At 62.9% G+C, this 56,968-nt stretch carries 55 protein-coding genes and 2 pseudogenes (2 of these 57 cut by a window edge); 36 read left to right on the top strand and 21 right to left on the bottom strand.

The features are described 5' to 3' along the window. A protein-coding gene (locus ACEF39_RS12650; RefSeq protein ID WP_394196495.1) for a winged helix-turn-helix transcriptional regulator crosses the window boundary here: on the bottom strand, positions 1 to 301 show its 5' portion. The gene continues 140 nt to the left of window position 1, outside the view; the window shows 301 of its 441 coding nt (coding positions 1-301); it begins with the start codon at positions 299 to 301; its stop codon lies off the left edge, out of view. A gap of 94 nt (positions 302 to 395) precedes the next feature. On the opposite strand from ACEF39_RS12650, the gene ACEF39_RS12645 reads away from it, so the two are divergent. Next, the gene (locus tag ACEF39_RS12645; protein ID WP_500285300.1) at positions 396 to 1,328 is read left to right on the top strand and encodes an aromatic alcohol reductase; all 933 of its coding nucleotides are present in this window, start codon (positions 396 to 398) and stop codon (positions 1,326 to 1,328) included. Positions 1,329 to 1,704: 376 nt separating this feature from the next. Continuing rightward, positions 1,705 to 5,280, top strand: a complete 3,576-nt coding sequence (locus ACEF39_RS12640) for an autotransporter family protein (RefSeq protein WP_500285299.1) — start codon at positions 1,705 to 1,707, stop codon at positions 5,278 to 5,280. A gap of 142 nt (positions 5,281 to 5,422) precedes the next feature. Here ACEF39_RS12640 and ACEF39_RS12635 read toward each other — a convergent pair. Further along, positions 5,423 to 6,578: pseudogene (locus tag ACEF39_RS12635) on the bottom strand (IS3 family transposase). An 11-nt stretch (positions 6,579 to 6,589) separates the two neighbouring features. Here ACEF39_RS12635 and ACEF39_RS12630 point away from each other — a divergent pair. From ACEF39_RS12630 to ACEF39_RS12615, 4 genes are all read left to right on the top strand, one after another. Then, on the top strand, positions 6,590 to 6,910 hold the full coding sequence (locus tag ACEF39_RS12630; RefSeq protein ID WP_500285298.1) for a hypothetical protein: 321 nt from the start codon (positions 6,590 to 6,592) through the stop codon (positions 6,908 to 6,910). Positions 6,911 to 6,988: 78 nt separating this feature from the next. Continuing rightward, on the top strand, positions 6,989 to 7,573 hold the full coding sequence (locus ACEF39_RS12625) for a hypothetical protein (protein ID WP_500285297.1): 585 nt from the start codon (positions 6,989 to 6,991) through the stop codon (positions 7,571 to 7,573). Between the two features lie 135 nt (positions 7,574 to 7,708). Next, complete coding sequence (locus ACEF39_RS12620; RefSeq protein WP_500285296.1) at positions 7,709 to 8,572, top strand: Smlt3025 familytype IV secretion system inhibitor; 864 nt, start codon at positions 7,709 to 7,711, stop codon at positions 8,570 to 8,572. Between the two features lie 19 nt (positions 8,573 to 8,591). Further along, positions 8,592 to 9,917, top strand: a complete 1,326-nt coding sequence (locus tag ACEF39_RS12615; RefSeq protein ID WP_500285295.1) for a Smlt3024 family type IV secretion system effector — start codon at positions 8,592 to 8,594, stop codon at positions 9,915 to 9,917. 47 nt (positions 9,918 to 9,964) lie between these two features. On the opposite strand, the gene ACEF39_RS12610 is transcribed toward ACEF39_RS12615, so the two are convergent. The 7 genes from ACEF39_RS12610 to ACEF39_RS12580 form a co-directional block, all read right to left on the bottom strand. Continuing rightward, positions 9,965 to 10,342 carry an EF-hand domain-containing protein gene (locus tag ACEF39_RS12610; RefSeq protein WP_500288020.1) on the bottom strand — a complete coding sequence of 126 codons (378 nt, stop codon included), beginning with the start codon at positions 10,340 to 10,342 and terminating at the stop codon, positions 9,965 to 9,967. Between the two features lie 32 nt (positions 10,343 to 10,374). Then, complete coding sequence (locus ACEF39_RS12605; RefSeq protein ID WP_500285294.1) at positions 10,375 to 10,761, bottom strand: hypothetical protein; 387 nt, start codon at positions 10,759 to 10,761, stop codon at positions 10,375 to 10,377. 90 nt (positions 10,762 to 10,851) lie between these two features. After that, positions 10,852 to 12,804, bottom strand: a complete 1,953-nt coding sequence (locus ACEF39_RS12600) for a MacB family efflux pump subunit (RefSeq protein WP_500285293.1) — start codon at positions 12,802 to 12,804, stop codon at positions 10,852 to 10,854. A gap of 8 nt (positions 12,805 to 12,812) precedes the next feature. Further along, positions 12,813 to 14,003, bottom strand: coding sequence for an efflux RND transporter periplasmic adaptor subunit (locus ACEF39_RS12595; RefSeq protein ID WP_500285292.1), 1,191 nt, complete (start codon positions 14,001 to 14,003; stop codon positions 12,813 to 12,815). 136 nt (positions 14,004 to 14,139) lie between these two features. Continuing rightward, positions 14,140 to 14,547 carry a hypothetical protein gene (locus tag ACEF39_RS12590; protein ID WP_500288019.1) on the bottom strand — a complete coding sequence of 136 codons (408 nt, stop codon included), beginning with the start codon at positions 14,545 to 14,547 and terminating at the stop codon, positions 14,140 to 14,142. A gap of 336 nt (positions 14,548 to 14,883) precedes the next feature. Then, complete coding sequence (locus ACEF39_RS12585; RefSeq protein WP_500285291.1) at positions 14,884 to 16,236, bottom strand: sensor histidine kinase; 1,353 nt, start codon at positions 16,234 to 16,236, stop codon at positions 14,884 to 14,886. Next, a complete protein-coding gene (locus ACEF39_RS12580; RefSeq protein ID WP_500285290.1) occupies positions 16,233 to 16,907 on the bottom strand; it encodes a response regulator transcription factor in 675 nt (224 codons plus the stop codon). The genes ACEF39_RS12585 and ACEF39_RS12580 overlap by 4 nt, the downstream gene beginning before the upstream one ends. Positions 16,908 to 17,116: 209 nt before the next feature. Between ACEF39_RS12580 and ACEF39_RS12575 the strand changes: the two genes are divergently transcribed. Next, the gene (locus ACEF39_RS12575) at positions 17,117 to 17,398 is read left to right on the top strand and encodes a hypothetical protein (protein ID WP_500285289.1); all 282 of its coding nucleotides are present in this window, start codon (positions 17,117 to 17,119) and stop codon (positions 17,396 to 17,398) included. A 57-nt stretch (positions 17,399 to 17,455) separates the two neighbouring features. Here ACEF39_RS12575 and ACEF39_RS12570 read toward each other — a convergent pair whose 3' ends face one another. From ACEF39_RS12570 to ACEF39_RS12545, 6 genes are all read right to left on the bottom strand, one after another. Continuing rightward, complete coding sequence (locus tag ACEF39_RS12570) at positions 17,456 to 19,597, bottom strand: TonB-dependent siderophore receptor (protein ID WP_500285288.1); 2,142 nt, start codon at positions 19,595 to 19,597, stop codon at positions 17,456 to 17,458. A gap of 73 nt (positions 19,598 to 19,670) precedes the next feature. After that, entirely contained in the window at positions 19,671 to 19,814 is a 144-nt protein-coding gene (locus tag ACEF39_RS12565; RefSeq protein ID WP_500285287.1) for a hypothetical protein, read from the bottom strand. A gap of 86 nt (positions 19,815 to 19,900) precedes the next feature. Next, a complete protein-coding gene (locus ACEF39_RS12560; RefSeq protein WP_500285286.1) occupies positions 19,901 to 20,149 on the bottom strand; it encodes a hypothetical protein in 249 nt (82 codons plus the stop codon). Positions 20,150 to 20,276: 127 nt separating this feature from the next. Further along, on the bottom strand, positions 20,277 to 20,546 hold the full coding sequence (locus ACEF39_RS12555; RefSeq protein WP_500285285.1) for a hypothetical protein: 270 nt from the start codon (positions 20,544 to 20,546) through the stop codon (positions 20,277 to 20,279). A 144-nt stretch (positions 20,547 to 20,690) separates the two neighbouring features. Continuing rightward, the gene (locus ACEF39_RS12550) at positions 20,691 to 21,902 is read right to left on the bottom strand and encodes an MFS transporter (protein WP_500285284.1); all 1,212 of its coding nucleotides are present in this window, start codon (positions 21,900 to 21,902) and stop codon (positions 20,691 to 20,693) included. Between the two features lie 77 nt (positions 21,903 to 21,979). Beyond that, positions 21,980 to 22,432: a phosphohydrolase gene (locus ACEF39_RS12545; protein ID WP_500285283.1), complete on the bottom strand. Its 453-nt coding sequence runs from the start codon at positions 22,430 to 22,432 to the stop codon at positions 21,980 to 21,982. Positions 22,433 to 22,555: 123 nt separating this feature from the next. Here ACEF39_RS12545 and ACEF39_RS12540 point away from each other — a divergent pair, with 123 nt between their 5' ends. The 21 genes and pseudogenes from ACEF39_RS12540 to ACEF39_RS12440 all read left to right on the top strand — a co-directional run bounded on the left by ACEF39_RS12540 (position 22,556) and on the right by ACEF39_RS12440 (position 43,466). Continuing rightward, positions 22,556 to 22,813, top strand: coding sequence for a hypothetical protein (locus tag ACEF39_RS12540; protein ID WP_223495500.1), 258 nt, complete (start codon positions 22,556 to 22,558; stop codon positions 22,811 to 22,813). Between the two features lie 36 nt (positions 22,814 to 22,849). Next, the gene (locus ACEF39_RS12535) at positions 22,850 to 24,529 is read left to right on the top strand and encodes a type IV secretory system conjugative DNA transfer family protein (RefSeq protein WP_500285282.1); all 1,680 of its coding nucleotides are present in this window, start codon (positions 22,850 to 22,852) and stop codon (positions 24,527 to 24,529) included. Positions 24,530 to 24,944: 415 nt separating this feature from the next. After that, entirely contained in the window at positions 24,945 to 25,391 is a 447-nt protein-coding gene (locus ACEF39_RS12530; protein ID WP_025878721.1) for a hypothetical protein, read from the top strand. An 89-nt stretch (positions 25,392 to 25,480) separates the two neighbouring features. Further along, positions 25,481 to 26,548: a VirB8 family type IV secretion system protein gene (locus ACEF39_RS12525; RefSeq protein ID WP_500285281.1), complete on the top strand. Its 1,068-nt coding sequence runs from the start codon at positions 25,481 to 25,483 to the stop codon at positions 26,546 to 26,548. Next, positions 26,545 to 27,324, top strand: coding sequence for a TrbG/VirB9 family P-type conjugative transfer protein (locus tag ACEF39_RS12520; RefSeq protein ID WP_176020365.1), 780 nt, complete (start codon positions 26,545 to 26,547; stop codon positions 27,322 to 27,324). The genes ACEF39_RS12525 and ACEF39_RS12520 overlap by 4 nt, the downstream gene beginning before the upstream one ends. Further along, positions 27,321 to 28,592, top strand: coding sequence for a TrbI/VirB10 family protein (locus ACEF39_RS12515; RefSeq protein ID WP_500285280.1), 1,272 nt, complete (start codon positions 27,321 to 27,323; stop codon positions 28,590 to 28,592). Before ACEF39_RS12520 ends, ACEF39_RS12515 begins: the two co-directional genes overlap by 4 nt. A 13-nt stretch (positions 28,593 to 28,605) precedes the next feature. Continuing rightward, on the top strand, positions 28,606 to 29,649 hold the full coding sequence (gene virB11 / locus ACEF39_RS12510) for a P-type DNA transfer ATPase VirB11 (protein WP_176020367.1): 1,044 nt from the start codon (positions 28,606 to 28,608) through the stop codon (positions 29,647 to 29,649). A gap of 3 nt (positions 29,650 to 29,652) precedes the next feature. Next, entirely contained in the window at positions 29,653 to 30,624 is a 972-nt protein-coding gene (locus tag ACEF39_RS12505) for a lytic transglycosylase domain-containing protein (protein WP_428706331.1), read from the top strand. A gap of 73 nt (positions 30,625 to 30,697) precedes the next feature. Then, the gene (locus tag ACEF39_RS12500; protein WP_312106544.1) at positions 30,698 to 31,111 is read left to right on the top strand and encodes a TrbC/VirB2 family protein; all 414 of its coding nucleotides are present in this window, start codon (positions 30,698 to 30,700) and stop codon (positions 31,109 to 31,111) included. Next, positions 31,104 to 31,412, top strand: a complete 309-nt coding sequence (locus ACEF39_RS12495; protein WP_154880788.1) for a VirB3 family type IV secretion system protein — start codon at positions 31,104 to 31,106, stop codon at positions 31,410 to 31,412. Before ACEF39_RS12500 ends, ACEF39_RS12495 begins: the two co-directional genes overlap by 8 nt. Before the next feature lie 84 nt (positions 31,413 to 31,496). Next, positions 31,497 to 33,944, top strand: coding sequence for a VirB4 family type IV secretion/conjugal transfer ATPase (locus tag ACEF39_RS12490; RefSeq protein WP_500285279.1), 2,448 nt, complete (start codon positions 31,497 to 31,499; stop codon positions 33,942 to 33,944). Continuing rightward, complete coding sequence (locus ACEF39_RS12485) at positions 33,874 to 34,812, top strand: hypothetical protein (protein ID WP_157804550.1); 939 nt, start codon at positions 33,874 to 33,876, stop codon at positions 34,810 to 34,812. The genes ACEF39_RS12490 and ACEF39_RS12485 overlap by 71 nt, the downstream gene beginning before the upstream one ends. Positions 34,813 to 34,895: 83 nt before the next feature. Continuing rightward, positions 34,896 to 36,050, top strand: a complete 1,155-nt coding sequence (locus tag ACEF39_RS12480; protein ID WP_500285278.1) for a TrbL/VirB6 family protein — start codon at positions 34,896 to 34,898, stop codon at positions 36,048 to 36,050. After that, positions 36,047 to 36,610 (top strand): DUF4189 domain-containing protein, encoded by a 564-nt coding sequence (locus tag ACEF39_RS12475; RefSeq protein WP_343245352.1) that lies wholly within the window; start codon positions 36,047 to 36,049, stop codon positions 36,608 to 36,610. The genes ACEF39_RS12480 and ACEF39_RS12475 overlap by 4 nt, the downstream gene beginning before the upstream one ends. A gap of 475 nt (positions 36,611 to 37,085) precedes the next feature. Beyond that, positions 37,086 to 37,697: pseudogene (locus ACEF39_RS12470) on the top strand (type IV secretion system protein); the annotation flags it as partial. A 34-nt stretch (positions 37,698 to 37,731) separates the two neighbouring features. Continuing rightward, positions 37,732 to 38,256, top strand: coding sequence for a DUF4189 domain-containing protein (locus ACEF39_RS12465; protein ID WP_500285277.1), 525 nt, complete (start codon positions 37,732 to 37,734; stop codon positions 38,254 to 38,256). Between the two features lie 158 nt (positions 38,257 to 38,414). After that, positions 38,415 to 39,434 (top strand): hypothetical protein, encoded by a 1,020-nt coding sequence (locus ACEF39_RS12460; protein WP_500285276.1) that lies wholly within the window; start codon positions 38,415 to 38,417, stop codon positions 39,432 to 39,434. A 39-nt stretch (positions 39,435 to 39,473) separates the two neighbouring features. Continuing rightward, entirely contained in the window at positions 39,474 to 40,001 is a 528-nt protein-coding gene (locus tag ACEF39_RS12455; RefSeq protein ID WP_500285275.1) for a DUF4189 domain-containing protein, read from the top strand. 319 nt (positions 40,002 to 40,320) lie between these two features. Beyond that, positions 40,321 to 40,857 (top strand): hypothetical protein, encoded by a 537-nt coding sequence (locus ACEF39_RS12450; protein ID WP_500285274.1) that lies wholly within the window; start codon positions 40,321 to 40,323, stop codon positions 40,855 to 40,857. Between the two features lie 57 nt (positions 40,858 to 40,914). Next, positions 40,915 to 41,931, top strand: a complete 1,017-nt coding sequence (locus ACEF39_RS12445) for an XVIPCD domain-containing protein (protein WP_500285273.1) — start codon at positions 40,915 to 40,917, stop codon at positions 41,929 to 41,931. A gap of 599 nt (positions 41,932 to 42,530) precedes the next feature. Further along, entirely contained in the window at positions 42,531 to 43,466 is a 936-nt protein-coding gene (locus ACEF39_RS12440; protein ID WP_500285272.1) for a hypothetical protein, read from the top strand. 62 nt (positions 43,467 to 43,528) lie between these two features. Here the strand turns inward: ACEF39_RS12440 and ACEF39_RS12435 are convergent, their stop codons facing one another. Both ACEF39_RS12435 and ACEF39_RS12430 read right to left on the bottom strand, forming a co-directional pair. Beyond that, positions 43,529 to 44,851 carry an XVIPCD domain-containing protein gene (locus tag ACEF39_RS12435; RefSeq protein WP_500285271.1) on the bottom strand — a complete coding sequence of 441 codons (1,323 nt, stop codon included), beginning with the start codon at positions 44,849 to 44,851 and terminating at the stop codon, positions 43,529 to 43,531. Then, on the bottom strand, positions 44,848 to 45,501 hold the full coding sequence (locus ACEF39_RS12430) for a hypothetical protein (protein WP_442245027.1): 654 nt from the start codon (positions 45,499 to 45,501) through the stop codon (positions 44,848 to 44,850). The genes ACEF39_RS12435 and ACEF39_RS12430 overlap by 4 nt, the downstream gene beginning before the upstream one ends. Before the next feature lie 483 nt (positions 45,502 to 45,984). Here ACEF39_RS12430 and ACEF39_RS12425 point away from each other — a divergent pair, with 483 nt between their 5' ends. Then, the gene (locus ACEF39_RS12425) at positions 45,985 to 46,491 is read left to right on the top strand and encodes a GNAT family N-acetyltransferase (RefSeq protein WP_500285270.1); all 507 of its coding nucleotides are present in this window, start codon (positions 45,985 to 45,987) and stop codon (positions 46,489 to 46,491) included. Between the two features lie 28 nt (positions 46,492 to 46,519). On the opposite strand, the gene ACEF39_RS12420 is transcribed toward ACEF39_RS12425, so the two are convergent. Beyond that, entirely contained in the window at positions 46,520 to 46,957 is a 438-nt protein-coding gene (locus ACEF39_RS12420) for an acetyltransferase (RefSeq protein WP_500285269.1), read from the bottom strand. A gap of 106 nt (positions 46,958 to 47,063) precedes the next feature. Next, complete coding sequence (locus ACEF39_RS12415; protein WP_500285268.1) at positions 47,064 to 47,786, bottom strand: OB-fold protein; 723 nt, start codon at positions 47,784 to 47,786, stop codon at positions 47,064 to 47,066. 224 nt (positions 47,787 to 48,010) lie between these two features. Between ACEF39_RS12415 and tadA the strand changes: the two genes are divergently transcribed. From tadA to ACEF39_RS12395, 4 genes are all read left to right on the top strand, one after another. Beyond that, entirely contained in the window at positions 48,011 to 48,535 is a 525-nt protein-coding gene (gene tadA, locus ACEF39_RS12410) for a tRNA adenosine(34) deaminase TadA (RefSeq protein ID WP_500285267.1), read from the top strand. 75 nt (positions 48,536 to 48,610) lie between these two features. Beyond that, positions 48,611 to 49,183 (top strand): oligoribonuclease, encoded by a 573-nt coding sequence (orn, locus tag ACEF39_RS12405; RefSeq protein WP_500285266.1) that lies wholly within the window; start codon positions 48,611 to 48,613, stop codon positions 49,181 to 49,183. Positions 49,184 to 49,297: 114 nt separating this feature from the next. After that, positions 49,298 to 50,170 (top strand): EcsC family protein, encoded by an 873-nt coding sequence (locus ACEF39_RS12400; protein WP_500285265.1) that lies wholly within the window; start codon positions 49,298 to 49,300, stop codon positions 50,168 to 50,170. 166 nt (positions 50,171 to 50,336) lie between these two features. Then, entirely contained in the window at positions 50,337 to 51,452 is a 1,116-nt protein-coding gene (locus tag ACEF39_RS12395; protein ID WP_500285264.1) for an alkene reductase, read from the top strand. An 81-nt stretch (positions 51,453 to 51,533) separates the two neighbouring features. Here the strand turns inward: ACEF39_RS12395 and ACEF39_RS12390 are convergent, their stop codons facing one another. Together ACEF39_RS12390 and ppsA are read right to left on the bottom strand one after the other, a co-directional pair. Continuing rightward, complete coding sequence (locus tag ACEF39_RS12390; RefSeq protein ID WP_500285263.1) at positions 51,534 to 52,427, bottom strand: mechanosensitive ion channel family protein; 894 nt, start codon at positions 52,425 to 52,427, stop codon at positions 51,534 to 51,536. Between the two features lie 150 nt (positions 52,428 to 52,577). Continuing rightward, entirely contained in the window at positions 52,578 to 54,956 is a 2,379-nt protein-coding gene (gene ppsA, locus ACEF39_RS12385) for a phosphoenolpyruvate synthase (protein ID WP_500285262.1), read from the bottom strand. A 145-nt stretch (positions 54,957 to 55,101) separates the two neighbouring features. Between ppsA and ppsR the strand changes: the two genes are divergently transcribed. From ppsR to ACEF39_RS12370, 3 genes are all read left to right on the top strand, one after another. Further along, positions 55,102 to 55,923, top strand: coding sequence for a posphoenolpyruvate synthetase regulatory kinase/phosphorylase PpsR (ppsR, locus tag ACEF39_RS12380; protein ID WP_025879262.1), 822 nt, complete (start codon positions 55,102 to 55,104; stop codon positions 55,921 to 55,923). A gap of 127 nt (positions 55,924 to 56,050) precedes the next feature. Then, positions 56,051 to 56,563, top strand: a complete 513-nt coding sequence (locus tag ACEF39_RS12375; protein ID WP_500285261.1) for a DUF1249 domain-containing protein — start codon at positions 56,051 to 56,053, stop codon at positions 56,561 to 56,563. Positions 56,564 to 56,603: 40 nt separating this feature from the next. After that, positions 56,604 to 56,968: the 5' portion of an NUDIX hydrolase gene (locus ACEF39_RS12370; protein ID WP_093819148.1), read on the top strand. 124 nt of this gene lie beyond the right edge of the window; only the first 365 of its 489 coding nucleotides appear in the window; the start codon lies at positions 56,604 to 56,606; the stop codon falls past the right edge of the window.

Raw genomic sequence — 56,968 nt, 5'->3', positions numbered from 1 at the left:
TGCCCAGCGGGGTGATGCTGTATTCAACGCGAGGGGGAACTTCTCGGAAATCGTGTCGGTAGATCAAGCCATCCCTTTCCAGCTGGCGGAGGGTGCGTGTCAGCATGCGCTGGGTGATTCCCGTCATCCTCCGCGCAACATCGGCGTGACGCAGTGTTCCGTACACGCCCAAGGCATGAATGATGCCAAGCGACCAGCGGCTGCCAGCGTGCGCAAGAACCTCGCGCCGAAGGCCGTCGTCGTCCGCGCTCATGCCGTCGCATATCGATTGGGAATGCCGCAGGAGCTCGTCAGAACTCATGAACGGTACGGTCGGTATCATCGGTGTGCCTTCTTACGTCGCGATGAGGAGGGGGCCAGAATCGCCGCCATCGTACACACACATGGTGGTTTGAATGTCTACCCCGATCCAATCCCGCGCGATCCTGGTCCTGGGTGCCGGTGAGCTCGGAATGCCAGTTATTCGTAATCTCGCCCGCCTAGGGAAGGAGCATGGCGCAAGCATCAGCGTGATGCTCCGATCCGCTTCCATTGCTTCGGACTTGCCTGAGAAGCGCGTTGTGGTTGATGAGATCCGCTCGCTGGGTGTGGCCATTGTGTCTGGCGACCTAGTGGCTGCCACTGTGGACGAATTGGCGGCCATGTTCTCCAAGTACGACACTGTGATTGGCTGCACGGGCTACGCGGCTGGCCGCGACACGCCGATGAAGGTTGCGCGTGCTGCAGTGAAGTCGGGTATCCCGAGGTACTTCCCTTGGCAATTCGGTGTGGACTTCGACGCAATCGGGCGCGGTGGTCCGCAGGATCTGTTCGATGCCCAGCTCGATGTGCGCGATTATCTGCGTTCGCAGTCCGCGATGGACTGGGTTGTCATTTCCACCGGGATGTTCACTAGCTATCTTTTCGAGCCCGAATTTAGTGTCATCGATCTTAAGGGGAAGAGGGTGAATGCCCTGGGTTCCCGGACTAACGCTGTGACGCTCACCACGCCGGATGACATTGGTGCAATGACCGCTCAGATCGTCTTCCATACGCCCGCGATTCGCAACGAGATCGTCTATCTGGCGGGTGACACGATTCGGTATGAAGCGCTGCCGGCCATGTTGGAAGAACAATTTGGCAGCCCCTTCAACTTGGCTGTGTGGGACGTTCCGCGATTGATGCGGGAGTTGGCAGACGACCCGTCGAATATGATCAAGAAGTACCGCGCTGCCTTCGCTCAGGGCAGGGGCGTATCTTGGGGAATGGAAAAGACCTTCAACGCGAAGACCGGAGCGAAGCTGGAAAGCGTCAGGGACTGGATGAGGGCCAACCTCACTACCTCGTAGGCGTTGCTGGCTCCTAAGTTGCTGGCTTCTAAGAAGGGCACCGGGATCCGGTGCCTTTTCTTTTGGGCATGGCCGTGGCCTCGCAGCTGCAGCAGGCCCGGCGCCTGAGGCGGGGACGAAGGCTGGAGCGGGTCAAGGACGCGCAGGAGCAGCGCTGTGCGTCCACTATGGTCAAGCTATAGGCGATAGGCGCAAGCCATCGCCTTCGTCGCATCGCATTTTAGGAATTGTCTGATAGGCCCGATCGGAAGTGGCGCCCAGCATGATGTGTACCATCTGTGTTTGGTCACTCCAAATGAAGACAATTCCCCGTAAGAACCTCGTAATGAGTCCGCTGAGCGCAACTGCGGCAACGCTCGGAAGAAGCCCAATCTGCGTGTCCAACCTCGCCTTCGCAATTGGCATCGCAGTGTCAATCGGCAGCCCTGCTGTCGCGGCGCCGTTGAATGGCAAGGACAGCGTAATTGGAGATGGCAGTGGCACTCTCCCGAGTCTGTGGGAAATCAACGAAGAGATTGTTGTGGGTTCAGATGACTTTGGTGAGCTCGCTTTATCCGGCGGGGGCAAAGTACTCAGCGCGCCAGATTCTACTGCAGGTATCCGCTTGGGCGTTACCTCCGAAAGCGGCACTAAAAAGGGAAACGGAAGCCTCACCGTAGACGGCGAAGACACCTCTTTCGCGACTTCTGGGGCTGCAGTAATCGGTGACAGCGGGCAAGGCTTTTTGGCGGTGAGCCAAGGCGCAGCCGTCAGCGCTGGCTCGGTCGTGATAGCGGATCACACGGGCACCTCCGGGTATGCGACCGTCAGCGACGGAGAGCTCACGACGTCAGGCGAGCTGTATGTTGGGAATCAAGGTGCGGGCGCCCTTATGGTGAGCAATGGCGGATCGGTGTTGGCCGCGGGCAACATCTATGCTGGTTACAACAACGCCGATACGCAGAATTCGAATGGGGCCTCCAATCGCATCGAAGTAACAGGTGCTGGTTCGATCGTGCACACGGATGGCCATCTGACTGTTGGCAACGTCAACGGCGCCTATATGACCATCGTCGATAGAGCGCGCGTTTCTACCGGCCTCTGGGCGATCATCGGCAACAGCGGTGCGGGCGCCGCGGATGTATTCAACGACAGCCGCTTCGATGTAGGGGGAGAGCTTTCGGTGGGGCACAACACCCTGGGTGAGCTCAGAATCGGCCGAGGCGGAATAGTCACGAGTCAGATGGGGCGGCTTGGGCGATTTTCAGGAGGTGATGGACGCGTTTCCATTACTGCCGGTGGCACATGGTCTAACACGGGTGATCTAACCGTGGGAGATGCCGGGGTGGGACGCTTCTATATAGAAGAGAACGGGCTCGCAACAAATGTCAACGCGTTCATTGGGAGCAAGTCTGGCAGCGAAGGTTACGTGTCCGTAGCGGGATCGGGAGCGAAGTGGTCGAACTCCGGAAAGTTGATGGTTGGGGTGGCTGGCGAGGGCAAAGTCGACATTACAGCTGGAGGCACGTTATCAAGTGCTCAAGCCACGATTGGCAAAGATGTTGGATCAAAGGGCGGGGTATGGATCGGTGACGCGGGCTCCACTTGGACAAATAGTAAGAGTCTTATTGTTGGCGACCATGGCTCTGGCACGCTGAATATTAGTAGTGGCGCGAGAGTGTCGGCGGGCACATTTATGTTAGGAAATTATGAAACCGGTGACGGGACGCTGACTGTAGATGGACAAGGGACCATTCTCGAAACTGGTCTGTTCGGTGTGGGAGGCGGCACCAATAATTCCACGGCTGACGTCAATGGAAAAGGGGCAATGTACGTCTATGGTGGCGGCACAGTAAAAACATCTGGCAGCGCCATCATCGGTCAGATCCAAAACTCGCAAGGTGATGTGTATATTACGACGGGCGGTTTGTGGGAGATAGACAAGACGCTTTATGTCGGATCCGACAGTAACGGCTCTGTCTTGGTGACCGCTGGAGGACGCCTGAAGTCAGGCGAAGCAAGCTGCATCGCTTGTTCATCCGACGCGAATGCCTTGGTGCAGATTAGTGGCTCTGGGTCCACTTGGACGGAAGCCGACCATATCGAGGTTGGCTTCTTTGGAAATGGCGCACTGACCATCGACGATGGCGCTAGAGTGTCCTCAGGCACCCCGGAGGAGGGTTACCTTTTACTCTCGGGGGTTGCGGGCTCCACTGGTGTGCTGAACATGGGCGTAGGAGGCTTGTCGGGCACCTTGGAAACAGCTGAGGTGAGGGGAAGAGAGGGAGATGCCAGAGTCAATTTCAATCACGGCGACTTTAGCGAATTTAAACCCCGCCTCACTGGTTCTCTGAACGTAAGTAAGGTTGGTTCTGGATCGACGCTATTGTTTGGACGCAATGACTACACAGGCGAGACCCGTGTGGAGGGTGGGACATGGGCTGCGGGTATCGAGGGAGCCTTCAGCGCCTCGTCCAATCACTTCATTGACGCAGGTGGGCAGCTTGATCTAATGGGGTTGAATCAGAATATCGGCGCTTTGAATAACAGTGGCGTGGTGTCATTTCCTTCCTGGCAGGGGGGCGCCGGCACTCAGCTAACCGTCAACGGTGATTATTACGGCGGTGGTGGACTTCTTCTGATGAATGTCGCACTTGGCGCGGATAACTCGCTTGCGGATAGGCTTGTGGTGAACGGCGACACCAACGGCGTCACCAACATTCAGGTCCGCAACGCTGGTGGCTCAGGTTCTGCTACTGAGCAGGGTATTCAGCTCGTCGACGTTGGTGGCGCCTCTGCGGGCGTGTTTAAACTGCAAGGGCGAGCGGTAGCCGGACTGTACGAGTATCGGCTTTATCAAGGAGGGCGCGATACGCCAAATGATGGCGGGTGGTATCTGCGCTCACAAGCTGACCCAGTGGACCCCGTGGACCCCGTGGACCCCGTGGACCCAGTAGGTCCGCTTGTTCCGCCCAGTCCCCCTGATGGCGGTGAGCCGCAGGTTCCTATCAGCCCGACGACTCCGTTGCTGCGGCCCGAGCCGGCTGCGTACCTTGGAAATCAGCTCGCAGCGCTTCGCATGTTCCAAGGCACCATGCATGACCGCGTTGGCGAGCAGGCGCTCGATTCACGCCCAGGCTCTATTGGCACATACGGATCTTGGGCGCGAGTACAGAGCCGGAATCTAAATTCAGGGACTATCGGCGAACAAATCGGTGTTAAGACGAACGCCGACGTGGTGCAGCTTGGCGCGGAAAGGCGATTCGAAGTCGGTGCCAGCCGAGTCCACGCCGGTGTGATTGCGGGCTACGGTCATGCAAGTACAAGGGGAACGTCCCAAGTCAGCCAGCTTCAGGCGCAGGGCAAGGTGAGCGGTAAGAGCATTGGTCTCTACAGCACGTGGTTCCAGCGGCAGACTACTCAGCCTGGCTCCTACATCGATGTGTCGGTCAGATATGACCGCTACGATAACCAGGTGAACGGTGATGCCCTCGGGTGGGAGCGCTACGACTCTCGAGTGTTCTCTGGGTCAATCGAATCTGGCTACGCTTTACAGATTGCTGCAAGTGACCTCTACAAGGTCTACATCGAGCCTCAGGTCCAAGTGGTGTACAGCGATTTCCGTAGCGACGATGTGGTCGAGACATCTGGCACACATGTGCGACTCGGAAGGGGCGATGGGCTGACTACGCGTGTCGGTGCCCGTCTTTATGTGCGCGAGCTGTCCGGTATGCGAAATCGAGTACAGCCTTTCGTGGCCATCAACTGGTGGTCTGGCGGGGATGACTTGGCAGTCGCGATGGACGGACAGAGCTTAGGGGGAAGCCTGCCAAAGAACATCTTCGAGTCTAAGGTCGGCGCGCAACTTGAATTGGGATCCGGCTGGAGCGCCTGGGGACAGTTTGCACACCAGCAAGGCTCAAGGAAGTATCGCGACTTCAATGGGCAGCTCGGTTTGAAGTTCAGTTGGTAGTACCGCTGCCTGAGAGTTGATCCGCGGACCCGCTGCCTGGCGAAATCAGGCAGTGGGTGCTGTGTCACGGCTCTGTCGAAAGCAAGGCGGGCCTTGAAATTTGGTAGCGAGGGGATCCAGCAGAGCCGGCATCTAACGGGTTCTACCCCGATATCACGGACGGTTCTAAAAGAGTTGCAACCTTCTGATCCTGCCTGGCGATCCTTCGCCGCATCCTTGGGTTGTGGCGTCGCTCGATGTAGTCAAACACATCCGCTCTTGCTGCATCCAGTGTTGGGTAGCTCGTTCGATAGATCCGCTCGCGCTTCAGCAGCCCAAAAAAGCCTTCGCAGGCCGCGTTGTCGCCGCAATGCCCCACAGCGCTCATTGAGCAGATCAGCCCGTTAGCCGCGAGATACCCTTGGTAGTCGCCGCTGCCGAACTGACTGCCACGATCCGAATGCAGGATCACCTCATCGCTTCCTTGCCGCTGCCACACCGCCATCTGCACCGCCCGGATCACCATCTGACGGTCCTGCCGAGCGTGCATTGACCAGCCCACAATGCGCTGGTCGTACAGATCCAGCACGATGCACAGATACAGCTTGCCTTGCTGGGTCTTGATCTCGGTGATATCGGTCACCCACTTGGTTTCCGGCTCCAGCGCGAGAAAATCGCGTTCAAGCAGGTTGACCACGCCCGGCGGCGTTACGGCCGGGCTGCAACGCGCCCCGCGACGCTTCCGCCGGGGCCAGCCCTGCAGGCCGTCGGCCGCCATCAGGCGCGCGACCCGGTTCAAGCTGGCACTTTCGCCCTCCTCAGCCAGGTCTTCGCGCATGCGACCAGCCCCCAACGTACCGCGGCTGTCTTCGTGCAGTTCGCGCATCCGTACCACCAGGCGCTCATTGTCGACCTGCAGGGCGCTCGCAGGGCGCTTGCTCCACGCGTAGTAGCCGCTGGCCGATACCTTCAGGCACCGGCACATCAGCCGAATCGGAAACTCATCGCGGCAACGTTCGATCACCTGATACCTCAGGATGATCCCTTTGCAAAGAACGTCGCCGCTTCTCGCAAAAAATCCCGTTCCTTCTTCACCCGCGCCAGCTCACGCTTGAGGCGTGCCAACTCCTCATCCCGAGGTGTTCCGGCGCCCCGAAGGCGATAGCCCCCGGGCTCTGTGCCTCGCGTTTCCAGCGGGTCAGCAGGGTGTCGCGGATCCCCAGCTCCCGGGCCACCTGGGCGCAGCTGACGCCGGGCTGGCTCGCCTGCTCAACCGCTCCGCGCTTGAACTCGGCACTGAACTTCCTACGCTTTGACATGAACACTCCTTATGGCCTGGATCGGCCTTCTCGTAAGTGTCCGTGAAAACGGGGGTGAACCCTTCTATATCAACCGTGACAAGGGTTACTTTGGCTCCGGTTGCTCGCATGACATCTATCTCAACAACGAGAAGGTGATGGCGATCAGGCAGGCCGAGGCGGCCACGCTCCATGTTGTTCCGGGGGCCTACTTCCTCAAACTGGAAACGGGCGGTGGTCTCTGCCCGAACATTTCCACCTCGCAGAATCTGACGCTGGGCGCGGGCGAGCGTCAGGTGTACCGCGTGCTGCTTCCCTCCGATGGTAATCTTCGCCTGACCCGAGACCAGTAAGCTGCGGGGCATTTGCCCGGCAAAGCCGACGCGCTGCTTCTTGTACACCTTGCACGGATCGCAGAGGAACATTCGCCGATGGAGTTCGAGCACTGGATAACCTGGTCACCTGGATGTTTCGAAGCCACTGCCCTTAGGCAGGGATGGCGCTTCGATGCCAGTCAAGGACTTTGGCGGATCGACATCAACCGGGTAGAAGCGCACCTGCAGCATGATCTGGCCGTTCAGCGGTTCGGTACCTCTGTTACCCATTTCATTTTCGGATTTGAGATGCATCGCATGGGCGGCGTGCTGGACGATGAATCGGTTCTGCAGTCCATGGCGGCGACACGCGATCTGACGCGCTATTATCGATCCAGACACGCGTTCCTGGCGGTTGGTCAGCTTGAATGGACGCAGGTCCGCCATCTCGATGCAACCGCCCAATGGGCCGCTTACACCTCCACTCTGCTGCATGCGGTCGACAACTGGAGTCGCCAGTCACGCAAGCCGAAGGACTTTGACGTCTCCTCATTCCGTACAGCGATTCAGCAGAGCCTGCAGGCGCTGACGGAGGATCAATACGCTGTCGATACGGAATCAATGGACCTATCGCCACCCGAGTGGGATGAAGCTGGTCGATTCATTCATCGGAACCTGGACCCCGATTCGCTCATTGATTGAACTGTCCTTGGCGCAGGGACCAAGGCCGCGGCGACCTCGGAAGTGTTCGAAATGCCTGAAGCGATATTCCCGGGGCCTGTTCCACCGACCTCAATCTTCCTATAGTGGCTCCAGACCCCGCAATGGAATGGCCCGATGCACCCGATGTCCTCCGGGCGGTGCCTGGCACTCGCAATCGCAATCGCCGTTAGTGCCAGTGCCTGCGCACGTGCGCCGTCCACCGAAAACGAAAGGAATCCTGCCATGTCCGGCGCAACGCAGACCGGCCGCACCCTCAACGGCCACACCTATACCAACGCGCCCGTGGACGTGAAGCTGGGGCCGAACACCTTCCGTATCCCCGCCAACTATCTGGACAGCCAGATCGCGCCATGGCCGGGGGAGGGCGTGACGCTGGTGATCGAATGGCCGGACATGAAGCCGACGCTACCCGGGGCCCGGGCCAATCCAAGGACCAATGATTTCCGCAAGGAAATTTCCGTTCGGATCAATTACGTTGATCGCGTTCCCATCGAAGCCTTGATGGAGCGCTATGCGTCCAACGAGGCCCTTACCGAGCCGGATTCGGTGGAACGCGGAGATCCCAGGGATAGGCTCGATCTTCGAATCCCGCAATCTGAGACGTTGGGATTGACGTCGTACGCCATCGACGAGGCGGCGATGAAGGAGTTCGCAAAGCGCTATGAGGCGCAATACGGGAAGCCGCCGGTCCGGAATCCGGCTTACGAAAGGGACTGGTACGTCGCACGGCAGGCCGATGGCCGGATCAACACATTCATCAAGTGTGATGCCAAGGGATTTCGTCAGGACGGCGTGCGGCTGGAGGGCGATCAGGTGATCAGCGTGCAAGATGAGGTGGCCGCTGGCTGTGTTCACTACTTCGTAGATGGTGACAACAAGCTCTCCGTGGTCCTCGACTATAAGAGAGCATTCCTGAAGGACTGGAAGCGCATGGAAGACGCTGTCAAGGATGTCATCACGCGCACCCGATCCAAGTGATCCAAGGAAGGAATCAGGCATGAGTGGATTGACCGAGCATGACCTCAGGATCCTTGGCAGCTATGCCAAGGAGGGCAACCGCGAGCTGTATTGGAACTACCTGTCGCAGCTACCGGGCGCCGACGGTTACGGAACGCTGGCACTGGGTGTCGTCAGGAATGACAGCCTGCCAGGAAGGGTTGCGAACAGCTATGCGCAAAGCGTCGCCAGGACGCAGCACGATGAAGGTTCCCGGTTTCCAAACGCCGTATTGACCGAGCGACAGTGGGAATCGTTCGGGCAGACACTGCTCGATAGAGATCTGGAACTACGGCAGCAGCGGATGGCCGAAGGCCGCCCGGACCTGGCGCTGAACCTGCCTGGGGCTGACGTGATGTTGGCTCATGATCGCGCTTTCGATCAGCATCACCTCGATCCCAACTGCTGGACACCCCGGGTGCTTCTTCAGGCCGCTCTGGAAAAGAGTGGCCCGCAGAAGCTGGAGCAGATCTGGACCAACATGCTCGACAACGATGGCGTAGGGCTTCCGCGGGTGGGAAGTACCAGCCGCGATGCGTTCACCCAGATGGGGTTGAGCAAGGGGAGCCAGTACATCGGCACGCTGGCGTTCCATGAAGTCAACCAGGCCCTGGGCGGCCGATCTTCGGTCGATCCCAACGTCATCGGCGGCCTCAACGACTACGCGTTGTACTTTGAGAAGGACGGCAAGTGGGCCAGTGTCACCTCCGGCGGTGGCCACAGTTCGTTGCGCGAGATCAGCGATCCGGGCCGCATCGCCGAACTCAACGATGCCCGCGAGATCCGCCTGGAGCGGCAGCAGAAGGCCACCCAGTTCCACCCGGAAGATCCTTATCGCACCATCACCCGCAGCCCGTTCACTGCATCGGTTGACGGCGTGCCCGACCTCCAGCGCGGCGCGACGCGTCTGGCAGACATCGGACCGGGCCACGCCGATTACGGTCTGTTACAGCAGGTCAGCGGGCATGTCGCCGGCATCGATGCGGCAGCGGGGCGCACGCCGGATGAGAACAGTGAGCGGCTGACTGCCAGCGTGATGGCCCTGGCGCGGCAGAACAACCTGGACCGTGCCGACCATGTGCTGCTCAGCGCACAGACCGCGGACAGCCCGGCTGGCCGCAACGTGTTCGTGGTGCAGGGTGATATGAGCGATCCGGCGCACCGGAGGGCGTCCATGCCCACTGATTTGGCCGTGCAGACACCGGTGGAGCAGTCGTTGCAGCGCCTGGAGCTGGCCAGCGCGGAACGGCAGCAGGCCGTGTCGCAACGCCAGCAGCAGGAACTGGACAACCAGGTGCGCGAGCATCCGCAGATGCGCATGGCGTAGTGCGCGGCAGGGCGGAGCAATGGGGTGTTCCCATTGCCCCGCATCAGTCACTTGCCCGGTGCGTCCGCCGTCTGCGCAGCCACCATGGCCTGCTGCATTTCCTTCAGCGACAGGTAGCCGTCACCGTCGGTATCCAGCCCCGTGAAGTACTTCGCGATCTCCGGCACCACGGTCGCTTCTTCCTTGCTGATCTTCCCGTCCTTGTTCTTGTCCATCGCAGCGAACGCGGCATCGATCGAGTCAGCCTGCTTGCTGAAGCGCGCCTGCTGATAGGCGCTGAACTCGCCCTTGTCGACGCGACCATCCTTGTTGCTGTCCATCGCGGTGAACGTGGAATCGATATAAGCCTGTTTCGGGTCGGCGGGCGCGGCCTGTGCAATCAGCGGGGTAGCGCACAGCGCGATCAGCATGGCGGTCTTTTTCATATGCATTGCATTTGGTCCTTGAAGAAGTCGAGTCAGCGGCAGGGGTAGGTGTAGCCATCTCGGTCGCGATAGCTGTCGGTACGGCGGTCGTAGTTGCCGTAGCGGTTCATGCAGTAGTCGGCGCGCTCGCGGGTCTCGCGTTCGCGCTTTGCCGCCGCCGCGATCACGCCGGCCACCACGGCGGCACCCACTACGCCCACCACCACGCCTGTGGTCTTGGCGTCGTGTCGGCGCTCACGTTCCCGCTCCCGTTCTCGGCGCTGCCAGTCATCGCGATCACGATCACGATAGTCCTGGTTCCATTGCGGGTTGTAGCGGTCGCCACGCTGCGCATGGGCATCGCCGGAGTAGGGCATCAGCACCAGCAGTTGTGTGGCTGCTGCCAGCAGCAGCGCAGTTTTTCCTGTTTTCAGAAACATCGTCCAGCTCCTGTGCGGACATCGTCGGTAGCTGCAGTACACACCGCAGACATTGCGCGAACCTGCCGTCACTGCAGGCAATTGCAGCGCCTACCGGACCAGCGCTTCCACCGGATCCAGCTGCGCCGCGCGACGCGCAGGCAGGAAGCCGAAGCCGATACCGATCAGGCTGGAACATGCGAACGCCGCAATGATCGAGTTCGCCGAGAACACCAGGCTGAAGCCCACGTCGGCCAGTGCCAGCACTGCGCCCAGCAGCAACGCCACGCCAATGCCCAGCACGCCGCCGAGCAGACATACCAGCACCGACTCGATCAGGAACTGCTGCAGGATGTCGCTGCGGCGCGCGCCCACGGCCATGCGTACGCCGATCTCACGGGTGCGCTCGGTGACAGACACCAGCATGATGTTCATCACCCCGATGCCACCTACGATCAGGGCGATGGCCGCGATTGAGCTGATCATCATGGTGAGGATGCCGGTGGTCTGTTCGATGGACTGGCGGATCTGCGCGTTGTTGCTCATGTAGAAGTCGGTACTGCCGTGGCGGCGCATCAGCAAGCGTGCAATGGCCTGCTCGGCCGCTTCCATGCTGATCGCATCGGATACGCGCACGGTGATGCTGGACACATGGCTCTGGCCCAGCATCCGCGCCATGGCCGTGGTGTAGGGCATCCACACCCGTAGCAGCGAGGTGTCGCCGGCCGCGCCAGCGTCCTTCTTCACCACGCCGACCACGCGCACCGGCACGTTGCCCAGCAGCAGGGTCTGCCCGATGGGGTTCTCGGCGGCGGCGAAGAAGCGCGCGCGGGTGTTGGCATCGATGATGGCCACCTGCTGGTAGCCAGCCACACCCGGTGTGCCGAAGAAGGCGCCTTCCCCCAGCTTCAATCCATGCACGCGGAAGTACTGTTCGCTCACACCCTGCACCTGCACGCTGGCCGAGCGGTTGCCGCGCAGGGCGGTACCCGTGCTGGCTACGCCAGGGGTGGCACTGTCCACGAACGGTTGCCCGGCGAGGGCTGCGCTGTCGCCCGGAGTAAGGGTCTCTACCCGCGCCGCGTGCAGATCGCCAAAGCCTGAGCCGGGATAGATCTCGATGGTGCTGGTGCCCAGCGAGGAGATATTGGACAGGATGGCCTGCCGCGCACCGGTACCCAGCGCGACCACCGACACCACCGAGGCGATGCCGATGATGATGCCGAGCATGGTCAGGAAGGTGCGCATGCGGTGTGCATTCATGGCGCGCAGGGCCATGCGGAAGGCCTCGGCGAAGCGATCGCGCACGGCCTGCCAGCCGCTGCCATCTCCGCGTTGCGGCAGAGCGGACGGTGCCACGCCCGCTGCCGACGCAGTAGCCGTGGCACGGTCATCGACAATCCGCCCATCGCGGATTTCGATGATGCGCTGAGCGTGCTCGGCCACGGCCATGTCATGGGTCACCAGCACCACCGTGTGGCCTTCGGCATGCAGTTCGCCGAGGATCTTCATCACTTCCTTGCCCGACTGTGTATCCAGCGCGCCGGTAGGTTCGTCAGCGAAGATCACCGCGCCACCATTCATCAGTGCGCGGGCAATCGACACGCGCTGCTGCTGGCCACCCGACAGCTCGCCGGGCAGATGCTGCATGCGCTCACCCAGGCCCAGCCGCGCCAGCAGTTCAGCAGCCCGTGCGTGGCGCTCAGCGGCGGGCATGCCGGCGTAGATCGCTGGCACTTCCACATTGCTCAGCGCGGTCAGATCGGTCAGCAGGTGGTAGCGTTGGAAGATGAAGCCGAAGTGTTCTCTACGCAGTTCGGCCAGCTCATCCGGCGACATCTGCGCGGTCTGGCGTCCCGCAATCTCGTACGCGCCCGCAGAGGGCCGATCAAGGCAGCCGAGGATGTTCATCAGCGTGGACTTGCCAGAGCCCGACTGGCCTACGATGGCCACCAGTTCACCGGCATGGATGTCCAGGTCCACACCGTCCAGTACCACCAGGGTCTGTTCACCGGCGGCGAATTCACGGCGCACCCCACGCACGCTCAGCAGTGGCTCGCTCATGGCTGCGCTCATCGGGGCTGCTTGGGCGCGGTGGCGGCTTCGTCGCTGGCTTGAGCCAACACGACCTGCTCGCCTTCCTTCAAGCCGCTGCGCACTTCCACCTGGATCTGGTCATCCAGTCCGATGGTGATACGCCGCGCCACGGCGCGTCCGTCTGCGCCACGCACCTGCACGGTGTAGCTGCCATCGCTGGCCCGTGCGCCCAAGGCGGCTGACGGAATGGTCAGCACGCTGTGGGCACGGCCGAGTACGATGCGCACCTGCGCGGTCATGTAGCTGCGCAGGCGGCCGTCGGCGTTGTCCACGTCGAACTGGCCGTTGTAGTACATGGCCGAACGGCTGCCACCGGAAAGCGCTGGCGACGCGAGGCTGGACGTATCTTCGTTGGTGATCGATTCGGGCGCTGGCGCGATGTCACGCAGGGTGCTGCTGTAGCGGCGGCCCGCGTCGCCAAGGATGGTGAAGAAGGCTTCCTGGCCGACCGTGGTGTGCACAACATCGGCTTCGGAGATTTCGGCGTAGACGGTCATCACGTCCTGGTTGCCCAGCATGACGATGGTCGGTGCGCTCTGTACCGCATTCACCGTCTGGCCCTGGCGGGCGACGACCGCCAGCACCGTGCCGTCGGTGGGGGCGGTGATGCGGGTGTACTCCAGGTTGGTCTGCGCGATGTCCACGTCGGTCTGCCGCTGCACGATCTCACCGTCCAGTGCGGTGATCTGTTCGCGGGTTGCATCCACCTTGGCCTTTGCAGCATCGAAGTCGGCACGTGCCACCAGTTGCGATGCCAGCAGTTGCTGTTGCCGCCGCAGGGTCAGTTCGTACTGGCGCAGATCGGTGGCCAGTGCATCGCGATTGGCGCGTGCGGTGCGCTGTGCCGCCTGCGCACTCAGCAGCGCATTGCGTTGGGTACGGGAATCGATGTCGGCAATCGGGTCACCGGCCTTCACCTTGTCGCCCAGCTTCACGTGCAGTGTTTCGATACGACCGGAGACCTGCGCGCCCACGCTCACCAATCGCGATGGCTTCAGGGTGCCGGTGGCTTCCACCACCTGTTCGATGTTTCCACTTACCACGGGCGCGAGCTGCAGTGGTGGCGGCGGAGCGGGTCGCAGCCAGAGCCACGCGGCAATGGCAGTGCACAGTACGGCACCAGCGATGATCAGCAGTCGGCGGTGCTTGCGCGGTGCGGTGCTCATCGGCACGGCATCCAGAGGGGATAGGTCATCGGTGGTCCTCGCGGCAGTAGGGATGCACGCGCCGGGTGCCGGGCGTGGATGGCCGTCGAGTCTCGATGTGCTGGATTGCGTGAACCTTGCGGCGGTGCTGTGGTTGTCAGCCCGCGGCCATGCTGCTGAGAAGCGCTACGGCGATGAACTGCAAGGCGCTGCCCAGCACCAGCAGCACGTTGCGCAGGCGGTCGGCTGTCACGCGCACGCTGCAAAGCTGACATAGGCCGCCGATCACCAGCCCGACGACAGAGAGCGTGCTGGTCGTCTGCGCGTGTACGCCTTGCATAGCCAAGGGTACCCACGCGCTACCCAGCATCGCCAATGCCGCATGCCTGTCGATGTAACGCAGAGGTGCGGGGAGCAGCCGCGATGTGCTTGATCGCCATGCGGACAGCGCGTGCAGCGCGCCATGCACGACTACAAAGAACAGCACTGCACCGGCCATGGCTGCGTGCGCATGGCGTTGCGTCGAGATCACCAGCGCACTGCCCGGCAGCAGCAGGAACAACACGGCAAACACACGCACCAGCACGTCCGGGCGTTTCGTTGCGGGTATCACGCGTAGCCACTGCGGCCAATGCGGCAGCGCGCGCAATCGATCAGCGCGCGAACGCCGATTCCAGGCAGCTGCGGTCAAACCGGATGTAGCCGGTGTCGCGCGGAATCGGGCAGAAGAGGAGGGGGGAGGAACTCCTTCGGTCACGTGCAGGCTTCCTGTCAGGACGGAACGCGATGGCACCGCAGACGCCATCGATCCGATGCTGCGCAGCGAACATTGCCGCAACCTTGCCTTCCGCCGCTGTCTGCTGCGCATGGACAGGCGGCAGTCACGGATGTGTGGGCGCCTTCAGTGCTCTAGCGGTGGCGCTGAGGTTACGCCCGGATGCTGCGGGAACTCGACGCGGATCAGCGCGCCACCACCGGCGGCATCCAGAATCGTGACGTGACCACCGTGACGGTCGATCACCTGCCGCACCAGGTTCAGTCCCAGGCCTGCGCCGGTCTGGCGGGGACGCAGCCGCTGGAAAGGCTCGAACACGCGCTCGCGCTGGTCCACCGGAATGCCGGGGCCATCGTCTTCCACTTCCAGGCAGCTGCCCTGCACCCGCACGATGATCTGGCGGCCACCGTGCTCGGCGGCATTCAACACCAGGTTGGAGATCACCCGTTCGACCGCGCCAGCCTCACCCAGCACCGGGAAGTGTGATTCCACCGCCACCGCCACCGTCTTGTCCGACTGGATCAGCAGCGGTGCCAGGTCGGCCGCCACCCGTTTGGCCACCCGGGCCAGATTGAGGGTTTCCTTCGGGCCGTCCTCTTCCATGCGATGCAGGTCCAGCAGCTGCTCGGCCAGCGTCGCCAGACGCGCGACTTCCACGGCCAGGCTGCGCGAAGTCGAATCATCAGCGGCATCGATCTTTACCCGCAGGATCGCGATCGGCGTGCGCAACTCATGCGCCGCTGCGGCGATGAAACGGCGTTGCCGCTCGTGTCCTTCATCCAACCGGCCCAATGCATCGTTGACGGCGGTCACCAGCGGCGCGATCTCCACCGGCACGGCGGTTTCAGTCAGGCGGATGCCGCGACGGCTGGCGGAAATGTTGCGGGCTTCCTGCGCGATGCGCTCGACACCGGCCAGTGCCCGCCGCACGATGATCGGGGTCAGGATGATGGTGGCCAGTGCCAGCAGCAGGAAGATCGGCAGGGTGATGATGTGCGCGGCCAACGCCATCTGCATGGTCAGCGAATCGGTTTCACCATGGGCCATGATGGTCAGATTGCCGGCCGGCCCACTGTGCTGCCGTACCACCACCGCCAGGCCATCGCTGCGATCGCGCCCGCGCAGGTCGCCATAGGGAATGCCATCGAGGGCGCCGACCAGCGAGGCATAGGCCGGTGGCACATGACCGAAGGTGACGTGGTGCCCATGCTCGTCCTCGGCGATGAACCAGGCACCGGGGACGATCTTCAGCAGTTCGGCCAGCTCCGGCGTGTGCTGCACGTACAGTTCGCCATTGCGGTCGCGGTGCACCGCCTCGGCGGCCACCGGCGCGAAGGTCTGGATGGTGTAGTAGCCACCGCTGTCGGCACGGACCAACACCATCAACAGGGCGAAGAACGCCACCAGCAGGGCCAGCAACTGGTAGATCAGCGTCTTGACGATCAGCGGGCGCTTCAACGACGGTCGACGCGCCTTCACTTGCTTTCCCGCATCAGATAGCCAACCCCGCGAATGGCGTGGATCTCCACGCATGCATCTGCATCGGCCAGCTTGCGGCGCAGGCGCGAGACGTGCGAATCCAGGGTGTTGGAATGGATGCCGTCGTCGAAGCCATAAACCGCCATCTCGATGGATTCGCGCAGCACGGTGCGGCCCAGGCGCCGTGCGAGGGCGGCCAGCACCCGGATCTCGCGCCGCGGCAGCTCCAGCCGCTGGCCGCCCACACTGGCCTCGCCCGAGGCGGGGTCGAACACCAATCGGCCGATGCTGATGGACTCCACCTGCAATCCGCTTGGGCGACGGCCCGCAGCACGGATCCGTGCGAACAGTTCCTCCAGCGCGAAGGGTTTGGCCAAGTAGTCATCGGCGCCTTCATCCAGGCCGGCAATCCGGTCCGGCAGCTGGCCCAGCGCGCTCAGCACGATGATCGGCACCCCGGGATTGCGCTCACGCAGCAGGGAAATCAACGCCAGGCCATCGCCATCGGGCAGGGTGCGGTCCAGCAGCACCAGATCGTGCAGGCCGCACAGGGCTGCCTCCCGGGCGAGTGCCAGGGTATTGGCCAGGTCCACCACGTAGCGCTCGCGCTGCAGGGCAGACTTGAGGGTGGCGGCCAGTTCGGCTTCGTCTTCGATCAACAGGATGTGCATCAGCAGGGCTTGGGCAGGAGGGGGCCGCAGAGGGCGGTTCGGCACGCGCCGGCACCGTATTACAGGAACATTGCGTGAACATGGCGTGCCTCCGCATCTGCCGGAAGGCCATGGCGGGGCGCGATGAAACCGAGGGTACGGCGCAAGGTTCACGCAATCCCGGCGCTCCAGCCTTGGCGCCCTTCGCAGTTCCCATCCCTGGAGTCACCATGAAGTTGTTCGTTCCGCTGCTGTTCCTCGCCACGCTGACCGGCTGCACCACCGCCAAGATGACCGTCACTCCCGACGGCCGCCGAGGCGTTTCCATCGACTGCAGCGGCTCCAGTTCCTGGAGCGGTTGCTACGAGAAAGCCGGGCAGATGTGCCCCGGTGGCTACGTGGTCTTCAGCAAGGATGGCGACGGGGGCAACGCCATCGCGGTCGGCAACAAGAACGGCTTCACATCCACCCAGATGGCCACGCGCTCGATGCTGGTGTCCTGCTCGGGCTGACGCCGGTCGGGGAAGTGGCCATGCCACTTCCCCGTCGCGTTGCTCTGCAGCGCTGGCCTAGAAGCTGTAACCGGCCTGCACATATACCCGGCGCGGCTCGCCCGGGAAATGGCCGTTGCGCTCGATGAATCCGCTGGCGGCATACACCTTGTCGAACAGGTTCTTGATGTTGGCCTGGAACTGCCACTGCTTCCACGTGGTTTTCCAGCTCATGTCGAACACCGCGTACGGCTTCACCCGTTGGCCATCCAGGCTGATGCGCTCATCCACGTAGTCGGCACCGAAGCCAATGGCCGAGTGGATCGCCGGCAGGTCGTAGCGCGTCCACAGGCCCAGCTTGTTGCGCGGTGCATTGGCGAAGCGATCGCCAGAGGCATTGGTGATGCCATTGGGGCCCGCGTCCTTCACCCGCGCGTCGTTGTAGGCGTAGGTCAGGTTCAGCACCCAGCGCTCGGTCACATCGGCCAGAAGATCCAGTTCCATGCCGGTGCTGCGCACCAGGCCCAGCGCCGCCAGCTGGTTCAGCCCATTGATGACCTCGCCAGTGGCCTGCACGATGTTGCTGCGGTCGATGCGGTAGGCCGCCAGGTTCAGGCTCACGCGCTCGGCCAGCAGCGATTTCATGCCCACTTCCCATTGCCTGCTGCGCTCGGCATCGAACGGGCCGCCTGCGGCGGAATCCTGGTTTGCTGCTGACTGCGGTACGAAGCCGCTGGCCACGTTGGCATACAGATTCAGACCATCGCGCACGGTGAAGGTACTGCCCAGCCGCCAGCTGATGTCGTTGCCATCCACGCTGCTGCCGGCGATGCGGTCATCATCCCTGAACCCATCCCAGCGCAGGCCGGCCAGCACGTGCCAGCGTGGGGTCAAGGCCAGCTCGTCCTGCAGGTAACCGCCATAGCGCTTGCTGCGCGTGCTGGTGCTGCGCCAGGGCAGGGTGGACAGGTTGTAATCGTGCCAGGTGCTGGCGCCATACACCGGATTGAACAGGTCGATGCCACGCACCGGGCCTGCGCCGCGGGTGAGGTCGGCGCTGTTGGCGGTCTGTGCGGTGAAATCCGCATCCAGCTGGTACACGTCCGCACCGAACAGCACCTTATGTTCGATCGCACCGGTGCTCATCCGCCATACCGCATTGGCGTTGGCGGTGAACGCCTCGTTGTCGCGGATCTGGTTGCGCAGCTGCCGGGTCATCCATTCGGCCACGCCGTCGCGGTCGCGGTCGATCAGGCCCATCGGCTCGTGGTACATCTGGTGCTCGTTGTTGCTGAACCAGCGTGCGGCGACGTCCACGTCCAGGTCGTCGTGCGGCGCGAAGCGGTACTGCGCCAGCGCCACCTTGGCACGCATGTCCAGGAAGTCGCTGGCTTCGTTGTGGTTCCAGCGGCGGTCGGTCAGGAAATTGCCGTTGTCATCGACCGGCACACCGCGCAGGCGGTTGCCGCCGAGGTTCTGGGTGATGTCGGTGAACTGCAGCGTCAGCTCGCCGGTGTCGCCCACGTCGAACGCCAGCGAGGCATCACCAATCACGCTTTCACTGTGTGTGTTCCAGCGCACGCCTTGTTCGCTGTCGCCATACAGGCCGGCGCGGTAGCGCACCGTGCCGGCTGCGTTCAACGGCCCGGTCCCTTCGATCGAACCGGCGCGGAAATCCCTGTTTCCCACCTGCAGCTCGATGCGGCGCTCTGCAATGGCCTTCGGCTTGCGGGTTACATAATTGATGACGCCACCAGCATCGCCACCACCGTACAACGCACCCGCCGGCCCCTTCAGCACCTCCACCCGCTCGATGTTGAACAGCTGTGGCACCGAGAAGCCGGCATAGGGGTCGCCACGCAACCCGTCATACAGCACGTTCTCCTGGCGGAACCCACGCAGGGTCACCCCGGCATAGCTGAAGTAGCTGATGCCGCTGATGCTGCGATAGAGATCGGTCACCTGGCGTGCCGCCTGGTCGTCGATCAGCTCGCGCGGCAGCACCTGGATGGACTGCGGCACGAGTTCCAGCGGTGTATCGGTACGGGTGGCGACAGCGGCATCATCTACCCGGTACAGCGTCTGAGCGCGGCCACGCACCTCCACCTTGTCCAGCTCCTGCACGCGGCTGGGCGGGGCGTCGGCGGCGTATCCGGGGGTGGCGAAAGCCAGTGTCGTGGCCAGGCACAGAATGCTGTGTCGGGGCAGGAAGAGGGGCATGGGGGTATCGGGCTTGTCTGCAAATGAGAAAGATTAGCATTTGCAATGAGCCGGTGCCCATCCCCCGGTTGGGTTATGACGGCATACCGGCCAATGCCACCAGCACGCCGGTGGCGCCGCGCACGATCAGCGGCACCATCGCCTGCTGCGGATCGCCGCCGAGCGAGAAAGCGCGCAGCCCCTGTTCGTAGGCGGCCACCATCGACGCCATCAGCATCGACGCACCCAGCCGCGCGTCATCATCTGCGGGCTGCCCCCCACCTGAGGCCAGGCGCAGCCCGCGCAGGGCTGCGCCGCCCTCTTTCAGAGGTCCTTCTTCTTGCCGCTCAGATCCAGCGGCTGGTCACTGCCCTTGCGCTCGCTCGACCAGACCTCGACGCTCTTGCTGCATCGACTTTCGCGGGCGGCAACCTCACGCGGCAGGTCCTTCACATGCGGCGACTCCTGGCAGGCCGCATGCATGGCCGAATCGTCATAGGTAGCACAGGCGCTGATCGACGCGACTGCAAGAACACCGAGTGCGGAGCGGAATAGGGGATGCAGGAGGCGCATGGGGGGCTCGGAAGGGGCCGGTCTGGTCATCGCATTCAATCCGTGACCCGGCACACGCGCAATCCCACTGGCAGCACTTGTTATTGAATAACAATTATGGAGATACTCGGGAGTTGCCGACTGCCGATCAGGCAATGCAGATCAGGAACACCGTCGAGAGTGCGAGCATCAACACGAACACGCGCCAACTCAGGGCCAGGCAGGTCAGGCAGGCCGCCAACGCCCAGGCCGCCAGCAGCACACATCCCAGCAACCACAGCCCGACCGTCATCATCGAACCGGCTGCTGCGGCGGACAACGCAAAGGCCTTGAAGAGCGCCACGCCCAGCACGCCGCCCAGCGCGCCGGCCCGCAGGGCAATCGCATCGTGGCAGCTGGGGGAAATCTGGCGGTGCATGAGGGGCGTGTCGCGCGTCGGAAGCTGGCGTACGCAACTCTGCAGCAAGGCGGATCTACGCCGCGTGTTCGTCAACCTGCAGTGTGGCTGCCGCTCGCGAAACGCTGCCGCCTCAGTCGACTCGCCGTCCGCCGCTGCCCGGCTTCAGCGGCTGCCGGCGACAGCGGCCTTGCGGTTCTTCTCCAGCATCACCGACACGCACCACAGCAGCAGGCCGCCGACCGCAGTCGCCGCACCGACGTAACCGGTGGTGGCTGGGCTGAAGCCGGCACTGATCGCCATGCCGCCCAGCCACGGGCCGAGCGCATTGGCGGTGTTGAACGCCGCATGGTTGGAGGCGGCGGCCAGGGTCTGCGCTTCGCCGGCCACGTCCATAAGGCGCGTCTGCAGCACCGCGGCCAGGGCGCCCATCGTACCCACGGTGATGATCATCGGGCCGATGGTCCACACCGATTCGGCAGCCAGCGGGTAGAGCAGCAGCATCACGATCGACCACGCCAGCACCACGGCGGCCGCCTTGAAGTGGAACTTGTCGACCAGCCAGCCGCCGGCGATGTTGCCGATGATCGCGCCGATGCCGAACACGCCCACCGCCAGCGGCATCCACGATTCGGCTACGCCGGTCACCTGCACCAGGGTCGGTGCCAGGTAGGTGAACACGCAGAACATGCCGGCAAAGCCCACCGCGCCGATCGACAGCGCCAGCCAAACCTGGGTGGTGTTGAATGCGCGCAGCTCGCGCATCGGCGAGGTCCGCACCTCATCCGGGTCGGGCAGCAGGAAGCGCGCGATCATCGCCACCGTGGCGATGGCCAGCACGCTGACCAGGGCGAAGGCGGTACGCCAGCTCAGCTGCTGGCCCAGCCAGGTGGTCAGCGGATTGCCGATGAGGATGGCCACGGACAGGCCGAGCAGTACGCGCGACATTGCCTGGCCGCGCTGGCCGGCCGGGCTGATCGCAGCCGCCACCAGCATCGCCACGCCGAAGTAGGCGCCATGCGGCAGGCCAGCGACGAAGCGCGCCACCAGCATCGTGCCGTAGTTCGGCGCCAATGCGCTGGCCAGATTGCCGACGGCATAGAACCCCATCAGTGCCAGCAGCAGCTTGCGGCGCGGGAAGCTGGCGCCGACGAAGGCCAGGATCGGTGCGCCCACCACCACGCCGATGGCGTATGCGCTGATCAGGTGGCCGACCTGCGTCTCGCTGATCGACAGGCCGCGGCTGATCTCCAGCATCAGGCCCATGCTGGCGAATTCGCTGGTGCCGATGGCGAAGCCGCCCAACGACAGGGCTAGGATGATGAGGGTGCGCTGGCGCGGCGTCAGCCGAGCGGCCAGAGGGGAATTGGGGCTCATGCGGGGGCGCAAAGGGGCGGGGAAGCGGCACATTGTACTGCTGCATTGCAGCAGGCATCAGCCAGCCTGGGGGTAAATCAGTGTTCGATGGGTGGTGCTGCCCGTGCTGCCTGCTGGCCAAGCGCCGCCAGGGCTTGTCGGTATTTGTCACGCAGGCGCTCGGCGGTGGCGGCTTCCAGTGACGCCAACCGCGTTTCATCGGTGTTGTCGGCGATATCGGCCAGCTTGACCTTAAGCGCGAGCGGATCCGCTGCTATCCGCGTGTAGTACGTGGCGGCATCCGCCGCAGACGTCCTGCTGAGCAACCGCACCGCGTGCTGCAACGGGTCTGGGAAGGCCTGCACCCGCTCAGCGAAGGCCGGGCAGTCCTCCAGCACATCATGCAGCCAGGCCACCGCCTCGGCTTCATCGTCGCCGCGCACGGCAGCGGCCACCCGGCCAACGTGCCCGATGTAGGGATATCCTGCCTTGTCGACCTGGCCTGCATGGGCCTCCGTTGCCAGCGTGCGTGCGCGTGCTACCCAGTCCATTGCGATCTCCCCGGTCCCAAGCGTGTATTGTCGTACGGATCGTCTGCATGCCGCCACCACGGCCGTGCAGGCATCATCGGACGCTGCAGGAATGGCATCTGGATTCCATCAGGGAGATGAAACATGCAGGAATACACCCATCAGCTGGAACTACGCGGCCGCTTCCGTCTGGTAGCGGTGACCCACGAGCCGGTGTACGCTCCCGGCGATGTGGTCGGCCATGCGGTCATCGTCGACGATGGGGAGCGTCTGACCGACCTGATGTCGTTGGCCGATGCGCGCCGGTACCTTGAGGAACTGGTGCGGGAAGAGGGCGTGGAGCCCGGGCTGGAGAATGAAGTCAACCTGCGGAGGAAGGCGTCGCAGCGACGCCGCCGCTAAGCCGTCGCGCCCTCGGGCGCATCATGGAGGATTCGGGTGTTGTCCAGTAAGAAGTTTCTGCTCATCGCCATCATCACGCTGGCGACCCTGCTGCTCGGGTTCGTGCTTTCCGGTTACCTGACGCTGCTGCTGCTTGGTCTGGATACCAAGCTGCTCACCTGGAATACCTATTACCAGTATTTCCACGCCATCGGCCAGCCGCAGGTTGCCCCGTTCGTGGGCAAGATCAAATGGGCCGGTTACCTCGGCTTTGGCCTGCCGCTGCTGGTGCTGGTCGTCGTCGGCCTGGTCGTGCTGCTGAAGAAGGACAAGCGCTCGCTGCACGGTGACGCGCGCTTTGCCACCGGCGCCGATCTGGCCAAGCACGGCATGTTCAAGAAGAGCGGCCAGAGCATCGTGGTCGGCAGCCATGGCGGCAAGCTGGTGCGCCTGGACGGCCAGCAGTTCGTGATCCTGGCGGCCCCGACCCGTTCGGGCAAGGGCGTCGGCGTGGTCATCCCGAACCTGCTGGAGTACGGCGAATCGCTGGTGGTGCTGGACATCAAACAGGAAAACTTCGACCTGACCAGTGGCTGGCGCGCCAGCCAGGGGCAGGAGATCTACCTGTTCAACCCGTTTGCCGAAGATCGCCGCACCCATCGCTGGAACCCGCTCAGCTATGTCTCCGATGACCCGGCGTTCCGTGTCTCGGACCTGATGAGCATCGGTGCGATGCTCTATCCCGATGGCTCGGAAGATCAGAAGTTCTGGATCAGCCAGGCGCGCAATGCCTTCATCGCCTTCACCCTGTATCTGTTCGAGAACTGGGATGACGAGCGCAGCAGCGGCTTCCCGGGCGGGCAGGGTACGCCGACCCTGGGCGCGGTCTACCGCCTGTCCTCCGGCGATGGCAGCGACCTGAAGAAGTTCCTGAAGAGCCTGTCCGAGCGCCCATTCCTGAGCAGCAACGCGCGTTCGGCGTTCGCCAACATGCTGTCCCAGGCCGACGAGACCTTCGCCTCGATCCTCGGCACCTTCAAGGAACCGTTGAATCCCTGGATCAACCCGGTGCTGGACAAGGCCACCAGCACCAACGACTTCCTGCTCACCGACGTGCGCAAGAAGAAGATGACCATCTACATCGGCATCCAGCCCAACAAGCTGGCCGAAAGCCGATTGATCATCAACCTGTTCTTCAGCCAGCTGATCAACCTCAATACCAAGGAACTGCCCAAGTCCAATCCGGACCTGAAGTACCAGTGCCTGTTGTTGATGGACGAATTCACCTCGATCGGCAAGGTCGAAATCATCGCCTCGGCGGTCTCCTACATGGCCGGTTACAACGTGCGCCTGCTGCCGATCATCCAGAGCATGTCGCAGCTTGATGCCACCTATGGTCGTGAAGTCTCGCGCACGATCATTACCAACCATGCGCTGCAGATCCTGTACGCCCCGCGCGAACAGCAGGATGCCAACGACTATTCGGACATGCTGGGTTACACCACCATCCGCAAGAAGAACGTCACCCACGCACGTGAAAAGACCCATAGCTTCACCGAGGAGCGCCGCGCGCTGATGCTGCCGCAGGAGCTCAAGGCGATGGGGCCGGACAAGGAGGTCTTCCTGTACGAAGGCATTCCGCATCCCGTCAAATGCGACAAGATTCGCTACTACAAAGACCGCTATTTCACGTCACGACTACTGCCAAAGGTTGACGTGCCGATGCTTGATGTCTAAGTTGCAGGCTTGAAAGTGTGACGGATGCACGCATTCATGGAAGTGAATTAGTGCGCCACGTCAAAAAAATGCCATACGTCGGTAGATTTCAGATTTGTCTGACATGGAATTGACGTGTGGTTGTGCGAATCTATGCATGGCTTGCGAATCTGTGTGATTCGTCATGCTTTCAGAGTGGCCAGGAGTTTCAGCCATGGGAACAGGGATGGTTCCGACGTTGGTGAGGGTGCGTGAAAGGGGCCTCGGATGAGGTTGCTTCACGCGACTTGGTTGGCAGCTTTCGAGCTGCAGGGGAACCGTGCCCATGTGCTGTTAAGCAGTGCATTTGCTACGTTTCCGGCGTGCATCGCGCAGTGCCGGACGACCAGGGGACCAACATCGGGACTGCTTTTTCGTACGTCAAAGTGAAGCCCGTATGAATCAGGCGTTTATCGCTAAAATGTCCATCGCCGCAGTGGCGGCGTTGATGGTGGCAGGTTGTGCTACCAAGCCCGCACCCGACTTCGGAGGGCGCTGGAAGCCGGTCAACCGTTTCGCGACGGCTCCGACCGAGATTCCGCTGTACTCCAGCTACGTCTATCAGGCGTCGCCAATGGATCGCACGCTGAAGGCCATGCTCGAGCGCTGGGCCAAGGATTCCGGCCGCACGCTGGACTATCGCCTCAGTTCGGATTTCACCCTGTATGGCGCGGTGTCGGAGATCGACACCACCAACGCACAGCAGGCCGTGATCGATCTCACGGCGGCCTATGCGGCGCAGGGCGTTTCCGTCTCCATCGTCGGCAACCAGATCGTCGTGCAGAGCGCTGGATCGACGCCCACCGCGTCGGCCCAGGATCCTGAAGCCAGCAGCGGCAGCTGAGACCGCGTCGAAATCATCGAACGTGCCGCACCCCGCGCTTGGCGCAGGGGCGTCACGCCCATTGATGTTTCAGCAGTACGGAAGAACCCATGTTCCGCAAGAAGGATGCAGGCAACAGCCCCAAGGTCGAGCAGTCGGTCGCCAAGGCGGTCAGCTACGAGATCACCGTGGCCGACATGGCCCGGCGCAGCGAGCGTCGTGCCTGGTGGGTCGCCACCGGTTCGTTGCTGATGTCGCTGGCGCTGGCCGGTGGCTACTACTACATGCTGCCGTTGAAGGAGAAGGTGCCGTTCCTGGTGATGGCTGATGCCTATACGGGCACGGCAACGGTTGCGCGCCTGCGCGGCACGTTCCAGGGCGAAACCATCACCACCAACGAAGCGGTCAATCGCAGCAATGTCGCCCAGTACGTGCTGGCGCGTGAGTCGTACGACTCGGCGGTGATGGGCCTGCGCGACTGGGAGCTGGTGTTTGTGATGTCCAGCGGTCCTGTCGCCCAGAGCATGCGTCAGCGCTATGCCGGCAACAACCCGCAGAACCCGTTCGTGATGTACGGTCGCGAGAAAGCGATCCGGGTCAAGATCCTCAGCATTACCCCCTTAGGTACTGAGGCGAACGGCAGTTTCCGCGGCGCTTCGGTGCGCATCCAGCGCAGCCTGCTCGACAAACGTAGTGGCGCGGCGACCTATCTGGACAACCAGCTGGTGACGATGCGCTTTGAGTACAACCAGAACCTGGCGTTGTCCGAACAGGATCGTGTACTCAATCCGCTGGCCTTCCAGGTCACCGAATACCGCGTCGACAACGATTACGCACGTGGCGTGCCGGTGCCGGACGATGGCGCGATGCAGGCGCAGGCGCAGCAGGCCGCGCAGCAGGCCGCGCAGCAGGCACAGGGCATCTATGACCCGAACAACCCTGCCGCGGCAACCATGATTGATCCTGCAACGGGCCAACCTGTGGCAGTGCCAGTCAATGAGCAGGGGCAGCCGATGCAAGGCCAACCCATGCAGGGGCAACCGATGCAAGGCCAGCCCATGCAGGGGCAACCGATGCAGGGGCAACCGATGCAGGGGCAACCGATGCAGCAGGGGCAGGCAATGCCGCCGGCGCCGAACAATTCCACCGGAAATGCTGATGGAGCAAGCAACCGATGAGTAGTCGAAAAGTCAGGGGGAGCGCATTGGCGCTGCTGTCGTTGCTGTCGCTGGTGTTTTCCACCGCGGCGATGGCACAGGCGGTAGACCATTACGAGTATGAGAAGGACCGCATCTATCCGGTTCGCACCGGCCTGGGTCTGACCACCCAGATCGAACTGAGCCCGAACGAAAAGATCCTCGACTACAGCACCGGCTTCAGCAGCGGCTGGGAGCTGACCCGCCGCGAGAACGTGTTCTACATCAAGCCGAAAAACGTCGATGTCGACACCAACATGATGGTGCGCACCGAAACCCATTCGTACATCTTCGAACTGAAGGTGGTGGCGACCGATTGGCGCCAGCTCGAGCAGGCCCGTCGTGCCGGCGTGCAGTACAAGATCGCCTTCAGCTACCCGAACGACACCGTGTTCGGTGTTGCCCAGGAGGCCGTGGAGGAAGAGGCACAGCCGCTGTTGAGCACGGAGTTGGCCAAGGATCGCCAGTACAACTTCAACTACTCCTATTCGACCAGCAAGGCGAAGAAGATGGGGTGGCTGATTCCGGTCAACGCGTACGACGATGGTCGCTTCACCTATCTGAAATTGCCGAACTCACCTGAATACAAGACGGGCATCTTCCCGGCCGTGTTCGGTCGCGAGAAGGAATACGGAGAGGACTTCGTGGTCAACACCACCGTCGAAGGAAACACCCTGATCGTCCACGGGACCTACCCGTACCTGGTCATCCGCCACGGCGATTTCGTCGTTGGTCTGCGAAGGAACGTGAAGAAATGAGCCAGCAGAACACTCCCGGAAGCGATCCAAACAACGGGCGCGACGATAGCCAGAGCCCGTACGGCAGCGTTTCTGGCGCTGCGCCCGAGGCGTCGTCCAATCCCTATTTCGGCAACACCCAGGCCGGCCCTGCGCCGGATCTGGACGCTGGTGCACCGCAGTTGCGCTCGGCCGAGGAACAACGCCTGAACCGCAAGGCGCTGCTGTTCCTGGGCGGCATCGTGGTGCTGCTGGTGGCCATGGGCTTCCTGCTGTTCCGCAAGGGGCAGGAAGACAAGGATGCCCCGGCGGACGTCAACAAGACCGCGCGCGCAGTGACGCCTGAGCTGCCGACGGCTACACCACCGCCGCAGGCCGCTGCCGATCCGATCCAGATGGTGCCGCCGCTACCGCCGCCGCCGCCGCTGGATTCCACCCCGCTGTTTGTTCCCCAGTCCGATTCGGCACGCGAGATGGACCGTGGCCCGACTTTGCTGGACCGCCGCATCGGCTCCGGGAGCGGGGTGGGTGGTGGTGATGGACAGGATGGCAACGGGGGCAATGGCGGCAATGGCGGCCGCGGCATGGATGAGTACACCCGTGCCATGCTGGCCCAGCTGCCCAACAACCAGGCGGCGCCGGCGAAGGTCCGTCGCGGACCGGACGTGGAAGACGTGTCCAGCGCCAGCTTCATCCGCAGCCCGGATGCCCTGCTGGTGCGCGGCACCTATCTGCGCTGCGTGCTGGAAACCCGCATCATCACCGATATCGCCGGCTATACCTCCTGCCTGGTGACCGAGCCGGTCTATTCGATCAACGGCCGCAACCTGCTGCTGCCGAAGGGTTCGAAGATCTATGGTGCATACGGTGGCGGCCCAACCGGGAAGCGCGTGGAAGTCATCTGGGATCGCATCACGACCCCGAACGGCATCGACGTGGCCATGTCGAGTCCTGGCGTGGACCAGCTGGGTGGCGCCGGTCATCCGGGTCAGTACAGCGCTCACTGGGGTAGTCGCATCGCGTCGGCCCTGATGATCAGCCTGATCGCTGACGCCTTCAAATACGCTGCCGCAGAGCACGGTCCGGAGTCGACCACCGTCGCCAGCAATGGCTTCGCTGTCCGCTCGCCCTATGAGAGCGCCACCGCACGCACCATGGAGCGTCTGGCCAATGAGGCCCTCAGCGAAGGTCGTCGTCCGCCGACTGTCACCATCAACCAGGGCACGATCGTGAATGTCTACGTCGCCAAGGACGTTGATTTCACCAATGTGCTGAACCCACGCCGGTAAGCCACGAACGATCATGGACGCTGAAGTGTCACCCCTCGCCCTCGTCTCCAGCGATTTCCTGCGCTATCAGTACGAAGTGCTGGGCATCGCCGAGTACATGACTTCGCCTGACGTGACGGAAATCTGCATCAACCGTCCGGGCGAGCTGTACCTGGAGACGCGGGCAGGGTGGCAGCACGTGAGCGTGCCGAGCCTGACCTTCGAACGGGCCCGGCAGTTCTGCACCGCGGTGGTCAACGAGAGCAACACTGGTCAGCGCATTACCGATGCCGACCCGGTTGTGTCGCTGACCTTCCCGACCGGACAGCGCGCGCAGTTCGTGATTCCGCCGGCCTGCGACGCAGGCAAGGTGTCGATCACGATTCGTCTGCCGTCCAAGCACACCAAGTCGCTCACCCAGTACCACGAGGATGGCTTCTTCAACCAGATCCTCGAGCAGGATGGTGGGGTCAGCGAGCAGGATCGCGAACTGCTGGAACTGCGGCATTCCCGCGAGTACGCTGAATTTTTCCGGCGTGCGGTGATGTACCGCAAGAACATCGTCGTCTCTGGCGCCACCGGTAGCGGCAAGACCACCTTCATGAAGGCGTTGGTCAACCATATCCCGGACAGCGAGCGCTTGGTCACCATCGAAGACGCGCGCGAACTGTTTCTGACCCAACCCAATGTCGTGCACCTGCTGTATTCCAAGGGCGGGCAGAGTGCCAGCAACGTGACGGCCAAGAGCTGCATGGAAGCCTGCCTGCGCATGAAGCCCGAACGCATCATCCTCGCCGAGCTCCGTGGCGATGAGGCGTTCTACTTCATCCGTAACTGCGCGTCTGGTCACCCCGGCTCGATCACCAGCTGCCACGCCGGCAGCCCGGAGCAGACCTGGGACCAGCTGGCGCTGATGGTGAAGGCGTCGACCGAAGGCTCGGGTCTGGAATTCAACGTCATCAAGCGTCTGTTGATGATGACCATCGACATCGTCGTGCATATCAAGGCGCATGCAGGCTCGCGCTATATCACCGGTATCGATTTCAATCCTGGGCGCGCCCAGGGGCAGGAGGGCTGAGCGATGTTGCCAGGACTTGAAATGATGGCGTGCCCGGAGATGGCCGTCTCGATGGACGTCATGCAGCACGTCATCAACGTGGAATCTTCGAGCAACCCCTACGCCATTGGCGTGGTTGGTGGTGCACTTGCGCGCCAGCCCAAGGCGCTGGACGAAGCGCTCGCCACCGTGCGCATGCTGGAGGAGAAGGGTTACAACTTCTCCATCGGCCTGGCCCAGGTCAATCGCTACAACCTGGCCAAGTACGGCCTGGATTCGTACGAAAAGGCATTCCAGCAGTGCCCGAACCTGCAGGCGGGTTCCCGCATCCTGGCCGAGTGCTACAAGCGCTCGGGCAAGGATTGGGGCAAGTCGTTCAGTTGCTACTACTCGGGCAACTTCGAAACGGGCTTCCGCCACGGTTACGTGCAGAAGGTCTATGACTCGATCCGTCGTGGCCAGCGGGTTGCCTCCAATGGCGTTGCGCCGATCGACGTGATCAATCGTGGTGAGCGCCGTACCGTCAAGGTGGAGCATCACCCGCAACTGGCGTCTCCGGCACAGGCACGCATCGTCGCCCAGGCCAGTACTCCGGTGTACGTGCCGTCCAACGATCCGGCACGCGCCTATACCGTCTATCCGTCTACCGGTGCGATGGCGCGCAGCAGTCTGGTCAATCTTGCCGATCAGGCGCTGTCCCGCGTTGTGCTGGGTTCGGTGGATCGAATGATGCAGCCGGAAGGCCCGGCAGGCGCAGGCTATCCGCAGTCGCCGCAGCAGATTCCGCAGCAGAATCCGCAGGTCAGGCAGGGGCAGGGTGTGCCTGTCATGCCGCAGCAGCTTCCTGGAGCCGTCGCCGGCGACGATGCTCCGGTCATGCTGCGCCCATGGAGCGAGCGGAACGCACCTGTGGCCGGGAACGGCAACGCATACAACGCGCCAGCGGCAGCGCCGGTGCAACAGATTCCCGCAGGGGATGCGGCCTTCGTGTTCTGACGAAGTCGTGGTACGGCCAGTCCCCCGGCTGGTCGATTCAGTTGTGTTAGTCCATCAACAAGGAAATCAATCCATGAAGCGATCCAATCTCGACCTCGTCCAGGCCCAGCGCACGCTGAAGACCCTGCTGATGGCCACCCTCTTCGTGGGCGCCGTGTTCGCCCCGCAGGTGTTTGCCGGCGGCGCCACCGACTTCGGTGGTACCGACAAGAAAGTCTGTGGCTTCTTCAACAATATCAACGGGCTGTTGAACATCGCCTCGATCGCCGTGGTGACCATCGCGGTCATCTTCGCCGGCTACCAGATTGCGTTCGCGCACAAGCGCATCTCTGACGTCGCGTCGATCCTGATTGGTGGCGTGCTGATCGGTGCTGCCGGCCAGATCGCCCGCATGCTGCTGGGCGACGGCAGCGATGGTAAGTGCGGTGGCGGCGACGGCACCACGTACTACCTGATCAACAACGCTGTTCAGTACTACAGTGCATAAGAACGTACTGTTTCGCGGCTGCACGCGTCCGGCGATGTTTCTGGGCGTTCCCTATCTGCCGTTCTTTATGGTGGCAGGCGGGTTGCTGCTCTTGAGCATGTACACGAACTTCTGGTTCCTGCTGACCATTCCGGTGGCCATCTTCATCATGCGTCAGATGGCCAAGCGTGACGAAATGATCTTCCGGCTGCTGGGCCTGAGGCTGATGTTCAAGCTCCGGGTTCGCAACGTGCAGGAACACGAAGGAATGTGGGTGTTCAACCCGAATCACTACCGCAACAAGCCAGCCCGAATGGATTGAGGGCTGGATCGGACAAGGTGGGCGTCAGACGCCCACCTCGTCCACTCCGAATCTTCGTCGGCAGTACCCTTTGGAAGCAGTCGTATGTTCAGCCCAGATACGTCCATCAGCGAATTCATTCCTCTGTCCTCGCATGTAGCCCCGAACGTGGTGAAGACCACGGGCGGCGACTACCTGTTGACCTGGCACCTGGAAGGGTTGCCGTTCGTGGGGCGCGAGGAGTGGGAGCTGGAACATCGGCACAACACCTTCAATCGGTTGCTGCAGACGCTGCGCGCGCCGGATTTCGTCAACGTCGCCTTCTGGGTGCATGACATCCGCCGTCGCCGCACGTTGAAGGGCAAGAGCAGCTACAAGCAGCGCTTCAACCAGGACGTGTCCGACCAGTACATGGGCATGCTGTCCTCGCAGCGCATCATGCAGAACGAGCTGTACCTGACCATGCTCTACCGGCCGGTAGTGGCTGGCAAGCGCTTCGTGGAGAAATCGGCCAACGTCGACAAGCTCCGTGCCGAGCAGGAACAGGCCGTCGAGAAGCTGATGGAACTGGCTGGCAACGTCGAAGCCGTCATCCGCGACTACGCGCCGTACCGCCTGGGCATGTACGAAGCCAAGAACGGCGTGGTGTTCTCCGAGACACTGGAACTGTTCGGCTATCTCATCAACCGCATCGATGAGCCCGTGCCGGTGCTGTCGGCACCAGTGAAGGACTACCTGCCGGTCAGCCGGCACATGTTCTCGGCCAAGACCGGCGACTTCGTGATCAATACGCCCAACGGCGTCAATCACTTCGGCGCCATCCTCAACATCAAGGAGTATGCCGAGGGCACCTACCCGGGCATCCTCAACGGCCTGAAGTATCTGGATTTTGAGTACGTCATCACCCATTCGTTCAGCCCGATGGGGCGCCAGGACGCGCTGAAGGTGCTCGACCGCACCAAGGGCATGATGATTTCCTCCGGTGACAAGGCCGTCAGCCAGATCGTCGAGCTCGACCAGGCGATGGACCATCTGTCCTCCGGCAACTTCGTACTGGGCGAGTACCACTTCATCATGGCGGTCTATGGCGACAGTCAGGCCAAGCTGTCCCAGAACGTGGCCTCCACGCGCGCTGAACTGTCCAACGCTGGCTTTGTGACCACCAAGGAAGATCTGGCGGTTACCTCGTCGTTCTACTCGCAGATCCCGGCCAACTGGCGCTTCCGCACTCGCTTGGCCAACGTCAGCTCGCTGAACTTCCTCGGTCTGTCGCCACTGCACAACTTCGCCACCGGCAAGCAGCACAACAATCCGTGGGGCGACTGCGTCACCACGTTGCAGACGACCAACGGCCAGCCGTACTACTTCAACTTCCATGCCACCCATCCGTCGGAAAACTCGCTGGGTGAAAAGGCGATCGCCAACACCATGGTGATTGGTAAGTCGGGTACCGGTAAGACCGCGCTGATCAACTTCCTGCTCAGCCAGGTGCAGAAGTACGAGCCATCGCCGACCATCTTCTTCTTCGACAAGGACCGCGGCGCAGAGATCTTCGTTCGCGCTTGTGGTGGCAACTATCTGGCCCTGGAGAACGGCGCGCCGACCGGCTTCAATCCGTTCCAGTGTGAGAACAACGAAAGCAATGTGCAGTTCCTGGCCGACCTGATCAAGGTGCTGGCAGGCAAGCGCGAGTACAGCTCCCGCGAAGAAGAGGATATCTACCGCGCGGTGGAGAGCATGCTTGACACGCCGATGCACCTGCGCAGCATGACCAATTTCCAGAAGAGCCTGCCCAACATGGGCGACGACGGCCTGTACGCGCGCGTGCGCCGCTGGACCTCGGGCAACTCGCTGGGCTGGGTGTTCGACAACCCGGTGGATACCGTAGACCTGAGCAAGGCCAACATCATCGGTTTCGACTACACCGACATCATCGACAACCCTGAAGTGCGCGTGCCGGTCATCAACTACCTGCTGCATCGCCTGGAGTCGCTGATCGATGGTCGTCCATTGATCTACGTGATGGACGAATTCTGGAAGATTCTGGACGGTGAGGGTGGCCTGAAAGAATTCGCCAAGAACAAGCAGAAGACCATCCGTAAGCAGAATGGCCTGGGCATCTTCGCGACGCAGAGTCCGGAAGATGCGCTGAAGAGCGACATCTCGGCGGCGCTGATCGAGCAGACTGCGACGTTGATCCTGCTTCCGAACCCGAACGCCAGCAAGAGCGACTACATGGACGGCCTGAAGCTGACCGAGGCCGAGTTCAAGGTGGTCACCGCCTTGGATGAGCGCTCGCGCTGCTTCCTGGTCAAGCAGGGGCACGCGTCCAGCGTGTGCCAGCTGAATCTGCGCGGGATGGACGACATTCTGTCGGTGATCTCGGCGTCCACTGACAACATCGACATCATGCATCGCGTATTGCAGACGGCTGCGGTACGCGCACGAGTGACGGTGGATGAACTGACGCCGGAACAGTGGCTTGAAGATTTCTACAAGAATCGAAAGGGCTCGGGCAAGGCGGCTGTCGCAGCGCGCGACACTGTTACCTGATCCGCGAGACGGCCTGCCCGAAGACTACGAGTTCCGATCAATGGAGACTGATATGAACAATACCAAGCAAGCTTCCTCGCCCCGCCGCCGCGCGCCCCGTCTTGCAGCGATGACCGTGGCAGCCATGATGACGCTCGGCAGCGCCAATGTCAGCGCCTGGATTCCCGTGCAGGAGACCGGTACCAGCCTTATCCAGCACCTGCTCAATCAGATCAACACCTACAAGACTGAGGCGACCGCCTACGCGGCCAAAGCGCAGGACGCGGCCGAGTACGTCGAGCAGAACACCCGCTGGATCCGCACGCTGGAACAGTATCGCCAGGCGCTGATCCAGGTGCAGGCGGCGGTAAACAGCTTCGGCATGCCCGACAGCGCGCCGCTGGTGCCGGTGGCGCCGAACTATCTGGTTGCCGAAACCTGCGGCAAGGCGCTGGACTTCAGCCTGGAGTCCGCCTTCAAGGTGTTCGTGTTCAATCCGCAGGCGGATGTGAAGGAGCAGCAGATGCAGATCTGCGTCAACATCCGGATGATGCAGAACCGCAAGTACAACGACGCGATCGATTTCCTGACCCAGACCGTTCCGCGCATCAACAACTCCTTGACCCGCATCCTCAAGATCCGCCTGACCAACAACGATCAGGGCACCGTGCAGGGTGCCGACAGCGAATCGCTGCGCACCGCCAATGACATTGCCGCACTTGCCCAGAGCTGGGAAGCACGGATGAAATCCTATGATGCCTATATCGAGGTCATGGAGGCCAACCAGAAGGTGGTGGCGCAGGCCGCATTGAAGGGGGACCCGACCAAGCAGCTGATCAGCGACATGGTCAAGACCACCGCACTGAAGACCGCGCTCAGCGTCAAATGATTGCAGGCCGCTAGTACGTAGACAGGCGCTGCAAAGCGATGCGGCGTTCTTTGCAGTAACGGAATTACCAAGGGATTGTGGAAATGACGATCAGGTGGCTGGCCAACTTTGATTTCTCAGGCGGATTGCAGGATCTGCTGGGCTACGCGGTGCGTGTCCAGTCGATCGGCGATTTCGTCTTCTTCAAGCTGATCATGGATTACCTGCGCGACAGGATCAGTGACTACGGCATCGACCTGATGGGGCGCATGATGTCCTGGGTCGGTGGCATGGCACTGGTGCTGATGACGCTGTGGGTACTGATCCAGGGCTTCCGGATCGTTACCGGCCGCAGCCGCGACTCCATGATGGTGCTGGTGACCAATATGGCGCGCGCGGCGTTGATTGTGAGCGTTGCCACCAGCATGGCGATGTTCGGCAGCAACCTGCAGAAATTCCTCAACGAGGACGTCAAAGGCCTGATCACCCACGTGGTGACCGGCAAGGACCAGCAGCCGGAAGACCAGATCGACAAGAGCTTGGCCTGGATGCAGGTGGCGCTGTCGAGCATTGATGGCATCAAGATCCTGAATGATCCAGGGTTGCAGGCGGACAAGACCCGGGCGCTGTGGTTCATCGGCCTGGGCACGGGCGGCCCGGCGGTCACCGCTGGTGCGATGTTGCTGCTCTACGAGGTCGCGCTGGCGCTGTTCATCGGCCTGGGTCCGTTGTTCATTCTGTGCCTGCTGTTCGACCAGACCAAGCAGCTGTTCCAGCGATGGCTGTTCTACGGCATCGGCACGATGTTCTCGATGGCGGTACTGGCAGCGATGGTATCGATCGCGCTGGACATGGTGATCCGTGTCTCGGCCGCGTTCTGGTCCACCGCCTTGGTCAACAAGTTCCTACTCGACGGCGCCTCCAGCGACGGCATGACCAGCCAGGCGATGCAGCAGGGCGGCATGGGCCTGATCCTCACGACCCTGATCCTGACCGCTCCCCCAATGGCGGCGATGTTCTTCCAGGGGACCTTGGGTGGTTTCGCGCCATACTCCCAGATCGGTGGATCGGCAGCCGGCCAGCCGGGTCCGCAGGGCCAGCCGCCGGGTTCGTATACGCCGGCGGCTCCCGCGAAGGGGGAGACACATGGCGGAGATGCACATGCTGGGAGTATGGTCCGGACCTCGATGCCTCAAAATTCTTCAGGTGAGCAGCGAGTGGCACCGAGCACGATAGGCGCCGCCAGGTCAAGCGAATGATGTTGAGTGAAAGAACTGTCGAAGGGGTGAGGGCTGTGCGCAAAAAATCAATTGGGAAAATTATTTTCAATTTGAGTATTTGTTTGGCACTTAGCGTTGCTGCTGAATCGGCTTTTGCGGAAGGGCGATGCCCGCCCGGGCAATATCCGATAGGTGATAGTCGCGCGCCAGGATGTGCACCAATTCCAGCGGGCTCCAGCGGGGACGCTGGGCCCAGGGCGACGGGTCGCTGGATCAAGACATGGGGCGCCATCGCAATGTCCAACTCTGGAGCATCGGGTGTCTCTGTCGGAAAAGTGAAAAAGAGTGACGCTGAGAAGGCTGCGAAGGCCGAGTGCGACGCTACCGGCGCGCGTGACTGCGAAATTGCTTTCACATACAAAAATCAATGTGCAGCGGCCGCGACCGCTAGTTCAGGAACTTCGGGTACGACCTTTGGCAGGGCGGCGACCGTAGATATTGCAACGACAATTGCTATTGACCTTTGTCGGTCTCGTGGTGGGCAGGGCTGTGAGGCCGTCTACTCGGCTTGTACAGAACCAAAGTTCGAGGCGTTCTAGAGTCGCGCATCACTGCAGTAAGCGCGTTGGAGGGACATTCTCGGCTTCTTGATCGGATGCCAGCTGTCTTCCAACTTGAGAAGAGGATTTCGTAAGGGCCGTTTCAGTTTTTTGCTTGTGCCTGGCGCCATTCTTGGCTTTTGCCGAGGGCAGGTGCCCTCCTAGCCAGTACCCAATAGGGGACAGTCGTGCCCAGGCTGTGCGCCAATTCCTGCTGGCGGCAGCGGTGCCGCTGAAGGTCCACATGCCACTGGCCGGTGGATAAAGACATGGGGCGCAATTGCGACCTCATCTACCGGCGCGTCCAGCCGGGTCCGCAGGGCCAGCCGCCGGGTTCGTATACGCCGCCGGCTCCCAAATCGAATGATCATGGTGGTAGCGGTAGTTCCGGGGCCGACTACAGTCGTGTGGGCGGCATGAACACTGGAGTTTCTAGTGTTAGTCAAGATACGGGTCAGCGAGGTATCGCAGGCACAGCAGCGGTCCGGCCGTCACCGCTGGTGCGATGTTGCTGCTCTACGAGGTCGCGCTGGCGCTGTTCATCGGCCTGGGTCCCTTGTTCATTCTGTGTCTGCTGTTCGACCAGACCAAGCAGCTGTTCCAGCGATGGCTGTTCTACGGCATCGGCACGATGTTCTCGATGGCGGTACTGGCAGCGATGGTATCGATCGCGCTGGACATGGTGATCCGTGTCTCGACCGCGTTCTGGTCCACCGCCCTGGTCAACAAGTTCTTGCTCGACGGCGTCTCCAGCGACGGCATGACCAGCCAGGCGATGCAGCAGGGCGGCATGGGTCTGATCCTCACGACCCTGATCCTGACCGCTCCCCCAATGGCGGCGATGTTCTTCCAGGGGACCTTGGGTGGTTTCGCGCCATACTCCCAGATCGGTGGATCGGCAGCGGGCCAGCCGGGTCCGCAGGGCCAGCCGCCGGGTTCGTATACGCCGGCAGTGCCTTCGAATAATGACGTGCGGCAGACCGAGATTCATTCAGGAAGTATGGTGAGGAACTCGATGCCTCCGAGCTCGACCGGCGAAGCAAGAACTGCCCCGAGTACGATAGGTGCTGCCAGATCTAATGATTAGTGCTATTAGTGACATCCGTTGAAGGTGCGTAGCCATGCCAAAAAAATCAGTTGGAAAGTTGATTTCCAAATGGCTCGTTCTTTCGGCACTTTTTCTTGTTGCTGAATCCTCTGTGGCAGAAGGGCGATGCCCGCCTGGCCAGTACCCGATAGGTGACAGTCGGGCACCGGGATGTGCGCCAATTCCTGCGGGTAGCAGCGGAGACACTGGACCCAGAGCGACGGGCCGGTGGATCAAGACTTGGGGCGCCATCGCAATGTCCAATTCTGGGGCATCAGGTGTTTCGGTCGGGAAGGTAAAGAAGAGGGAGGCTGAAAAAGCAGCAATGGTTGAGTGCGAAGCGACCGGCGCACGTGATTGCGACATCGCTTTTACCTACAAGCACCAGTGTGCGGCGGCCGCGACTGCGAGCTCGGGCACTCAAGGTACGAACTTTGGGAGCGGAGAGACTGTTGATGTTGCCAAGAAGGTCGCTACTGAACTCTGTCAGTCTCGAGGGGGACAGAGTTGTGGTGTCGTGTATTCGGCATGCACAGAACCAAAGTTCGAGGCTTTCTAGATATTTTTTTGCAGCCGCACCGCGACAATAGGTGCGTTGAAGGGGGATGAATCGCCATGTACATATCGTGATCACATCAGTCAACATGACACGGTAGGCTGTGCTGCAAAGCACTATCCGCGTTGCGTTGGTCTTCACGCTATTCGAAGGAAGGAATCATGCAGAATTCCTCCGCCTTCTGTGTAGTGACGCTGGTCGGCGGTCTGGCGCTGGCTTCGTCAGCACACGCCACCGATAGCTGGGTCATTTTCGCCGGTGGCGACAAGCCCAACCGTGAAGCGTGGGTAGTCGATGCACAAACCCTCAGCAGCCGCGCGGACCTGCTCGGTTTTCTGCAGCGCGCCACGCCGGAAGAGCAGAACGCGTACTTGAAGCAATTGCGCCGCAAGAAGCCGCCGAAGCCCGGTGAACCCGTCGCTGGCCCGGACCCGGTATACGAGATCCAGGTCAATACGGTTTACGAGAACGCGATCAAGCCGAATCGGCTGATCAGGAAGTACTCGGTGAACTGTGCGCGTAACACCGTGGCCATGAAGATGAGCCTGGTGCAATGGCGCGACCGTGCGATCGAGGATATCCCACCGGAGAGATTCGATCCGACCAGCGAGGCAGTCGAGCCCTGGCAGGTGCAACTGGTGCGTTTTGCCTGCCTCGTCGGGCCTGACCCCAAGGCGAAAGTGCCGGCGGAAATGATGAAGCGCGGCTTCCTGCCCATCGGTGACGTCGGCCAGTCACCTGCGAATTTCATCTGGGGCAACCTGTGGAAGGATGGCACGCGCCCAGCATTCACCTATCGGCCGACCGACGCCGAAATGGATCGGGCTGAGCGCAGTCTGGAAGCGAATCTGGCGCGTGGCCAGAAGGAAACCGCCCGCGTTCTGGATGAATCGCTTCGCGCAGCCAACCGCGTGGGCCGCAATAATCTGATGGACATGTGGATCGGCAAGACCGAGCAGGAGTTCGTGCGGACATGGGGCACGCCGGACCGTGTGGAGAATGGGGCCGATGGTTCGCGCACCTTGTACCTGCATCGTGGCGAGCGCGTTCAGGGGTTGAACGTATACGGGCATGTCGTGAGTGACGTGAACAACCGCTGCGATATCACGGTGCTGACGATGGACGGCTACGTCCGTGACTACGCCACTCAAGGGGCCACGTGCGCGCAGCAGTTGCGCTGATCGTGGCTACAGGCCAAGCCACCGGGAATCCGGGAAGCCATGAAGCGAATCCACCAAGGTATCTTGCTGTGCCTGCTGATGATTGCAGGCTCGCTGCCTTTCACTTCCATGGCCGAAGGCAATTGCCCGCCGGGCATGTATCCCATCGGCGGCCAGGGTTCGCAGGGTTGCGCACCCATCCCCGTGAGCAGCACAGGCTCGCAGTACAACAATCGCCCCAACTGGGCGCAGACCGTGCTCGGCGTGGCGATGGATGCCCGCGGCGACACTTTCATCAGCAACTCGATGCGATTTCGCGGCAAGGCCAAGCGTGCATCCATGAAGGAGTGCAGGGAGTTCGGCAAGGGCGGATGCACGTTGGCGACCCTGTTCCAGGCGCAGTCCGTGGCGGTCGCTCACGCAGGGCTGGGTACTGAAACCACGAGCGTCGTCGCAGCCATGTCTGAACAGGGTGCGGTCATTGTCGCGATGCAGCAATGCAGCGCGAAGGCTGCATGGAGGCAGATGCCACAGGATCAATGCAGGATCTCCAACACGGCCTGCACCGCGGATCTGTTCATCAGGTAGGGCATCATTCACGTTAAGCCCGGTTTTTGTGATCAGTTCCGCTTTTCGCTTTTCCCGCCCTTCGACGCGGCAAAGCTCCTCGCGGTAAGCTCCCCGCGCGTCATAAAAATGACGCGCCAGTGCCGCCGAAAGCAGGAGCTTTTCCGTCCAATGAGGACTCTGTCCGCCCGTCCGACGGGTGACGCTTGCCACTATCGCGGCCACGCCGTGCGCGGGGCTATGATCCGCATCTGCGCAGGCGCGGGCGAGCCGGGACACCGCGTTCCGACCGGCCAGGGAGGCGGGCATCGGCAAGACGACATTGAAGGAGTGGGAGGGGATGGAAGACAGGTTTGGCGCACACATGGACGATGCCCTGGCATTCGTTCCGTCCGGTGCGAACCTGCTGGAAGCCGTCAGGGGCGAGCTCAACGGCGATGGCATCGAGTACCAGCTGCTGGTCATCGACCAGCCGACGCCGGAAGGGCTGGTGCCCGGCCAGCACGGACCAAACCGGGTGCTGCTGTTGCTGCGCGGTGACGGGCGCGGGCGCTGGCAGCTGGCCGCGCGCAACGACAAGCTGGTGCCGTGTTCCACCCGCGGTGGCCTGGCTGGCGACCCTTTTGCGTATGCAATGATTGAGGAAGACACCTTCAGCGTGATCACCAACGGCGGCAGCCGCGAGCGCTGGAGCAGCACGTACCGGTTCCGCTACGCGTCGGCGGACAAGGCGTGCTGGGTGGATGGGGTGAGACGCAAGGTCGTGGATATCGAGACCGAAGCGACCAACATCCGGGATTTCTCGGTGGCGGAACTGGGCAGGGTGCGGTTCGAGGACTTCGACCCGTCCAGTGTCGCCGAGGTGTCGCTTCCATGAGCCAAGCTCCAACCGGCGGAAAGGAATCCGCGCTGATGAACATCCAGGAGTTGCACTGTGTCGACCGATAGAGAGTCGCAACTGCTGCGGCAGGCGACAAAAGCCGGCATCGACTCCCCCCTTGAACTGGCCAATTTCATGGCCCAGGCAGGGCACGAGTCGCGCGGCCTGAGCCGGCTCAACGAGAGTTTCAACTATACCCGGGGCATCTCGCAGATCCCGGTCGAAGCGGCGTGGCGCAATGGCACCGAGGCGCTGGAGTCCGCGCGCCAGGAAGCCCTGCGAGGGCGTCCGGATGATCTGGCCGAGCTGATGTATGGCGGCCGGATGGGCAACGACGCGCCCGGAGATGCGCTGAAGTACCACGGGCGCGGTTATCTGCCGCTGACCGGCAAGGAAAGCTACGAGCGCGCCGGCAGTGCGCTGGATCTGGATCTGGTCAACCAGCCCGAGCTGGCGTCGCAGCCGGAACATGCAGGGCGCATTGCCGTGTGGCAATGGCAGAACCGTGTGCCGGAACACGCGCGCGAGGACGTGCGCGAGGCGACCTACGCCATCAACGGCGCCGTCAACGGGGTGGAGGACCGGCTCAAGCGTTTCGAAGCGTGGCAGCAGAAGCTGACCCCGGACGTGATGGACCGGCTTGCCCGCGGCGAAGTGGGCGAACCTGCACAGTTGCCTGAGCGCGCGCGCGATATGTCCGATCCGGCCCATGCCGGCAACCGGCTGTTCACCGACGCTCGCGGCCATCTACAGCAGATGGGGCCGCAGAGCGGCCTGCGCAGCCAGCAGGAACTGGACAATGCGGCGGGCGCCCTGGCGCTGAGCGCGCAGAAGGCCGGCATGAGCCGCATCGACCACGTGGTGGCGGGCACCGATGGCAGGGCGCTGTTCGCGGTGCAGGGCGCCATGGGGGACCCGGCGATGCAGCGCTCGATGGTCGAGCGTGAGGCCGCGGCCCAGTTGCCGCTAGAGCAGAGCAGCCAGCAGTTGGCGGCCGAAGCCTCTTCCCGCCAGGAACAGGCTGCTTCGGTTACTCGCGAACAGGAGCAGAACCGCCCGCGATCGCTGTAATCTGGGCACCGCCTGCGGGTTGGAGACCGGCGGGCCCATCGCACGACACCGAGCACCCTCGGGTGCCTACATGGATCTCTTTGTAAGGACACAACATGCGAAACACTTCCCTGCATTCCAACGTGGCCCAACGTGGTCGCGCTCCGGCATTGTGGCTGCTGCCGCTGGGACTGGCTGCCGCTATGGCCCACGCGCAACAGGCACCGGACGCCCCGGCGGCTCCTGCCGTCGAGGAGGCTGTGCCTGCACCGGTAGTTGCCGCGGCGGACGCGCAGACGCCCGCTGGCACCGCAACTGATGCTGTAGCTGCATCGGCTCCCGTCGCCGCGCCTGACCCGGAGCCTGCCTTGGTTGCTGCACCTGTGCCTGCGGCGGAGCCGCCCATGACGCCCGCACCCGCATCGCAGCCGGCACCGCAGCCGGCACCGGCGACGGGCGTCGCTCCAGAAGCCGTTGCCGCGGAGCAAGCGATTGCAGCAGCGCCCGCCGCAGCCCCGGTGGCAGCGGCGGCCGACGTTGCCTCCGCCGATGCTGCGCCAGCTACAGCTACGCCTGTCGCAACGGCCCCTGTTGCAGCTTCACCAGCGGCTCCCGCGCAGGTGCCGGCCCCGGTTGCCGCCGCTGCACAGGTTGCCGAGACTGCCCCGGCCCCGGTTCCGCAACCCGCCCCGGTTCCCGCCGCACCACCGATCATCCCGCTCGCACCGGACCAGGCCGCCGAGCGCCAGCTCGGTGCGCGCTGCCCGGTCGATCTGGCCGGGCGCCTGGCACCGCAGGGCGATCTGATGATCGGCGCCTGCCAGGGCGCGCTGCCGCCGCATCTGGCGGCGCTGCTGGTTGCGTTGCCCGAGCAGGACATCCACCTGCCGCGCAGCTGGCGCGAGCGCGAGGTGCGCCAGAAGGCGTGGTTCAAGGCCGTGGCCGGCATGGGCCAGCGCCCGGACTTCATCGCCCGCCTGGGAGACATCTGGGTCCGTTCGTTTGAAGGCGCGGATGCGTCGACGACCACCTACCTGGTCTCGGCGCCGTTCGACTGTGCCGATGGCGCACTGCCAAACGAGAACACCGCAGAGCCCGTCCGACTCGCAGCCGGCAGTTGCGGGCAGGCCTACGTCCGCCAGCGCGTGTACCAGGTGGGCAGCGATGGCGTGCCGCAGAACATCACCGCAAAGCTGATGCCGGCGGCACCGTCGATCGCCGAGGCCGATCGTGCCCGTCACCGCGCCCGCGAAGGCAAGGTCATCCTGGATCACAGCAAGTTGCAGTACGGACCGGCCATGCGCTGGTTCGTGCAGTACCCGGAATCACCGCAGAAGACCGGTCCGCACAGCTTCAGCGACTGGAACCGTGAGCACCTGGCCTTCGTGGTCTGGAACGGCACCCGCTTCGAGCTGCGCGATACCGTCACGCGCGCGCAGTGGCCGTGTGATCCGGTGGCGCCGGGGGACAAGGCCTGTGGCGGTTTCCCGGACTCGGGCCCAGATGCGTACGTGCTGGCAGGGCCGACGCCGAACTCGGCGGTTTCCAGCCCCTGATCGACCGCAGAAAACGACGGGAGCCGGCAGTGCCGGCTCCCGTTTTCATTCCCGCGACCGTGTCAGGCGTGCAAGCTGCGCTGGGTCGCCTGGGTCTGTTCCAGCTGCTGCTCACGTGCCAAAGCCTGACCGGCAGATTGCTGCTCGATGCGCTGGCTGCTCTGCTCCAGCGGCGTGTTCATCGCAACGGCCGTGTCCACCGATACACGCAGATGGGCAGGGTCACCCCCCTGGCCCTGCACCGCGAAGCTGCGCGAGGCATCGGCGTTCATCACCACTTCGTCGATGCGCTTGCCGCCCGCGGCATGCATTTCGGCGGCCAGGCCGCCAGCCAGCTGCGTACTCATCACATCCGGCACGCGGCCGACGCGCACGTCCTGCGCATGCACGCCACGGATCGCGTCGTTGAATAACGGATTGCCCAGATGATTGGCATCGTCCATGCGCAGCATGCTGGTGTGATGGCCGTTCTTCTCCGCTTCGCGGCGTGCCGGCTCACCGGGCTGCAGCGGGCCACGGATGTGGTCGTACAGATCGATGGCGCCGCCGGGAATGCCGCGCGCTGCGCGGGTAACGCCACTGCGCAGGGATTCCACGTCGTCGCGGTACTCATCGATCATCTTGGCGTTGTCTTTCGCCAGCTGCTGCGTATCCGGATGCTTCAGGACCGAGCCGTCGCCGAGGAAGTTGCCCAGCTTGTGCGCGCCGAACGAGCTGCCTGCTGCAAGGATTGGACGATCCGGGATCAGGTCGCGCAGCGGGTGGTTGCTGAAGCCAGCCGCTGACAACCTCTTGATCTCATCCGGGTTGGCGTAGATGCGTACCTGGCCGAAGTGGGGCGAAGCAGCGCTGACCGGATCGGAGGCCATGACGTGGTTGATCATGGTGTTGCCGCCTTCGGGGATGCGGTAGCTGAGGCTGACCGCACCATAGGCGTTGAAGGTCTCACCCTTGACGTTGAAGTGGTGCGAGGTGATCTGGGCAAGGGCGCCGCCGAGGGAGTGGCCGGTGACGGTGACCTGGGGAGTATGTCCACCATTCAAGCGGGACTGGAGTGCGGCAGATTCAAGCGTTCTCTGGGTCAATGCGATCGCGTCAGGTGCCTGCACATTGGTGCGAGCTACCACCATGCCGCCATCGGTCAGGATCGCATCGCGGGCAATATCCTCCGTGCCACGATGGGCAATGACGATCTCTTTGCTGTCTACGCGCTGATAGACGGTGCCCTGATAGCCGTTGAGCCGGTTGTCGACATGCTCGAGTATTTTGTACTCATGGCCGTTGAGTGTGACCTTTTCTTCCTGGCCGGGTGCACGTCGGCCGACGGCGCGGTCCTTGTAGGCGTCATCGGATAACGCAGCGTAGTCCTGGGAGGTGATGGTCACGGTGCCACCTCACTCGCAGAAAGGCTGATCGTGAACAGCTTGTCCTGCAGGTCGGCGGCATAGCCGCTGCGATCAGGCTCACCACTGGCCGGGAAATTGGGAACGCGATCTGCCCGTGGATAGACCAGATCCGGATAGTAGAGCGTATGCGCGCTGCCGTCGGTCAGCGGCTTGGCATCGACGAAGGTCAGGAAGCGAGTTTCGTCTTCGGCGCCGGTTGCTTTCAGCATGGCACCGGCTCCGCTGAATTCCCATTTGCAGACGCCGCGGCCGTAGTAGTCCTCATCCAGCATACGGTCCACATACAACGTGCCGCGATACTCGCCATCGGCAACCTTGCGCAGCTGCACCGGTTCCTGGCTGGTGATGCGCGCTGCGGTGCCTGTGGCGGGCTCGATGTGACCGCACTGGTCTTCGTTGATGACGTCGTACTGCGCAACGCCCTCGACCACCGCGAAATCTCCGGGGGCATCCTTCAGGCGCAGCACCAGTTCATAGGCCTTGCGCGGGCTGGGGTTGAGCTTGGCGAGGCCACGCCCGCCTTGGGCGACATCGGCTTCGGCAGCGGCACGTTCCTGGTTCATGGCGGACTCCGGGTTGCAGGCGGTCAATAGAAGCAGAGCAAGGCACGGAAGCATCTTGGGGCGCAATGTCGGCCTCCCTGGGGCATAGAGGGATATATGGAGCAGGCCACTCTCCGCGCGAGTTTCTGCGCAGTGATCATGGTTGAGAGTAACGCGTCACGCAGATCGACCCGGTAGCGCGTCGGGTTTTCCTCGCCGCTTGCGCCATATCCGGCAATCTCTTCGATGCGCGGGGGACATGCATCAGGAGCGATTCGACGTTCATGCGCTCCCTTTGGCGTGATACGGCGTGGTACATCCATGTCCATGCATCCTTCCTTGGTGACAGGTTCGGCGATTATGGAGTGCCCGGGAAAGCTGGCGCCAGTCGTCTCTGGACAAGGGTGGCGATTTATTGACGCATTCGGCGAAGGGTGATGCCAGTGAATCGACTGCGGCACAGGCGATTCGATAGCGCCAAGGCGTTTCAATGTCGTGATCGGCTCTCACTATCAATTTGTGACTTGAATCATGAATTCACACCTTCCTTACCCTGACAAAGTGCCTGCCATGAACCTTGCAATCCGCCCAGAATCCATCGACGACCATGTCGCCATTCACAAGCTCACCGAAATGGCGTTCCGTGATGCTGTCCACAGCAGCCACACCGAACACCACATCGTCGACGCATTGCGTGAGCGCGGCGAGCTGAGCATCTCGCTGGTGGCCGAAGACACTGGCCTACTGGTCGGTCATGTTGCGCTGTCCCCGGTCAGCGTGCAGGACGGCAGCCAGGACTGGTTCGGGCTCGGGCCGATTTCCGTGCTTCCAGAACAGCAGGGAAGGGGTGTAGGCACGGCGCTGATGCAGGCCGCGATCGAGGCATTGCGTACTCAGGGCGCGCGGGGCTGCGTGCTGTTGGGCGAGCCAGGTTACTACGGGCGCTTCGGCTTCCGTGCTGTGCCGGATCTGGTACTACCAGGCGTGCCGGCGGCGTACTTCCAGGCCCTGTGCTTGCGGCCACCGATGGCACAGGGGGAGGTGCGCTACTCGCCAGCGTTCGACGTGGTCGGTTGATCGGGAGACGGCCGGCGCTGGGCGCCGGTCAGCCTCGATGGCGCAGGTGGATGAGGGGATATGGGCGACCCTGCGAATCCACCGGCGAGCGGCCGGTTTCAGTGAAACCCATGCGCTGATAGAAGCCCACGGCCTGCGCATTCTGCGCGTTGACGTCGGTGGTCAGTTGCGGGTGCACTGCCAGCGCATGCTGCAGCAGCTGGCGGCCGATACCGGTTCCGCGCACGTCGGGATCGATGAACAACGCTTCCATGTGCGAGCCGTCGATCAGCATGAAACCCTGCGGCCGGTCCTGGTCGTCGACTGCCACGATCAGCGGGGCCTGTGGCAGGAAACCGGCAACTTCGGTATCGATCGCTTGGCGGTCTTCGGCACTGAGGAAGTCATGGGTGGCGTCGACGGCGCGACGCCAGAGGTCGACGAGAGCGTCGCTATCGGTGGTGCGGGAAGGGCGCAGGGTGGTCATGGGATCGGCCAAGGTGCTTCGCAGTATCCGGATTGTACCGGCGTGATATCCGCAAACAGAAAACCCCGCCGAAGCGGGGCTTTGCGCATCACCATGCGGTGCAGTATTACTGCACGGTGCAGCCGGACACTGCCGGGAAGCCGACGACTTCGCCATTGCCGGTGCAGGCCAGCGTGATCTTCTGTCCCTTCTTCAGGCCGGCAGCCACGTCCTTCGGCAGGTCGCTGGCCTGTACGAAGCCGAACGGCTTGGCACTCAGCTGCACGACCGGCTTGTCCATGAAGTCCGAGCTGATCGAATCGACCGTGCCGGAAACCAGCAGCGCCTTGCCCTTGTACTTGCCGTCGGCAGCGATCTCGTTGTCCTGGTAATCGCTGAACATCGTGGTGGCGGTCACTTCCAGAGCCGAGGCGGGGGCCGCAGCGGCATCGTTGGTGACGGCGGTGGCTGCCGGCTCTGCAACCTTGGCGGCAGCATCTGCCTCCGCGGCGGCGGCCGAAACGCTGGCTTCAGCAACGGCCGCATCGTACTGGCCCTTGCTCTGCGCGCTGATGCCACTCAGGGTGCCGGCGAAGATCGCCAGACCAACGAAATACACGATCGGCGAAACGATGATCGAGCCCAGCAGCTGGAACAGGCCCTTGATGGCGCCGCCCTTGGCCATCGCCACGATGGCAAGGATGAAGGCCACCAGGTTCAGCGGCCAACCCAGGAACAGGCCCAGGCCGGGAAACGGAACGAGGAAGCACAACCAAGCGATCGCCAGCGTGATCCATGCGGCTTTTCCGGCAGGGCTGGCCTGCACGGTGGTATCTGCAACTGCGTTCAAAATTACCCCCTGTAGAGATCGAAAGGTGAATTCGCTGCCGACAAACGGAAGCGCGCCATCGTCAATGATTTGATAGCGCCGGCGCAGCGTGAAGGAGTCTTCACACAAGATCAAGCGGCGATGCATCGTCATCCGAGCGCGGCGCTTCGCATCCTGGCATCGGAAGCGCCAAGGGGCCTGCGTTACACTAGCCACGCGCTCAATACTTGAACTCGAGAAACGCCATGACTGATGCCTTGGGCGTGCCGGTGCACGACGTCGACGAGAGCTGGATGCGTCACGCACTGGCATTGGCCGAACGCGCACAGCGTGAGTTCGACGAGATCCCGGTCGGTGCGGTGCTGGTGGGGGCCGACGGTCAGCTGCTGGGCGAGGGCTGGAACCTCAACATTGCCTCGCACGATCCCAGCGCGCATGCCGAGATCGTGGCCATGCGCGAGGGGGGCCGGATGCTGGCCAATCACCGCCTGATCGGCAGCACCCTGTATGTCACCCTGGAACCGTGCGCGATGTGCGCGATGGCGATCGTGCATGCACGCGTGGCGCGCCTGGTCTACGGTGCCAGCGATCCCAAGACAGGCGCCTGTGGCAGCGTGTTCGATCTGGTCGGTGATGCCCGCCACAATCACCGGGTCGAGGTCCATGCCGGTGTGCTGGCCAAGGAGGCCAGCAACCGCCTCACCAACTATTTCCGGGCCAAGCGTGGCAAGCCACCGCTGCTGCTGGAGGACCACGCTGGCGAGGGCTGAATGACGAAAGGGTATGATGGCCGCCACTTTCCTTTACCGGCCGGCCTCGTGCCTGCCCAGCAACGAGGCGACACGATGGCAGAGAACGGCGCGGCCAACGAGCGACTGATCTGGATCGACCTGGAAATGACCGGGTTGGATACCGACAACGATTCGATCATCGAGATCGCCACCGTGGTCACCGATGCCCAGCTCAACGTGCTGGCCGAGGGCCCGGAGTTCGCCATCCACCATCCGCTGGAAACACTGGAAGCGATGGACGAGTGGAACCGCAACCAGCATCGTCGTTCGGGCCTGTGGCAGCGCGTCATCGACAGCACCACCACGCTTGGCCAGGCCGAAGCGCAGACCGTGGCCTTCCTGGCGCAGTGGATTCCGGCCGGCGTGTCACCGATGTCGGGCAACTCCATCTGCCAGGACCGCCGCTTTCTGCACCGGCAGATGCCGCGGCTGGAGAAGTACTTCCACTACCGAAACCTGGACGTGTCCACGGTGAAGGAACTGGCCAAGCGCTGGGCGCCGACCGTGGCAGCGGGCGTGGGCAAGAACAGCAACCACACCGCACTGAGCGATGTGCACGATTCGATCAACGAACTGCGCCACTACCGCCAGTTCATGGGCGTACTGGCGGGCCTGCCGACCCCTTGATGGGTAGTGCCGGCCGCTGGCCGGCAACCGCCTGATCCCCGCTGGCGGCACAGGGTTGCCGGCCAGCGGCCGGCACTACGCTCCGTTCAACTCCACGGCGCTAAGATCGGCCGTATGAACAAGCCCATCCTGCTGCCCCGTGATATCGCCCACGACGCCGGCGACTGGTCTGACCTGCAGCGGGCGGTAGCGCTGCTGGAAGCACCGACGATCACCGCGCGCATGGGCAACCTGGTCGGGACGCCGCTGGAGTTTGCGGTGAAGGCGCTTCCGACGTCGGTGTCCAACCGCATCCACGGCGCGGTGCAGGCGGCGTTGTCCAAATCCGTGCAGGCCGCGCTGTGGAGCATGGACAACACGCCTGGCAAGGGCGCCTCGATACGCTGGCACAAGCTGGCGGCGGCGACATCCGGCGCGGTTGGTGGTGCATTCGGCTTTGCCGCGCTGTTCATCGAGTTGCCGGTGTCGACCACGATCATGATGCGCGCGGTGGCCGATGTGGCCCGCAGCGAAGGCTTCGATCTATCGCAGTTCAGCACCCGCCAGGCCTGCCTGGAGGTGTTCGCGCTGGGAGGTAATTCGCCGCGTGATGATGCCAGCGAGACCGGCTACTACCTCGCCCGTGGCTTCACCACCGATGTGATGCGCCACCTGTCGGCCGAACTGGCTGGGCGCGTGGTGACCGGGCGTGACCTGACCCTGGGCGTGGCGCCCAAGGAAGCCGGCAAGCTTCTGGCGAAGCTGGTGGAAAAGGTCGCCGCCCGCTTCGGTGTGGTGATCACCGAGAAGTTCGCCGCGCAGGCGGTGCCGATCGTCGGTGCAGCAGCCGGCGCGACGCTCAATACCATGTTCACCGATTACTACCAGGACATGGCCCGCGGCCATTTCATCGTGCGCCGGCTGGAGCTGAAATACGGCGAAGAAGTAGTGCGCACCTGCTATGACCGCATCGCGCACGGCGGGGCGTTGATCGAGCCGACGTTGTAACGATGGGGTCAGAGCCCTTTCCTGCGGAAAGGGATCCGACCCCGATCTCCGCAGAAAAGGGCTCTGACCCTTGCCTGGCAGGCACAACTGTTTTGCACAGACGCGCCTGTTGCGCGCGCAGCGCCATCCCCATCCTTGCCGGCAATCCCCCGCAAGAGAATCCGCCATGTTGTTCACCCCCCACCGCCTGGGCGCGCTGACGCTGCCCAACCGCATCGTGATGCCGCCGATGACCCGCTCGCGTGCGGCTGCCGGCAATGTTGCCACCACACAGATGGCCGAGTACTACGCCCAGCGTGCCGGTGCCGGCCTGATTGTCAGCGAAGGCACACAGATCAGCCCGCAGGGCCAAGGCTATGCCTGGACCCCGGGCATCCACAGCGAAGCGCAGGTGCAGGGCTGGCGCAGGGTCACCGATGCCGTGCACGCGGCCGGTGGTCGCATCTACGCCCAGCTCTGGCATGTGGGCCGGGTGTCCCATGTCGCCCTGCAGCCGGAGGGCGCGGCACCGGTCTCTTCCTCGGCGCTGCTGGCCGAAGGAGTGAAGGTCTTCGTTGACCCGACTGGTGCCGGTCCGGAATCTGGCGTGGGCGAGATGATCCAGCACTCGATGCCGCGCGCGCTGGGCGAAGAGGAGATCCCGGGCATCGTGGCTGACTATGCGCAGGCGACCCGCAATGCACTGGCCGCTGGCTTTGACGGCGTTGAGCTGCATGGTGCCAACGGTTATCTGATCAACCAGTTCATCGATTCGCAGGCCAACCAGCGCACCGATGCCTACGGCGGCGCGCTGCAGAATCGCCTGCGCTTCCTGCGCGAGGTGGTGCAGGCGGTGGTCGATGTTGCTGGCGGCGACCGCGTAGGCGTGCGGCTGGCGCCGTTGACCACGCTGCAGGGTGCGGTGGACGACACGCCGCAGGCGACCTATCTGGCTGCCGCGCACCTGCTGGGTGAGCTGGGCGTGGGCTACCTTCACATCGCCGAGGCCGACTGGGAGGATGCCCCGTTGATGCCGGTGGCGTTCAAACAGGCGCTGCGGATGATCTATCCGGGCACGTTGATCTACGCCGGCAAGTACACCGCCGAGCGTGCCAGGCAGGCGCTGGAGGAAGGCTGGGCTGACCTGATCGGCTTCGGTCGGCCGTTCATCGCCAATCCGGATCTGCCTGAGCGCCTGCGCGTGGGCGCGGAGCTGAATCTTCCTGATCGCGCGACGTACTTCGGCGGTGGCGCGGTCGGGTTCACCGACTATCCGGTGCTGGAGGAGGCCGTGGAGGCCTGATTCCGCGTCCGCCGGGCATGGCCCGGCGCTACCGATGCTGGTGGGTGGGTGCCGACCGTTGGTCGGCACTACCAGGACGGATCAGGGCTTGTCGCGTACCAGCGCGTCGGCCTCGACCACGCCGCCATCCTTGCCATGCAGGTACAGGTGCATGTCCTGCTGCGGATACGGGATGTTGATGCCGGCCTTGTCGTAGTCCAGCTTGATCTGCTCCAGCAGGGTGACCTTGGTGCCGAAGTGGTCCGCCGACTTCACATAGCAGCGGATTCCCAGGTTGATCGCGTGCGCGCCCAGCTCGTACACCACCACGTCCGGTGCTGGCGTCTGCAGCACGCGCGGGTCGGCCTTCATCAGTGCCAGTGCGGTATCGCGGGCCAGCTGGATGTTGTCTTCGTAGCCGATGCCCACCACCAGTTCGACACGGCGGGTGGGCTCTGCGGTGAGGTTGATGATCGGGGCAGCAGTGATCAACGTGTTCGGAATGGTGGTGTGCTGGTTGTCGGCGCCGGTGATCACGGTCTGGAAAATGCGCACCTCGCGTACCGTGCCGGTCTGCCCGGCGATGGTCACCACATCGCCCACGCGGAACGGACGCAGGGTCACCAGCATCACGCCTGAAGCAATGTTCGACAGCGAATCCTTCAGTGCCAGACCAACGGCCAGACCGGCGGTGCCGAGCACGGCCAGCAGCGGAGTGATCCTTACGCCGAGCGTATCGATGGCCAGCAGCACTACGATCACCAGCGAGGTGGCGTACACCACGTTGCGCAGGAAGTTGCCCAGCATCGGGTCCATGCCCATGCGCGTGGTCGCGCGCGGCATCGCATTGGACAGTCGGCGTGCGACCCACATCCCGACCAGAAACACGACGATGGCAGCGAGCAACGGCACGCCGTAGGTTTCCAGCAGGCGCTCCCAGTCGAGCGAATGGAACCAGGACGTCGTGGCGGGCGAGGGTGGGGCAGCGGCGATCATGCGGACTCCTTTGCGACGGGAACATGTGCGACAGGAACATGGCGTGCGCGGACGCCAGAAACAGCAAGCCCCGCGAAGGCGGGGCTTGCGTGCAGCTTCATTATGGGCCGACCTCGATGAAAGCGACGTCAGCCACCAAGCATCAACAGCTCAACCCTTGGCCTTCAACTTGGCCAGGCGCAGCCAGGTATCGACCACGGTGTCCGGGTTCAGCGACACCGACTCGATGCCTTCCTGCATCAGCCACTCGGCCAGATCCGGATGATCGGATGGGCCCTGACCGCAGATGCCGACGTACTTGCCCTTGGCACGCGCCGACTTGATCGCCATCGACAGCAGCTTCTTCACCGCCGGGTTCCGCTCATCGAACAGGTGCGCGACGATCGACGAGTCGCGATCCAGGCCCAGGGTCAGCTGGGTCAGGTCGTTGGAGCCGATCGAGAAGCCGTCGAAGATCTCCAGGAACTCATCGGCGAGCAGTGCGTTGGACGGCACTTCGCACATCATGATGATCTTCAGGCCGTTCTCGCCCTGCTTCAGGCCGTTCTGTTCCAGCACCTCGACGACCTTGCGGCCTTCTTCCAGGGTGCGCACGAACGGGATCATGACCCACAGATTGTCCAGGCCCATCTCGTTGCGCACGCGCAGCACGGCCTTGCACTCCAGTGCGAAGGCGGCCGAGAAGCTCGGGTCGACGTAACGGCTGGCGCCGCGGAAGCCGATCATCGGGTTCTCTTCGTGCGGCTCGTAGTTGCTGCCGCCGATCAGGTTGGCGTACTCGTTGGACTTGAAGTCCGACAGGCGCACGATCACCGGATTCGGTGCGACCGAAGCGGTCAGGGTGGCGATGCCTTCGGCCAGACGGTTCACGTAGAAGCCCACCGGATCGGAATAACCGGCGATCTTCTCGTCGATCTTCTTCTTGGTCGCAGCGTCCTGACGGTCGTATTCCAGCAGCGCGTTGGGGTGGATGCCGATGTGGCTGGCGATGATCATTTCCAGGCGTGCCAGGCCGATGCCGGCGTTCGGCAGCTGGCCGAAGTCGAAGGCACGTTCCGGGTTGGCCACGTTCATCATGATCTTCAACGGTGCCGGCGGCATGTTGCCCAGATCGGTGGTGGTGCGCTCGAAACCGAGCTTGCCTTCGTAGATGAAGCCGGTATCGCCTTCAGCGCAGCTGACGGTAACCAGCTGGCCATCTTCGATGACCTTGGTCGCGTTGCCCGAACCAACCACGGCCGGCACGCCCAGCTCGCGGGCGATGATCGCGGCGTGGCAAGTACGGCCGCCGCGGTTGGTGACGATCGCCGATGCGCGCTTCATCACCGGCTCCCAATCGGGATCGGTCATGTCGGCGATCAGCACGTCGCCCGGCTGCACGCGGTTCATGTCTTCCAGCGTCTTCACCACGCGCGCCACGCCGGCACCGATCTTGGCGCCCACGGCACGGCCTTCGGCGAGAACGTTGCCGCCCTTCTCGGTCAGCGCAAAACGCTCGATCTGGGTGGCATGGCTGCGCGACTTCACGGTTTCCGGGCGCGCCTGCACGATGAACAGCTTGCCGCTGACACCGTCCTTGGCCCACTCGATGTCCATCGGGCGGCCGTAGTGCTTTTCGATGGTCAGCGCCTGGCGCGACAGTTCGGCCACGTCTTCATCGTTGATCGAGAAGGTGGTGCGCAGTTCGGACGGGGTGTCCTCGATCCTGACGCGCTCGCCGGGGACATCCGAATACACCATGCGGATCGCCTTGCTGCCGAGCGAACGACGCAGGATCGCCGGCTTGCCGGCCTGCAGGGTGGGCTTGTAGACGTAGAACTCGTCGGGGTTGACCGCGCCCTGCACGACCATTTCGCCCAGGCCGAACGAGGAGGTGACGAACACCACGTCGCGGAAGCCGGACTCGGTGTCCAGGGTGAACAGCACGCCGGATGCGCCCACGCCCGAACGCACCATCAGCTGCACGCCCGCCGACAGGAACACGTCCTCATGCTTGAAGCCGTGGTGCACGCGGTAGGCGATGGCACGGTCGTTGTACAGCGAGGCGAACACTTCCTTGACCTTGTGCACGACATCGTCGGCACCGGTGACGTTGAGGAAGGTCTCCTGCTGACCGGCGAAGGAGGCATCGGGCAGATCTTCGGCGGTGGCCGAAGAACGCACGGCTACGGCCACATCGCCGCCACCGTTGTCGGCGCTCAGCTTGGCGTAGGCGCTGCGGATGTCCTGGTCCAGCTGCGGCTGCAGCGGCGCGTCGATCACCCAGCTCCGGATTTCCTTGCCGGCCGCGGTCAGCGCGGTGACGTCCTCGACGTCCAGCGTGGCCAGTTTGTCGAAGATGCGCTTGGACAGGTCGTTATGTGCGATGAAGTCCTTGAAGGCTTCAGACGTGGTCGCATAACCTCCAGGAACGGAGACGCCCAGACCGGCCAGGTTGCCGATCATCTCGCCCAGCGAGGAATTCTTGCCGCCTACGCGGGCCAGGTCGGCCAGACGCAGTTCGTGCAACCACAGGATGTTCTCGTTCAAGCGCGATGCTCCGTTTGGCCATCGCCCGAGGCGGGCTTGGATGGCCGCGTCCGTAGGAAGAAGCCGATATGATGCCGGGCAGACCACCGTCGGCACAAGCTTGTGTTGGCGGCCCTTTTAGGCTTCGTAGGGGGTAAATGCGCGCATGTCGACCATCCGTCCGGTGTTCTACGTTTCCGATGGAACCGGTATCACCGCTGAAACCATTGGGCATAGCCTGCTGACCCAGTTCTCCGGGTTCAGCTTCATTACCGACCGGATGTCATTTGTCGATGACCCCGAAAAAGCCCGCGAAGCCTGTGCCCGGATCCAGGCGGCGGGGGAGCGCTACCAGGTCCGGCCGATCGTGGTGAACTCCTGCGTGGACCAGAGCCTGAGCCTGATCCTGGCCGAAAGCGGGGCGCTGATGCTGGATGTGTTCGCCCCGTTCATCGAGCCGCTGGAGCGCGAACTGTCCAGCTCGCGCCTGAACCGGGTCGGCCAGGCCCACGGCATGGTCGACTTCGACACCTACCACCGGCGCATCAATGCGATGAACTTCGCGCTGACCCATGACGATGGCATCGCGGTGAACTACGACGATGCCGACGTGATCCTGGTGGCGGTGTCGCGGGCCGGCAAGACGCCCACCTGCATCTATCTGGCGCTGCACTACGGGGTGCGCGCGGCCAACTACCCGTTGACCGACGAGGATCTGGAGAGCGACCGCCTGCCGCCACGGCTGCGCAACTACCGACGCAAGCTGTTCGGCCTGACCATCGACCCCGACCGCCTGCAGCAGATCCGCCAGGAGCGCCGGCCCAATTCGCGCTACGCCAACCTGGATACCTGCAAGCGCGAGGTTGCTGCGGCGGAGGTCATGTTCCAGATGGAGCGCATCCCGACCCTCAGCACCACCCACACCTCGATCGAGGAGATCTCCAGCAAGGTGCTGGGCACGCTGGGGCTGCAGCGCGAGCTGTATTGACGGGTGCGCCACGGCCAATGGTCGTGGCCCACCTGCGCGGTGGGTATCGACCGTTGGTCGATACAGGGCCCCTTTGGCCGGAGCCGAGCAGTCCCCACGTTGAAGGGCCAACGTGTAGGATCAACCCATGGCCCGAGCATTGCCCCGTACCGAGCGCATTCCCCGCCTGAGCCGGCTGAGCTGGCTGATGGGGCTGTACGCAGAGAACTACCGTCACCTGGTGCGCCTGTTCGCGCCGGCCGAGCTGGTGGCGGGAAGCTATGTCTCTTCGGTGGGCGATGGCCTGGACGTGCGTCTGGATGTGATCGAGTGCCACCGCTACACGGTGGAACTGCGCCTGACCTACGACCTGGCCGACCCGGTGACCGGTGAACCGGACCCATCAGCCTTCGTCCGCCTGTACCGCGACGCCCGCCAGGCCGAGACCACCCACTGCTACGTCGGCCGCCGCTGGCAGGACACGATGGGCCTGTACCCGCCGCCGGCCGAGCTGATCAGCCATCGCATGCGGATGAACACCTTCCTAGGCAAATGGCTGGAATACCTGGCCGAACGCGGCCATGGCGTAGCCACCCTGCATCGAGACCCTGACGGCCACACCGTGGGTGCCGGCGACCGTCGCCTATCGCTGGTGCGTTGATCGGCCATAATCCACGGCTGACCCGCCGCCGGATTCGCACATGCCGTATACCCCGATCGTCGCCACCCTGGGCTATGTGCTCTCGCCCGATCGTCGCCAAGTGCTGATGATCCATCGCAATACCCGGCCCGGCGACCACCACCTTGGCAAGTACAACGGCTTGGGCGGCAAGGTCGAACCGACCGAAGACGTGGCCGCCGGCATGCGCCGTGAAATCGCCGAGGAGGCCGGCATCGACTGCACGGCCATGCGCCTGCGCGGCACCATCAGTTGGCCGGGCTTCGGCAAGCACGGCGAGGACTGGTTCGGTTTCGTGTTCGTCATCGACAGCTTCGAGGGTGCCCCGCACGGCGGCAACCACGAAGGCACCCTGGAGTGGGTGGACGTGGACAAGCTCGACCAGTT

The organism is Stenotrophomonas indicatrix (assembly GCA_041545745.1).
Lineage (GTDB): Bacteria > Pseudomonadota > Gammaproteobacteria > Xanthomonadales > Xanthomonadaceae > Stenotrophomonas > Stenotrophomonas indicatrix_A.
This window is presented reverse-complemented; position numbering and strand designations above follow the sequence as displayed.

Excerpts from the sequence above, each read along its gene's own strand:
- ACEF39_RS12645 (WP_500285300.1), top strand. The coding sequence starts at position 396 with ATGTCTACCCCGATCCAATCCCGCGCGATCCTGGTCCTGGGTGCCGGT.
- ACEF39_RS12630 (WP_500285298.1), top strand. The coding sequence starts at position 6,590 with ATGGCCTGGATCGGCCTTCTCGTAAGTGTCCGTGAAAACGGGGGTGAA.
- ACEF39_RS12625 (WP_500285297.1), top strand. The coding sequence starts at position 6,989 with ATGGAGTTCGAGCACTGGATAACCTGGTCACCTGGATGTTTCGAAGCC.
- ACEF39_RS12620 (WP_500285296.1), top strand. The coding sequence starts at position 7,709 with ATGCACCCGATGTCCTCCGGGCGGTGCCTGGCACTCGCAATCGCAATC.
- ACEF39_RS12615 (WP_500285295.1), top strand. The coding sequence starts at position 8,592 with ATGAGTGGATTGACCGAGCATGACCTCAGGATCCTTGGCAGCTATGCC.
- ACEF39_RS12610 (WP_500288020.1), bottom strand. The coding sequence starts at position 10,342 with ATGAAAAAGACCGCCATGCTGATCGCGCTGTGCGCTACCCCGCTGATT.
- ACEF39_RS12605 (WP_500285294.1), bottom strand. The coding sequence starts at position 10,761 with ATGTTTCTGAAAACAGGAAAAACTGCGCTGCTGCTGGCAGCAGCCACA.
- ACEF39_RS12600 (WP_500285293.1), bottom strand. The coding sequence starts at position 12,804 with ATGAGCGAGCCACTGCTGAGCGTGCGTGGGGTGCGCCGTGAATTCGCC.
- ACEF39_RS12595 (WP_500285292.1), bottom strand. The coding sequence starts at position 14,003 with ATGAGCACCGCACCGCGCAAGCACCGCCGACTGCTGATCATCGCTGGT.
- ACEF39_RS12580 (WP_500285290.1), bottom strand. The coding sequence starts at position 16,907 with ATGCACATCCTGTTGATCGAAGACGAAGCCGAACTGGCCGCCACCCTC.
- ACEF39_RS12575 (WP_500285289.1), top strand. The coding sequence starts at position 17,117 with ATGAAGTTGTTCGTTCCGCTGCTGTTCCTCGCCACGCTGACCGGCTGC.
- ACEF39_RS12570 (WP_500285288.1), bottom strand. The coding sequence starts at position 19,597 with ATGCCCCTCTTCCTGCCCCGACACAGCATTCTGTGCCTGGCCACGACA.
- ACEF39_RS12565 (WP_500285287.1), bottom strand. The coding sequence starts at position 19,814 with ATGCTGATGGCGTCGATGGTGGCCGCCTACGAACAGGGGCTGCGCGCT.
- ACEF39_RS12560 (WP_500285286.1), bottom strand. The coding sequence starts at position 20,149 with ATGCGCCTCCTGCATCCCCTATTCCGCTCCGCACTCGGTGTTCTTGCA.
- ACEF39_RS12555 (WP_500285285.1), bottom strand. The coding sequence starts at position 20,546 with ATGCACCGCCAGATTTCCCCCAGCTGCCACGATGCGATTGCCCTGCGG.
- ACEF39_RS12550 (WP_500285284.1), bottom strand. The coding sequence starts at position 21,902 with ATGAGCCCCAATTCCCCTCTGGCCGCTCGGCTGACGCCGCGCCAGCGC.
- ACEF39_RS12545 (WP_500285283.1), bottom strand. The coding sequence starts at position 22,432 with ATGGACTGGGTAGCACGCGCACGCACGCTGGCAACGGAGGCCCATGCA.
- ACEF39_RS12540 (WP_223495500.1), top strand. The coding sequence starts at position 22,556 with ATGCAGGAATACACCCATCAGCTGGAACTACGCGGCCGCTTCCGTCTG.
- ACEF39_RS12530 (WP_025878721.1), top strand. The coding sequence starts at position 24,945 with ATGAATCAGGCGTTTATCGCTAAAATGTCCATCGCCGCAGTGGCGGCG.
- ACEF39_RS12525 (WP_500285281.1), top strand. The coding sequence starts at position 25,481 with ATGTTCCGCAAGAAGGATGCAGGCAACAGCCCCAAGGTCGAGCAGTCG.
- ACEF39_RS12520 (WP_176020365.1), top strand. The coding sequence starts at position 26,545 with ATGAGTAGTCGAAAAGTCAGGGGGAGCGCATTGGCGCTGCTGTCGTTG.
- ACEF39_RS12515 (WP_500285280.1), top strand. The coding sequence starts at position 27,321 with ATGAGCCAGCAGAACACTCCCGGAAGCGATCCAAACAACGGGCGCGAC.
- virB11 (WP_176020367.1), top strand. The coding sequence starts at position 28,606 with ATGGACGCTGAAGTGTCACCCCTCGCCCTCGTCTCCAGCGATTTCCTG.
- ACEF39_RS12505 (WP_428706331.1), top strand. The coding sequence starts at position 29,653 with ATGTTGCCAGGACTTGAAATGATGGCGTGCCCGGAGATGGCCGTCTCG.
- ACEF39_RS12500 (WP_312106544.1), top strand. The coding sequence starts at position 30,698 with ATGAAGCGATCCAATCTCGACCTCGTCCAGGCCCAGCGCACGCTGAAG.
- ACEF39_RS12490 (WP_500285279.1), top strand. The coding sequence starts at position 31,497 with ATGTTCAGCCCAGATACGTCCATCAGCGAATTCATTCCTCTGTCCTCG.
- ACEF39_RS12480 (WP_500285278.1), top strand. The coding sequence starts at position 34,896 with ATGACGATCAGGTGGCTGGCCAACTTTGATTTCTCAGGCGGATTGCAG.
- ACEF39_RS12475 (WP_343245352.1), top strand. The coding sequence starts at position 36,047 with ATGATGTTGAGTGAAAGAACTGTCGAAGGGGTGAGGGCTGTGCGCAAA.
- ACEF39_RS12465 (WP_500285277.1), top strand. The coding sequence starts at position 37,732 with ATGCCAAAAAAATCAGTTGGAAAGTTGATTTCCAAATGGCTCGTTCTT.
- ACEF39_RS12460 (WP_500285276.1), top strand. The coding sequence starts at position 38,415 with ATGCAGAATTCCTCCGCCTTCTGTGTAGTGACGCTGGTCGGCGGTCTG.
- ACEF39_RS12455 (WP_500285275.1), top strand. The coding sequence starts at position 39,474 with ATGAAGCGAATCCACCAAGGTATCTTGCTGTGCCTGCTGATGATTGCA.
- ACEF39_RS12450 (WP_500285274.1), top strand. The coding sequence starts at position 40,321 with ATGGAAGACAGGTTTGGCGCACACATGGACGATGCCCTGGCATTCGTT.
- ACEF39_RS12425 (WP_500285270.1), top strand. The coding sequence starts at position 45,985 with ATGAACCTTGCAATCCGCCCAGAATCCATCGACGACCATGTCGCCATT.
- ACEF39_RS12420 (WP_500285269.1), bottom strand. The coding sequence starts at position 46,957 with ATGACCACCCTGCGCCCTTCCCGCACCACCGATAGCGACGCTCTCGTC.
- tadA (WP_500285267.1), top strand. The coding sequence starts at position 48,011 with ATGACTGATGCCTTGGGCGTGCCGGTGCACGACGTCGACGAGAGCTGG.
- orn (WP_500285266.1), top strand. The coding sequence starts at position 48,611 with ATGGCAGAGAACGGCGCGGCCAACGAGCGACTGATCTGGATCGACCTG.
- ACEF39_RS12400 (WP_500285265.1), top strand. The coding sequence starts at position 49,298 with ATGAACAAGCCCATCCTGCTGCCCCGTGATATCGCCCACGACGCCGGC.
- ACEF39_RS12395 (WP_500285264.1), top strand. The coding sequence starts at position 50,337 with ATGTTGTTCACCCCCCACCGCCTGGGCGCGCTGACGCTGCCCAACCGC.
- ACEF39_RS12390 (WP_500285263.1), bottom strand. The coding sequence starts at position 52,427 with ATGATCGCCGCTGCCCCACCCTCGCCCGCCACGACGTCCTGGTTCCAT.
- ppsR (WP_025879262.1), top strand. The coding sequence starts at position 55,102 with ATGTCGACCATCCGTCCGGTGTTCTACGTTTCCGATGGAACCGGTATC.
- ACEF39_RS12375 (WP_500285261.1), top strand. The coding sequence starts at position 56,051 with ATGGCCCGAGCATTGCCCCGTACCGAGCGCATTCCCCGCCTGAGCCGG.